The 46,300-nt window shown below is 73.6% G+C and carries 41 protein-coding genes; 28 read left to right on the top strand and 13 right to left on the bottom strand.

Translation table 11 applies throughout. The annotated features are described in order from the left end of the window. Positions 1–1,010: AAA family ATPase (locus AB0E19_RS27225; RefSeq protein ID WP_362184818.1), on the top strand; the 1,010-nt coding region annotated here is incomplete at its 5' end. A gap of 135 nt (positions 1,011–1,145) precedes the next feature. Beyond that, a complete protein-coding gene (locus tag AB0E19_RS27220; RefSeq protein ID WP_362184817.1) occupies positions 1,146–1,676 on the top strand; it encodes a YbjN domain-containing protein in 531 nt (176 codons plus the stop codon). Positions 1,677–1,735: 59 nt separating this feature from the next. Here the strand turns inward: AB0E19_RS27220 and AB0E19_RS27215 are convergent, their stop codons facing one another. Beyond that, positions 1,736–2,938, bottom strand: a complete 1,203-nt coding sequence (locus tag AB0E19_RS27215; protein ID WP_362184816.1) for a pyridoxal phosphate-dependent aminotransferase — start codon at positions 2,936–2,938, stop codon at positions 1,736–1,738. Positions 2,939–3,528: 590 nt separating this feature from the next. Here AB0E19_RS27215 and AB0E19_RS27210 point away from each other — a divergent pair. From AB0E19_RS27210 to AB0E19_RS27135, 16 genes are all read left to right on the top strand, one after another. Beyond that, the gene (locus tag AB0E19_RS27210; RefSeq protein WP_362184815.1) at positions 3,529–4,047 is read left to right on the top strand and encodes a DUF2617 family protein; all 519 of its coding nucleotides are present in this window, start codon (positions 3,529–3,531) and stop codon (positions 4,045–4,047) included. Between the two features lie 74 nt (positions 4,048–4,121). Next, entirely contained in the window at positions 4,122–5,804 is a 1,683-nt protein-coding gene (locus tag AB0E19_RS27205) for a polyamine aminopropyltransferase (RefSeq protein ID WP_362184814.1), read from the top strand. Positions 5,805–5,877: 73 nt separating this feature from the next. Continuing rightward, positions 5,878–6,720 (top strand): SRPBCC family protein, encoded by an 843-nt coding sequence (locus AB0E19_RS27200; protein ID WP_362184813.1) that lies wholly within the window; start codon positions 5,878–5,880, stop codon positions 6,718–6,720. A 91-nt stretch (positions 6,721–6,811) separates the two neighbouring features. Then, a complete protein-coding gene (locus tag AB0E19_RS27195; RefSeq protein ID WP_362184812.1) occupies positions 6,812–7,603 on the top strand; it encodes an aldose 1-epimerase in 792 nt (263 codons plus the stop codon). A gap of 10 nt (positions 7,604–7,613) precedes the next feature. Then, positions 7,614–8,162 carry an orotate phosphoribosyltransferase gene (pyrE, locus tag AB0E19_RS27190; protein ID WP_359529726.1) on the top strand — a complete coding sequence of 183 codons (549 nt, stop codon included), beginning with the start codon at positions 7,614–7,616 and terminating at the stop codon, positions 8,160–8,162. A gap of 232 nt (positions 8,163–8,394) precedes the next feature. Beyond that, a complete protein-coding gene (gene fbaA / locus AB0E19_RS27185; RefSeq protein ID WP_360602640.1) occupies positions 8,395–9,417 on the top strand; it encodes a class II fructose-bisphosphate aldolase in 1,023 nt (340 codons plus the stop codon). Between the two features lie 74 nt (positions 9,418–9,491). Next, positions 9,492–10,667, top strand: a complete 1,176-nt coding sequence (locus AB0E19_RS27180; protein WP_362184811.1) for a MalY/PatB family protein — start codon at positions 9,492–9,494, stop codon at positions 10,665–10,667. Positions 10,668–10,704: 37 nt separating this feature from the next. Continuing rightward, positions 10,705–12,156: an MFS transporter gene (locus AB0E19_RS27175; protein WP_362184810.1), complete on the top strand. Its 1,452-nt coding sequence runs from the start codon at positions 10,705–10,707 to the stop codon at positions 12,154–12,156. Positions 12,157–12,206: 50 nt separating this feature from the next. After that, complete coding sequence (locus tag AB0E19_RS27170; RefSeq protein WP_360602634.1) at positions 12,207–12,620, top strand: DUF3151 domain-containing protein; 414 nt, start codon at positions 12,207–12,209, stop codon at positions 12,618–12,620. 136 nt (positions 12,621–12,756) lie between these two features. After that, entirely contained in the window at positions 12,757–13,593 is an 837-nt protein-coding gene (locus AB0E19_RS27165; RefSeq protein WP_362184809.1) for a DUF3152 domain-containing protein, read from the top strand. Between the two features lie 121 nt (positions 13,594–13,714). Further along, positions 13,715–14,566 (top strand): tryptophan 2,3-dioxygenase family protein, encoded by an 852-nt coding sequence (locus tag AB0E19_RS27160; protein WP_362184808.1) that lies wholly within the window; start codon positions 13,715–13,717, stop codon positions 14,564–14,566. Beyond that, positions 14,559–15,797, top strand: a complete 1,239-nt coding sequence (gene kynU, locus AB0E19_RS27155) for a kynureninase (RefSeq protein WP_362184807.1) — start codon at positions 14,559–14,561, stop codon at positions 15,795–15,797. Before AB0E19_RS27160 ends, kynU begins: the two co-directional genes overlap by 8 nt. A 139-nt stretch (positions 15,798–15,936) precedes the next feature. Further along, positions 15,937–16,806, top strand: a complete 870-nt coding sequence (locus AB0E19_RS27150) for an alpha/beta hydrolase (RefSeq protein ID WP_362184806.1) — start codon at positions 15,937–15,939, stop codon at positions 16,804–16,806. A gap of 299 nt (positions 16,807–17,105) precedes the next feature. After that, positions 17,106–18,374, top strand: a complete 1,269-nt coding sequence (locus AB0E19_RS27145; RefSeq protein WP_362184901.1) for a histidine kinase — start codon at positions 17,106–17,108, stop codon at positions 18,372–18,374. Further along, entirely contained in the window at positions 18,371–19,033 is a 663-nt protein-coding gene (locus tag AB0E19_RS27140) for a response regulator transcription factor (RefSeq protein ID WP_362184805.1), read from the top strand. The genes AB0E19_RS27145 and AB0E19_RS27140 overlap by 4 nt, the downstream gene beginning before the upstream one ends. A 9-nt stretch (positions 19,034–19,042) precedes the next feature. After that, positions 19,043–20,242: a cytochrome P450 gene (locus tag AB0E19_RS27135; protein ID WP_362184804.1), complete on the top strand. Its 1,200-nt coding sequence runs from the start codon at positions 19,043–19,045 to the stop codon at positions 20,240–20,242. 6 nt (positions 20,243–20,248) lie between these two features. Here the strand turns inward: AB0E19_RS27135 and AB0E19_RS27130 are convergent, their stop codons facing one another. Together AB0E19_RS27130 and AB0E19_RS27125 are read right to left on the bottom strand one after the other, a co-directional pair. Beyond that, positions 20,249–21,817, bottom strand: a complete 1,569-nt coding sequence (locus AB0E19_RS27130) for an ABC transporter permease (protein WP_362184803.1) — start codon at positions 21,815–21,817, stop codon at positions 20,249–20,251. Beyond that, positions 21,814–22,713, bottom strand: coding sequence for an ABC transporter ATP-binding protein (locus AB0E19_RS27125; protein ID WP_362184802.1), 900 nt, complete (start codon positions 22,711–22,713; stop codon positions 21,814–21,816). The genes AB0E19_RS27130 and AB0E19_RS27125 overlap by 4 nt, the downstream gene beginning before the upstream one ends. Positions 22,714–22,788: 75 nt before the next feature. Here AB0E19_RS27125 and AB0E19_RS27120 point away from each other — a divergent pair, with 75 nt between their 5' ends. Beyond that, positions 22,789–23,334 (top strand): MarR family transcriptional regulator, encoded by a 546-nt coding sequence (locus AB0E19_RS27120; RefSeq protein WP_362184801.1) that lies wholly within the window; start codon positions 22,789–22,791, stop codon positions 23,332–23,334. Here the strand turns inward: AB0E19_RS27120 and AB0E19_RS27115 are convergent. Then, complete coding sequence (locus AB0E19_RS27115) at positions 23,313–24,422, bottom strand: hypothetical protein (protein ID WP_362184800.1); 1,110 nt, start codon at positions 24,420–24,422, stop codon at positions 23,313–23,315. The genes AB0E19_RS27120 and AB0E19_RS27115 overlap by 22 nt on opposite strands. 82 nt (positions 24,423–24,504) lie before the next feature. Then, on the bottom strand, positions 24,505–25,323 hold the full coding sequence (locus tag AB0E19_RS27110) for a diacylglycerol kinase (RefSeq protein WP_362184799.1): 819 nt from the start codon (positions 25,321–25,323) through the stop codon (positions 24,505–24,507). Positions 25,324–25,466: 143 nt separating this feature from the next. Here AB0E19_RS27110 and AB0E19_RS27105 point away from each other — a divergent pair, with 143 nt between their 5' ends. The 3 genes from AB0E19_RS27105 (at position 25,467) to AB0E19_RS27095 (ending at position 27,919) form a co-directional block, all read left to right on the top strand. Continuing rightward, a complete protein-coding gene (locus tag AB0E19_RS27105) occupies positions 25,467–26,750 on the top strand; it encodes an adenylosuccinate synthase (protein WP_360602613.1) in 1,284 nt (427 codons plus the stop codon). Positions 26,751–26,948: 198 nt separating this feature from the next. Next, on the top strand, positions 26,949–27,584 hold the full coding sequence (locus AB0E19_RS27100) for a DUF6232 family protein (RefSeq protein WP_362184798.1): 636 nt from the start codon (positions 26,949–26,951) through the stop codon (positions 27,582–27,584). After that, complete coding sequence (locus tag AB0E19_RS27095) at positions 27,581–27,919, top strand: hypothetical protein (protein WP_362184797.1); 339 nt, start codon at positions 27,581–27,583, stop codon at positions 27,917–27,919. The genes AB0E19_RS27100 and AB0E19_RS27095 overlap by 4 nt, the downstream gene beginning before the upstream one ends. Before the next feature lie 16 nt (positions 27,920–27,935). On the opposite strand, the gene AB0E19_RS27090 is transcribed toward AB0E19_RS27095, so the two are convergent. Together AB0E19_RS27090 and AB0E19_RS27085 are read right to left on the bottom strand one after the other, a co-directional pair. Next, positions 27,936–29,843, bottom strand: a complete 1,908-nt coding sequence (locus tag AB0E19_RS27090) for a serine/threonine-protein kinase (protein WP_362184796.1) — start codon at positions 29,841–29,843, stop codon at positions 27,936–27,938. Positions 29,844–29,928: 85 nt separating this feature from the next. Then, on the bottom strand, positions 29,929–31,494 hold the full coding sequence (locus AB0E19_RS27085; protein WP_362184795.1) for a substrate-binding domain-containing protein: 1,566 nt from the start codon (positions 31,492–31,494) through the stop codon (positions 29,929–29,931). 194 nt (positions 31,495–31,688) lie between these two features. Between AB0E19_RS27085 and AB0E19_RS27080 the strand changes: the two genes are divergently transcribed. Continuing rightward, complete coding sequence (locus AB0E19_RS27080; RefSeq protein WP_362184794.1) at positions 31,689–32,630, top strand: NADP-dependent oxidoreductase; 942 nt, start codon at positions 31,689–31,691, stop codon at positions 32,628–32,630. A 153-nt stretch (positions 32,631–32,783) separates the two neighbouring features. Further along, entirely contained in the window at positions 32,784–33,671 is an 888-nt protein-coding gene (locus AB0E19_RS27075; protein WP_362184793.1) for a glycoside hydrolase family 19 protein, read from the top strand. 66 nt (positions 33,672–33,737) lie between these two features. Here AB0E19_RS27075 and AB0E19_RS27070 read toward each other — a convergent pair whose 3' ends face one another. Both AB0E19_RS27070 and AB0E19_RS27065 read right to left on the bottom strand, forming a co-directional pair. Further along, positions 33,738–34,202 (bottom strand): MarR family winged helix-turn-helix transcriptional regulator, encoded by a 465-nt coding sequence (locus tag AB0E19_RS27070; RefSeq protein ID WP_362184792.1) that lies wholly within the window; start codon positions 34,200–34,202, stop codon positions 33,738–33,740. Then, positions 34,199–34,792, bottom strand: a complete 594-nt coding sequence (locus AB0E19_RS27065) for a DJ-1/PfpI family protein (RefSeq protein WP_362184791.1) — start codon at positions 34,790–34,792, stop codon at positions 34,199–34,201. Before AB0E19_RS27065 ends, AB0E19_RS27070 begins: the two co-directional genes overlap by 4 nt. 166 nt (positions 34,793–34,958) lie before the next feature. On the opposite strand from AB0E19_RS27065, the gene AB0E19_RS27060 reads away from it, so the two are divergent. Next, complete coding sequence (locus AB0E19_RS27060; RefSeq protein WP_362184790.1) at positions 34,959–36,323, top strand: aspartate aminotransferase family protein; 1,365 nt, start codon at positions 34,959–34,961, stop codon at positions 36,321–36,323. A 96-nt stretch (positions 36,324–36,419) separates the two neighbouring features. On the opposite strand, the gene AB0E19_RS27055 is transcribed toward AB0E19_RS27060, so the two are convergent. The 4 genes from AB0E19_RS27055 to AB0E19_RS27040 form a co-directional block, all read right to left on the bottom strand. After that, entirely contained in the window at positions 36,420–37,310 is an 891-nt protein-coding gene (locus AB0E19_RS27055) for a helix-turn-helix transcriptional regulator (RefSeq protein ID WP_362184789.1), read from the bottom strand. Positions 37,311–37,420: 110 nt separating this feature from the next. Next, the gene (locus AB0E19_RS27050) at positions 37,421–38,278 is read right to left on the bottom strand and encodes a helix-turn-helix transcriptional regulator (RefSeq protein ID WP_362184788.1); all 858 of its coding nucleotides are present in this window, start codon (positions 38,276–38,278) and stop codon (positions 37,421–37,423) included. A gap of 601 nt (positions 38,279–38,879) precedes the next feature. Beyond that, positions 38,880–41,348, bottom strand: a complete 2,469-nt coding sequence (locus AB0E19_RS27045; RefSeq protein WP_362184787.1) for an alpha/beta fold hydrolase — start codon at positions 41,346–41,348, stop codon at positions 38,880–38,882. A 34-nt stretch (positions 41,349–41,382) separates the two neighbouring features. After that, positions 41,383–41,781 carry a nuclear transport factor 2 family protein gene (locus AB0E19_RS27040; protein WP_362184786.1) on the bottom strand — a complete coding sequence of 133 codons (399 nt, stop codon included), beginning with the start codon at positions 41,779–41,781 and terminating at the stop codon, positions 41,383–41,385. Between the two features lie 151 nt (positions 41,782–41,932). On the opposite strand from AB0E19_RS27040, the gene AB0E19_RS27035 reads away from it, so the two are divergent. The 3 genes from AB0E19_RS27035 (at position 41,933) to AB0E19_RS27025 (ending at position 46,048) form a co-directional block, all read left to right on the top strand. After that, a complete protein-coding gene (locus tag AB0E19_RS27035) occupies positions 41,933–43,408 on the top strand; it encodes an MFS transporter (protein ID WP_362184785.1) in 1,476 nt (491 codons plus the stop codon). Positions 43,409–43,496: 88 nt separating this feature from the next. Then, entirely contained in the window at positions 43,497–44,996 is a 1,500-nt protein-coding gene (locus tag AB0E19_RS27030) for an NAD(P)/FAD-dependent oxidoreductase (protein WP_362184784.1), read from the top strand. Continuing rightward, positions 44,993–46,048 (top strand): ketoacyl-ACP synthase III family protein, encoded by a 1,056-nt coding sequence (locus AB0E19_RS27025; RefSeq protein ID WP_362184783.1) that lies wholly within the window; start codon positions 44,993–44,995, stop codon positions 46,046–46,048. The genes AB0E19_RS27030 and AB0E19_RS27025 overlap by 4 nt, the downstream gene beginning before the upstream one ends. Positions 46,049–46,300: the final 252 nt, after the last annotated feature.

Here is a 46,300-nt window from a genome sequence, read left to right as displayed (position 1 = left end):
AGAAGGACACCATGGTCAAGGAGGAGGTCGGGCCGGACGACATCGCCGACGTCGTCGGCGCCTGGACCGGCATCCCCGCCGGCCGCCTCCTGGAGGGCGAGACGCAGAAGCTGCTCCGCATGGAGGACGAGCTGGGCCGCCGGCTCATCGGCCAGTCCGAGGCCGTCCGCGCCGTCTCCGACGCCGTGCGCCGCACCCGCGCCGGGATCGCCGACCCCGACCGGCCCACCGGCTCCTTCCTCTTCCTCGGCCCCACCGGCGTCGGCAAGACCGAGCTGGCGAAGGCGCTCGCCGACTTCCTCTTCGACGACGAGCGGGCCATGGTCCGCATCGACATGTCGGAGTACGGCGAGAAGCACAGTGTCGCCCGCCTGGTCGGCGCGCCTCCCGGCTACGTCGGCTACGAGGAGGGCGGCCAGCTCACCGAGGCCGTCCGCCGCCGCCCGTACAGCGTCGTGCTCCTCGACGAGGTGGAGAAGGCGCACCCGGAGGTCTTCGACGTCCTGCTCCAGGTCCTCGACGACGGCCGCCTCACCGACGGCCAGGGCCGCACGGTCGACTTCCGCAACACCATCCTGATCCTCACCTCGAACCTGGGCAGCCAGTACCTGGTGGACCCCCTGACCGGCGACGAGGAGAAGAAGCAGCAGGTGCTGGAGGTCGTCCGGGCCAGCTTCAAGCCCGAGTTCCTGAACCGCCTCGACGACCTGGTGGTCTTCTCCGCGCTCGACCGCGCCGAGCTGGGCCGCATCGCCCGCCTCCAGATCGACCGGCTCGCCAAGCGGCTCGCCGACCGCCGGCTCACCCTGGAGGTCACCCCGGAGGCCCTGGAGTGGCTGGCCGAGGAGGGCAACGACCCCGCGTACGGCGCCCGCCCGCTGCGCCGCCTCATCCAGACGGCCATCGGCGACCGCCTCGCCAAGGAGATCCTGGCCGGCGAGGTCCGCGACGGCGACACCGTCCGCGTGGACCGCTTCGAGGACGACCTGATCGTCGGAAGGGCCGGCTGAGGGCTCGTACGGCTTCCCCGTGGCGACCAGGGGTGCGGATCCTGTCAGCCCGCAGCGGATCCGTACCGGCGGGGCTTGCCACGGACCGGCCGGGATGGGGGAGGATGGCGACATCCGTACGAAGGGAAATACACGGTGAGCATCGACCCGTCCTCGATTCCGAATTTCGGGGGTCAGCCCCAGCCCCAGGCAGGACCGGCGGGCCCCGTCGTCCCCGACCAGGACCTGGTGAAGCAGCTCCTGGAGCAGATGGAGCTCAAGTACGTCGTCGACGACGAGGGTGACCTCGCGGCGCCGTGGGAGGAATTCCGGACGTACTTCATGTTCCGCGGCGAGAACGAGCAGCAGGTGTTCTCGGTGCGTACGTTCTACGACCGTCCGCACTCGGCCGACGACCGCGCCAAGGTCCTCGACGCGATCGACGACTGGAACCGCCGCACCCTGTGGCCGAAGGTCTACACCCACCTGCACGAGGAGGAGGACGGCTCCGCCACCCTCCGTCTCATCGGTGAGGCGCAGATGCTGATCGGCACCGGCGTCGCCCTGGAGCACTTCGTCTCCTCCACGGTGAGCTGGGTCCGCGCCTCCATCGAGTTCGACAAGTGGATCGTCGAGCAGTTCGGTCTGGCCTCCCCGGAGGAGAAGACCGAGGGCGACGAGGGCTGAGCCCCTCCCCGCACGCCGGAAGCCGGGTCCCCCTCGCGGGGACCCGGCTTCCGGCGTTCTCAGCCCAGCCGCTTGAGCCGGGAGACGGCCTCCTCCAGGACGTCGGTCCGCTTGCAGAAGGCGAAGCGGACGAAGGGCGCGCCGGCCTCGCGGTGGTCGTAGAAGACGGCGTTCGGGATGGCGACGACGCCGGCCCGCTCCGGCAGCGAGCGGCAGAAGGCGAAGCCGTCGTCGGTGCCGAGGGGGCGGATGTCGGTGGTGACGAAGTACGTGCCGCGCGGCCGGTAGACCTCGAAGCCCGCCTCGGCGAGGCCCTCGCTCAGCAGGTCCCGCTTGGCCTGGAGGTCGGCGCGCAGGCCGTCGTAGTACGTGTCCGGGAGGCGCAGGGCCTCGGCGACCGCGTACTGGAAGGGGCCGGAGGAGACGTAGGTGAGGAACTGCTTCGCCGAGCGGACCGCCGAGGTCAGCTCCGGGCTCGCGGTGGTCCAGCCGACCTTCCAGCCGGTGAAGGAGTACGTCTTGCCGGCCGAGCCGATGGTCACCGTGCGCTCCCGCATGCCGGGGAGGGTGGCGATCGGGACGTGCTCGGCGCCGTCGAAGAGCAGGTGCTCGTAGACCTCGTCGGTGACGACGAGCAGGTCCCGCTCGACGGCCAGCTCGGCGATGGCGGTGAGCTCCGCCCGGGTGAGGACGGTGCCGGTGGGGTTGTGCGGGGTGTTGAGGAGGAGGAGCCGGGTGCGCGGGGTGACCGCGGCCCGCAGCTCGTCGAGGTCGAGGACGTAGCGTCCGTCGGCGGCTCCGCCGCGGGGCCCCTCGTGGGGGCGGAGGGTGACCGGGACCCGGGTGCCGCCCGCCATGGCGATGCAGGCCGCGTACGAGTCGTAGTACGGCTCCAGGGCGATCACCTCGTCGCCGGGGCCGACCAGGGCGAGGAGGGCGGCCGCGATGGCCTCGGTGGCGCCGGCGGTGACCAGGACCTCGGTGTCGGGGTCGTACTCCAGGCCGTAGCGGGCGCGCTGGTGGTCGGCGATCGCGGTGCGCAGCTCGGGGACGCCGGGGCCGGGCGGGTACTGGTTGCCGCGGCCGTCGCGCAGGGCGCGCACCGCCGCCTCGCGGATCTCCTCGGGGCCGTCGGTGTCGGGGAAGCCCTGACCGAGGTTGATCGATCCGGTCCTGGCGGCGAGCGCGGACATCTCGGCGAAGATCGTGGTCCCGAACTCCGCGAGCCGGCGGTTGAGCAGCGGTCGTGTCATGGCGGTCATCCTGGGCCGAAGCTCTGGACTTGCTCAAGTGCGCTTTGGGCCGGGGGCGGGGCGGGAATTCCCCGGGCAGAGGCGGCAGGGTGCCGCCGCACGGGGGTGATGAGGATGACGTTCGTGGTCATCGTGTTCGTGATCGTGGTGGTCGTCGGCCTCGCCGCGTCGAGCGTCGGCGGCGGGAGCAGGGGGAGGAAGCGGCGCGGCGGCTGGTCCGGCGGCGGGAGCGGCGGGAGCAGCTGCGGCGGGTCGAGCTCGTGCGGCTCCAGTTGCGGGGGAGGCGGCTGTGGCGGAGGTTCTTAGAGGGTCAACGGGTGAGGAGCGGGGCGGGATTGACGTCCTGAGCGCCTCTGTCGGTCGCTCGGCGATCGATTCTGTTTGAACAATTGAACGTTGGGGTCCCCGAAGGGGATGGAAACCAAGGCAAGTTGGGTAAAAACGCTGCGAGTCGCCCGACGTACGTGGTTCTCTCGCTCGTGTCAGAGACAGCCCTCGGACCGTGTGTGGACCCGAGCCGGTGCCTCCCCCCACTCCTGCTGGACCCTCTCCGGGGCGCCCCCGGCCCACCCGTCAAACCGTGTTTGCGGAGCCGACCCATGCTCACCACCCTGAAGACTTCCTACACCGACACGCGCGCGGCCGACCTGGCCTGGGCCCTTGGCCGCGAGCCGCTGCCCGCGCTCGCCGTGCTCGATCTCGAACTCTCCGGCGCGAAACTGCAGTTGCGGCTGCTGGGCGCCTCCCACCAGGTCCTGCTCGAAGAGGAGGGCCGCCACTGCTCCGAGACCGTCGCCTGCATGCCGGGCAGCAGCACCCCGCTGCCGCTCGGCGTCTCCAAGCGCGTCGGCGAATGGGAGTACGAATTCGCGGCGCGCGTCGAGACGCTCTCGCAGGGCTCCTTCGCGGGCCGGGCGCAGGAGCTGCTCGCGCTGGTCGCCGACCATCCGCACGGCCTGGCCGGCACCTTCCCCGGTTCGCCGCACGCCTTCACCGCGATGCTGGCGCAGCGTCACGAGGGCCAGGTGCGCTGGCGGACCTGGCACGCCTACCCGCAGGAGGGCCAGCTCGTGGTCACCCGTACCAGGATCGGCGCACGTATGCCCGCCACACTCTGATGCGCCCCTTCGGCGCCTCAGGTGCACTCGTGTGGGTGACAAAGGGCGAGGAGGTCGTGACGTAGCGTTACGGCATGATCGAGCCGACCGTGACCCTGCCACCCACGAGGGTGCGCCGACCGCCGCCGCGGCCGCGCGCCACGGTGCGGTGGCCGGTCCTCGTGGTCGTCTTCGTCTGCGCCGCCTGCGGTCTCGTCTACGAGCTCGAACTCGTCGCCCTCGCCTCGTACTTGATCGGCGACTCGGTCACCCAGGCGTCCGTCGTGCTGTCCGTCATGGTCTTCGCGATGGGCCTGGGCTCGCTGCTCGCGAAGCGGCTGCGCTGCCGCGCCGCCGTCGGCTTCGGCCTGATCGAGGGCGCCCTCGCGCTCGTCGGCGGCACCTCGGCGCTGGTGCTGTACGCGTGCTTCGCCTGGATCGGCGCCTCACGCGGCGTCCTGGTGGCCTTCTCGCTCATCATCGGGATCCTCATCGGCGCCGAGATCCCGCTGCTCATGTCCCTCATACAGCGGGCGCCGGAACGGTCCGTCGCCACCGGCCGGCCGCGCCGGGTGCGGCGCCCCGCCCCGGCCGGCGACCCCGACGACACGGCCGGCACGGTCGCCGACCTGTTCGCCGCCGACTACGTGGGCGCGCTCGTCGGCGGGCTCGCCTTCCCCTTCCTGCTGCTGCCCTGGCTCGGGCAGCTCACCGGGGCGCTCGTCACCGGCGCGGTCAACGCCGTCGCGGGCGCCGCCCTGGTGCTCTGGTTCTTCCGCCGCGACCTCACGGCCCGCGGCCGGGCCCTCGTCGTCGGGGTCAACCTCGCCGTCCTCGGCGTGCTCGCCACCGCGACCGTCCTCGTCGACGACTTCGAGGAGGCCGCCCGCCGGGCCGTGTACGGGGAGCGGGTGCGGGTCGCCGTCCACACCGAGCTCCAGGAGGTGGTGGTCACCGGCGGCCCCGACGGCCCGCCCGACCTCTACCTCGACGGCCGGCTGCGGGTCGCCGGAGAGGACGAGTACCGCTACCACGAGGCGCTCGTCCACCCCGCGATGAACGGGCCGCACGCGCGCGTGCTCATCGTCGGCGGCGGCGACGGCCTCGCCGCCCGCGAGGTGCTCCGCCACCCCGGGGTCCGCGCCGTCACCGTCGTCGAGCTCGACCCCGGCGTCGTCCGGCTCGCCCGCACCGACCCCGCGCTCGCCGCGCTCAACGGGCACGCCTTCCGCGACCCGCGCGTCGGGGTCGTCCACGCCGACGCCTTCCACTGGCTGAGGGGCGCCGCCGGGCGCGTGCAGGAACGGTACGACGTGGTGATCTCCGATCTGCCCGACCCCGGGATCACCCACAGCACCAAGCTGTACTCCCAGGAGTTCTACGGCCTCGCCGCGGGCGTCCTCGCCGACGGCGGCCGGCTCGTCGTGCACGCCGGGACCGCCACCGACCGGCCGGCCACCTACTGGACCGCCGACGCCACCCTGCGCGCCGCCGGCTACGCCACCCGGCCGTACAGCACCGAGGGCCGCACCCCCGGCTTCGCGGCCGGCCCCGACCGGGCCGGACGGGCGGGCGCCGGACGCGCCGGACCCGACGACTGGGGCTTCCTGCTCGCCGTCCGCGGCGACCGGCCGCCCGTCCTCGGGCTCGCCGCCGACGGGCCCCCGCTGCGCTCCCTCGCCCCCCGCGACCTGCCCGCCGCCGCCCGCCGTGCCGAGCGCACCCGGATCACCGGGCTCGCGCCGTCGACGCTGGTGCACCCCCGGTACTGCAACTGAGCGGAGGACCCGGTGCGCGGGTCCGTCGCGGAACGGGCGACGCCGGGCGCCCCGCTGAGTAGGCTCGGGCCCCATGGAGCATGAGGTGTTCGTCCCGGTCCCGGCCGAGGCCCTGCGGGCCACCCTCACCGACCCGGCGCGGGTGGCGCGCTGCGTGCCGGGCCTCCAGCGCGACGCCTCCGCGGACACGGAGGACGCCTCCCCGTCCGGGCAGGACGTCGTCGGGAGGTTCCGGCTCCGGGTCGGCGGGCACACCATCACCTACCGCGGCGGCCTGCGGATCGTCGACCGGGACGGTGCCATCACCTACGAGGGCGAGGGCACCGAGGCCCGCGGCAAGGGCGCCGCCGAGGTCTCCCTGACCGTCGTCCTCACCCCGGCGGCCGAAGGCACCGGGCTCAGCTTCACCGGCGCCCTCACCGCCACCGGCCGGCTCGCCGAGGAGCCCGAGGAGGCCCGGGACGCCGCCCGCGACCGCCTCCTGGACGCCTTCGTGGAGGCCGCCGCGGCCCTCGCGGCCGAACTCGCCGCGGAGCCGGGAGCCGAGCCGCGCCCCGAGCCCGGCCCCGACGGGGCGACCTCCTTCGGCACCGGCGACGGCACCGGCATCGGCGCCCTCGACGGCGACGACCCCACGGGGGAACCCGGCTTCGGCGAGGACGTCCGCCACGAACCGGCCGCCGCGCAGGAGTTCCCCGCCGCGAAGCCCGCCGCCGAGGCCGCCCACGCCCGCCGGACGATGATCGGCCGGAGCGCCGAGGAGGTCGACCACGCGCCGCCGCGCGGCCGGTACGCCCCCGTGCCGGCCCCCGCTCCGAGCGGCGCCGGCGCCACCCTCCGCTGGGTCGCCCCGGCCGCCGCCCTCGCCCTCGCCTCCGCCGTCGTCGTCACCAGGGCGCTGCGCCGCCGCCGTTGAAAGGCCCCGGGAGAGTCCCGCGCCGGCGCTCCCGGAAAGTCCCGCGTTGAAACGGTCCAATCCGGCGGGCCGCAGGACTTAGGGTCGGGGCGTGAGCAACCTGACGCGACTGACGGCGGGCGACGCCGAGCTGACCATCAACGCCGAGCGCGGCGGCCGGATCGAGAGCCTGCGCCTCGCGGGCACCGAGGTCCTCAAGCAGGGCGAGCGCTACGGCAGCTTCCCGATGGTGCCCTGGTGCGGCCGGACCGAGAACGGCCGGTTCCGTGACGGGGCCACCACCCACCAGCTGCCCGTCAACGCGGCCCCGCACGCCATCCACGGCACGGTCCGCGACCGGGCCTGGACGGTGGCCCGGGCCACCGCCGCCGAGGCCGTCCTCACCTGCGAGCTCGACGACCCGTGGCCGTACAAGGGGCGCGTCACCCAGGTGCTCGAACTGGCCGAGGACCGGCTGACGCTGACGTTCGGGGTGGAGGCGTACGACGACTCCTTCCCGGCGCAGGCCGGCTGGCACCCCTGGTTCCTGCGGAACCTCGGCGCGGGCGGCGAGGACGTCCGCCTCGGCTTCACGCCCGGCTGGCAGGAGGAGCGCGGCGGGAACCACCTGCCCACCGGCCGCCGCATCGCCCCGCTGCCCGGACCCTGGGACGACTGCTTCGGCATGCCGGACGGCGTCGACGTCACCCTCACCTGGCCGGGCGAGCTGGAGCTGAAGGTGACCAGCCGCGCCGAGTGGGTGGTGATCTACGACGAGCCCGAGGACGCCGTCTGCGTCGAGCCGCAGTCCGGCCCGCCGAACGGCCTCAACACCCACCCGCGCCTCGTCACCCCCATCGACCCGCTGGAGGTCGAGAGCGTCTGGGCGTGGCGGCGGCTTTAAGCTGCTGCGCATGACTGACGTACGCGCTGAACTGCTCCAGCAGATCAAGGACAAGGCCGTGGTGCACGGCAAGGTGACCCTCTCCTCGGGTCTGGAAGCCGACTACTACGTGGACCTGCGCCGGATCACGCTGGACGGGGCGGCGTCGCCGCTGGTCGGCCAGGTCATGCTCGACCTGGTCAAGGACCTCGACTTCGACGCGGTCGGCGGCCTCACCCTGGGCGCCGACCCCGTCGCCACCTCGATGCTGCACGCCTCCGCCGCGCGCGGCGAGCGCCTGGACGCCTTCGTCGTCCGCAAGGCCGCCAAGGCCCACGGCATGCAGCGCCAGGTCGAGGGCCCGGACATCAAGGGCCGCCGGGTCCTGATCGTCGAGGACACCTCGACCACCGGCGGCTCCCCGCTGACCGCCGTCGAGGCGGCCCGCGCGGCCGGTGCCGAGGTCGTCGCCGTCGCCACGATCGTGGACCGCGCCACCGGCGCCGGCGAGAAGATCAGCGGCACGGCGGGCGTCCCGTACCTCTACGCCTTCGCTCTTGACGAGCTCGGACTCTCCTAGTCGCACGGACGAACCGCCGCGAAGTCGTGACTTAGGTCCCGGACCTCGACGAATGCGGTTCTGACCTGCACTTTTACCGAAAGGCGGGGTGTTTCACGTGAAACACCCCGCCTTTCGGCATGCGGCGCCCGTGGGAGCCCGTACAAGAGTCTGGAAAGATGGCACCGACGATGACGTCGCCCTAGGTCAGGGATACAGCAACGCACACCCGCACATCACAAGGAGCGGACGAATGCCCATCGCAACCCCCGAGGTCTACGCCGAGATGCTCGACCGGGCGAAGGCTGGCAAGTTCGCCTACCCGGCCATCAACGTGACCTCCTCCCAGACCCTCCACGCGGCGCTGCGCGGGTTCGCCGAGGCCCAGAGCGACGGCATCATCCAGATCTCGACCGGTGGCGCCGAGTTCCTGGGCGGCCAGTACAGCAAGGACATGGTCACGGGCGCCGTCGCCCTGGCCGAGTTCGCCCACATCGTCGCCGCGAAGTACGACATCACCGTCGCGCTGCACACGGACCACTGCCCGAAGGACAAGCTGGACGGCTACGTCCGCCCGCTGCTCGACGTCTCCGCCGAGCGCGTCGCCCGCGGTGAGAACCCGCTCTTCCAGTCGCACATGTGGGACGGCTCCGCCGAGACCCTCGCCGACAACCTGGCCATCGGCCAGGAGCTGCTCGCGAAGGCCGCGGCCGCCAAGATCATCCTTGAGGTCGAGATCACCCCGACCGGTGGCGAGGAGGACGGCGTCACCCACGAGATCAACGACGAGCTGTACACCTCCGTCGACGACGCGATCCGCACCGCCGAGGCCCTGGGCCTGGGCGAGAAGGGCCGCTACCTGCTCGCCGCCTCCTTCGGCAACGTGCACGGCGTCTACAAGCCGGGCAACGTCGTCCTGCGCCCGGAGCTCCTCAAGGACCTCCAGGCCGGCGTCGCCGAGAAGTTCGGCCAGGCGTCCCCGTTCGACTTCGTCTTCCACGGCGGCTCCGGCTCGACCGCCGAGGAGATCGCCACCGCCATCGAGAACGGCGTGGTCAAGATGAACCTCGACACCGACACCCAGTACGCCTTCACCCGTCCGGTCGTGGACCACATGTTCCGCAACTACGACGGTGTCCTGAAGGTCGACGGCGAGGTCGGCAAGAAGTCCACCTACGACCCGCGCACCTGGGGCAAGCTCGCCGAGGCGGGCATGGCCGCCCGCGTCACCGAGGCGTGCGAGGCCCTGCGTTCGGCCGGCAAGAAGCTGAAGTAAGCCGTGACCGAAGGGCCCGGCACCCCCGCGCGGGTGCCGGGCCCTTCGCGTACCCGAGGAGAGCGAGGAGCTCGATGGACGACTTCGACGAGATACGGGACCGGCGGGGCACCTGGTCGGTGCAGTGGGACGGGATCGCGGACCGCTTCGGCGTCTCCGACCTGCTCCCCTTCACCATCTCCGACATGGACTTCGCGTCCCCGCCCGCGGTCCTCGACGCGCTGCGCTCCCGGATCGACCACGGGGTCTTCGGCTACACGGACTGGCGGCTCGGCGGGTCCGACGGCTTCCGCGAGGCGGTGCGCCACTGGTACGCGAGCCGGTACGACACCGCGATCGACACCGAGGCCCTGGTCTACGCGCCCTCGGTGCTCAGCCAGCTCTCCCAGCTGCTCCAGATGTGGACCGAGCCCGGTGACGGCGTCGTCGTCCACACCCCCACGTACGACGGCTTCCGCAAGGCCGTCACCGGGCTCGGGCGCGAAATGCGCGGGGTCCCGGTCGGGGACACGGCGGCGCTGGAGCGGGAACTGGCCCGCCCGGACAGCCGGATGCTGCTGCTCTGCTCGCCGCACAACCCGACGGGCCGGGTGTGGACCGAGAAGGAGCTCACCGACTTCTACGAACTGGCCGAGTGGCACGACGTGACCGTGGTCAGCGACGAGATCCACGCCGACCTCACCGCCGAAGGCCACCGCCACGTCCCGTGGAGCCGGATCGCCGAGCCCGGCCGGGGCTGCGGCTGGGCGCTGATCACCTCGGGGACCAAGGCCTTCAACTTCCCGGCCCTCTCCGGCTCGTACGGCATCATCGGCGACCCCGACGAGCGGACGGAGTTCCTGCGGCGGATGGAGACGGCCGAGGGACTCGCCTCCCCGGCCGTCCTCTCGCTCACCGCCCACATCGCCGCCTACCGGCACGGCGCGCCCTGGCTCGACGGGCTCCGCCGCTATGTCGCCGGAACGATGGACATGGTCGGGGAACGGCTCCGCGCGGGCCTGCCGGGGGTCGAGTGGAGCCCGCCGCAGGCCGGCTACCTCGCCTGGATCGACCTCCGGCCGCTGGGCATCGACGAGACGCGGCTCCAGGAGGAACTGGTCCGTACGGAGAGGGTCGCGATCATGCCCGGCGGCACGTACGGCACGCCCGGCTTCGTCCGGCTCAACGTGGGCTGCCCCCGCGCCAAGGCCGAACGGGGCGTGGACGCGCTGGTCAGGGCGGCCACACGGCTGCGGACCGATGGCGGCTGAGGAGGCAGGAGCCTCTGGGACGGGGGACCATGCAGGCATGAGCGTGGCCGCCCCCGAGGTACGGATGGCCTCCGCCCGAGGGCGGTGGATCGTCCTCACGACCGTGCTCGGCTCGGCGATGGCCCTGCTCGACTCGACCGTCGTCAACGTCGCGCTGCCGCACATCGGCGAGGACCTCGACGCCGACCTCGCGGCGCTCCAGTGGACCGTCAACGCGTACATGCTGACGCTGGCCGGGCTGATCCTGCTCGGCGGCTCGCTCGGCGACCGGTACGGGCGGCGCCGGATCTTCGTCGTCGGCGTCGTCTGGTTCGCGCTCGCCTCGCTGCTGTGCGGCCTCGCGCCCGACGCCGGCGTGCTCATCGCCGCGCGGGCCCTCCAGGGCGTCGGCGGAGCGCTGCTCACCCCCGGGTCGCTCGCGCTGATCCAGGCGAGCTTCCACCCCGACGACCGGGCCCGCGCGGTCGGCCTCTGGTCCGGCTTCGGCGGGGTCGGGGCGGCGGTCGGGCCGTTCGTCGGCGGCTGGCTGGTCGACGGGCCCGGCTGGCGGTGGGTGTTCCTCCTGAACGTGCCGCTCGCCGCGCTCTGCGTGCCGGTCGCGCTGCGCCACGTCCCCGAGTCCCGCGACGAGGCGGCGCACGGCCGCCGCTTCGACGTGCTCGGGGCGGTGCTCGGCGCGGCGGCGCTCGGCCTCGTCACCTACGGGCTGATCGACGCGCTCTGGTGGGCCGGGGCGGCCGGTCTCCTGACCGGGGCCTGCTTCGTGGTGGTGGAACGGCGGCGCGGCGAACGGGCGATGATGCCGCCGTCGATCTTCCGCTCCCGGCTCTTCACCGCGGTCAACGTGGTGACCCTGTGCGTGTACGCGGCGTTCGGCGGCTTCTTCTTCCTCGCCGCGCTCCAGCTCCAGGTCGTCTCGGGCTACTCGGCGCTGGCCGCCGGTACGGCGCTGCTGCCGACGACCGTGCTGATGCTGCTGCTCTCCGCGAAGTCCGGCGAGCTGGGGGAGCGGATCGGGCCGCGCATCCCGCTGACCGTCGGCCCGCTGCTGTGCGCGGCGGGAATGCTGCTGATGCTGCGGGTCGGGGAGAACCCCTCGTACGTACGGGACGTGCTGCCCGCCCTCGTCGTGCTCGGCCTCGGCATGACCGTGCTGGTCGCGCCGCTGACCGCGACGGTCCTCGCCTCCGTCGACGTCGCCCGGGCGGGGCTCGCCAGCGGCATCAACAACGCGGCGGCGCGGGCGGCCGGCCTGGTCGCGGTGGCGGCGCTGCCGCTGCTGACGGGCATGGGGCCGACGGCGTACCTCTCGGCGACGGAGTTCGACGCGACCTTCGACCGGGCGATGCCCATCTGCGCCGGGGTCCTCGTGCTGGGCGCCGCGCTCTCCTGGGCCACCCTGCGCGCCCCCCGTCCCGCCCCCTGCCACCCCACCTGCAGGACCCACTGCTCCCTCACGGCCCCGCCGCTGGATCCGGGCTCCGAGTAACCGCGAGGTATGCCCGCAACGGAGGGGCGGGGCTGGGGCAGACTGGGGGGATGGTTACGCATGAGAATCTGCTCGGGGGGCCCGCCCCCACCCTTCTGCCCGACGACCCCGGCCCCCGTGAGGCCCTCGCGCAGGGCACCGCCCCCGCCGACGTCGCCGCGAAGTACCCGACCTCCTCGCTGGCGTGGGCGCAGCTCGCGGACGACGCCTTCGAGGCCGGCCGCGTGGTGGAGTCGTACGCCTACGCCCGCACCGGCTACCACCGCGCCCTGGACGCGCTGCGCCGCAACGGGTGGAAGGGGCACGGCCCGGTCCCGTGGGAGCACGAGCCGAACCGCGGCTTCCTGAGGGCCCTGCACGCGCTGGCCCGGGCCGCCGGCGAGATCGGCGAGAAGGACGAGTACGAGCGCTGCACGACCTTCCTGCGGGACTCCTCGGAGACGGCCGCCGAGACCCTGGGCTGACCGGGCCGTCACCCCCGGCCGGTACGATCCCCGGACCGGCCTGAAACAGGGGGGAACTGTCGTGGGCAAGCGGGGAGCGTCCGACCGGCGCCGAGTCGACCGGCGGAGCGGGCGGAGCCGCGGTGCGGGGACGCGCGTGACGCGCCGGGGCCGGCTCGTCCTGTCGACCCTGGTCCTGATGGGCGTCTCGCTCGGCGCGGGCGTGGCGCTCGCCCACTTCCAGGAGAAGCGGGAGGAGGCGACGGCCGCCGCCGGGGCCCCGCGGTCCGGGGCGACCGCGGAGCCCGCGCCCACCACGACGGCCGCGCCGAAGCCGACGCCCACGCCCACGCCGAAGCCCACGCCGAGCAAGAAGCCCAAGCCGAAGCCGACGCCGACCGCGACGAAGAAGAAGACCCCGACCGTGCCGCAGTCCGGTCCGGGCACCTTCACCTCCGTCACCGCCTCCGGCCGGATCACCGGCACCAGCGGCACCCTGCGCCGCTACCGGGTGCAGATCGAGGACGGCGTCGACCTCCCGGCCCGGGGGACCGCCGAGGAGATCGAGGCGATCCTCGCCCATCCGCGCAGCTGGGCCGCGCACGGCCGGGGCCGCTTCCAGCTGGTGGCGTCGGACGCCGACTTCGTCATCCGGATCGCCACTCCCGACACCGCCGACGCGCTCTGCGCCCGCCAGGGCTTCAACACGCACGGCGAGCTGAACTGCGAGACCGCCGACGGCGTCGTGGTGAACCTCAAGCGGTGGATGCTGGGCTCGCCGACCTTCGCCGGGCCGCCGGAGGAGTACCGGCACCTGATCATCAACCACGAGGTCGGCCACGAGATCGGCATCCGGCAGCACATGGGCTGCGGGGGGCCGGGGAAGCCCGCGCCCGCGATGATGCAGCAGATCAAGGGCCTCAACGGATGTCGTTCGAACGCTTATCCGTATAGCGAAGAGGGGATCTACATCACCGGTCCGATCGTGTCATGATGCGCTTGGGACGCGTGCGAAGGAGCGCGCCTCCCGAGGGGACCGGAGCTCCCGTGGCGCGCCGCTGAGCGCGCACGGTGGAGCGGACCGCTACCCGGTAGCCCGTATCGAGGAGACAGCAATGTCATCCACCCCCGATTCCCCCGCAGCCGGATCGGTCGTCGAAGCACCGAATCTCGACTTCGCCGGCACGACGCCGTACGAGGACTACGTCCAGGCCGACGTCCTCACCCACCTCCAGCACCTCCGCTCGGACGACCCCGGCGAGATGGTCTTCCTGGTCACCACCCAGGTCATGGAGCTGTGGTTCACGGTCATCGTCCACGAGTGGGAGACCGCGAGCCGCGCCCTGCGCGCCGACCGCCTGCCCGTCGCCGTCGACGCGCTCAAGCGCTCGGTCCGCGAGCTGGAGGCGCTGAACCACTCCTGGCGGCCGCTCTCCCAGCTCACCCCCGCCCAGTTCAACGCCTACCGCGGCGCGCTCGGCGAGGGCTCCGGCTTCCAGTCGGCGATGTACCGCCGCATGGAGTTCCTGCTCGGCGAGAAGTCGGCGTCGATGCTCGTCCCGCACCGGGGCGCGCCCCGCGTCCACGCCGAGCTGGAGAAGGCGCTGCACGAGCCGAGCCTGTACGACGAGGTGCTCGGCTTCCTCGCCCGCCGGGGGCAGGCCGTGCCGCCGTCCGTCCTCACCCGCGACCTGGCGCAGCGCTACGAGCCCTCGCCGCAGGTCGAGGCCGTATGGGCGGCGCTGTACGCGGCGCCGGAGGAGAACGAGGAGCTGGTCCGCCTCGGCGAGGCCCTCAGCGACGTCGCCGAACTCGTCTGGCGCTGGCGCAACGACCACCTCGTGGCGACCCGCCGCGCGATGGGCGCCAAGACCGGCACCGGCGGCTCCGCGGGCGTGGCCTGGCTGGAGAAGCGCGCCCAGAAGAACGTGTTCCCCGAGCTCTGGACGGCCCGCAGCCATGTCTGACCCGTACGAGCGGGCGCAGCGGCCCGCCACCGCCACCGCCACCGCCCTCCGCGAGGAGGCCCTGCGCCTCGACGCCGCCGACCCGCTCGCCGGCCACCGCGCGAAGTTCGCCCTCGACGAGGAGACCGTCTACCTCGACGGCAACTCGCTGGGCGCGCTCCCCGCGCACGTCCCCGCCCGCATGGCCGACGTCATCGGCCGCGAGTGGGGCGAGCTGCGGATCCGTTCCTGGGACGAGTCGGGCTGGTGGACCGCCCCCGAGCGGATCGGCGACCGGATCGCCCCGCTCGTCGGCGCCGCCGCGGGACGGATCGTCGCCGGCGACTCGACCAGCGTGAACGTCTTCAAGGCCGTCGTCGCGGCGGCCCGCCTCGCGGAAGAGGGACGCGACGAGATCCTGGTGGACGCGTCGACCTTTCCCACGGACGGGTACATCGCCGAGTCCGCCGCCCGGATGACCGGTCACCGGATCGTGCCCCTCGACCCGGCCGACATCCCGGGCGCGGCGAACGAGCGGACGGCGCTCGCGCTCGTCAACCACGTCGACTACCGCACCGGCCGGCTCCACGACCTGCCCGGCACCACCGCCGCCCTCCACGCGGCGGGCGCGCTGGCCGTCTGGGACCTGTGCCACAGCGCCGGCGCCCTGCCCGTCGGCCTCGACGCCCACGGCGTCGACCTGGCGGTCGGCTGCACCTACAAGTACCTCAACGGCGGCCCCGGTTCGCCCGCGTACCTGTACGTCGCCGAGCGCCACCAGGACCGCTTCGACTCGCCGCTGCCGGGCTGGACCTCACACGCCGACCCCTTCGGCATGACGCCCGGCTACCGGCCCGCCGACGGTGCCGTCCGGGGCCGCGTCGGCACCCCGGACATCCTGTCCATGCTGGCCCTGGAGGCCGCGCTCGACGTGTGGGACGGGGTCGCGATCGACGCCGTCCGCGCCAAGTCCCTCGCGCTCACGGACTTCTTCCTGGCGTGCGTGCGGGCCTACGTCCCCGAGGGCCGGGTCACCCCGATCACCCCGGAGCCGCACGCCGAACGCGGCAGCCAGGTGGCGCTGGCCTGCGCGGACGCGCCCACCGTGATGCCCGAGCTGATCAAGCGCGGGGTGGTGGGCGACCTGCGTCGCCCGGACATCCTGCGGTTCGGCTTCACCCCGCTGTACGTCGGCTTCGCGGACGCCGAGCGCGCGGCCCGCGTCCTGGCGGACGTGCTGGCCGGGAAGTAGTCCGACCGGCCTTCTGCAGAAGGCCGGTGACCGGCCGTCAGATCGGATGATCTTCACCTGATCTGCGGGGCCCTGACCCTGATACGGTCCCCGCAGGTCAGGCCGATTCGGCCCCGTCACCGAGAGGTTGGAACCCCCCATGCCGGACCCCGCCGCGCGCGACGCCGCCGAAGAGGCATCGGCCTTCTCGCACCCGGCCGTCCCCCCCGACGCCACCGCCGCGTACGGCGACCACCCCGACCAGATCGTCGACCTGTACGCCCCCAGGACCGGCGGCGGGCGCGCCCCGCTCGTCGTCGTCCTGCACGGCGGCGCCTGGCGGGCCCCCTACGACCGGCAGCACATCAGCCCCTTCGCGGACTTCCTCGCCCGCCGCGGCTTCGCCGTCGCCAGCGTCGAGTACCGGCGCGGACCCGGCCTCCCCCACCAGGGCGGTACGACCCCGGTCGCGGGCCGCTGGCCGGAGACCTTCGACGACGTGGCCGCCGCCCTCGACGCCGTACCGGAACTCGCCGCCGCCCATCTGCCGCAGGCCGACCCGCACCGCACCGTCCTCACCGGGCACTCGGCCGGCGGCCAGCTCGCCCTGTGGGCCGCCGCCCGGCACGTGCTGCCCGCCGGCTCCCCCTGGCGGCTGCCCGCCGCGCCCGCGCTGCGCGGCGTCGTCGCCCTCGCGCCCATCGGCCACTTCGACCGGGCCCGCGAACTCGACGTCTGCGGCGGGGCGGTGACCCAGCTGCTCGGCGGCGAGGAGGCGTACGACGAGCGGGCCGCGGCCACCGACCCGGCGCGGCTGCTGCCCACCGGCATCGCCACCGCGCTCGTCCAGGGCCGCGCGGACCTCACCGTCCCCGCCGAGGTCGCCGACGCCTTCGTCGAGGCGGCGGCGAAGGCGGGCGAGACGGTCGGCCTCACGCTCCTGGAGGACGTCGGCCACTTCCCCCTCATCGACCCGGCGGCCGACGCGTGCGCGGTCGTCGCCGAGGAACTCGCCCAGCTGGCGTTCTAGGCCGTCTCTTCCGGATCATGCCGGGCTCGCGGCGTCTGGCACGCGCGCTCGCCGCGTTGTCGTCGGTCGCCGATGCTCCGCATGGACTCCCTCCTCCGCCTTGCGAGCGCACGCACCAGACGCCGCTCCCTGATCCGGCCTGATCCGAAAGAAACGGCCTAGGACCCGCGTAGTACTCAAGGGGGACGGCCCGGGATCCGCATCCAGCGGGACGCGGGCGTCCCGGGGCGTTCCGTACCGTGGTCGGCGTGAATCCGACACAGACCCCCGACACGGGCAGCCGCAGCCCCGAGCTCCGCATGACGCTGGACGCGCTCGGCGGTCTGCGCCAAGACCTCTCCGGCGACGCCCTCGCCTACCGCCCGCTGCCCCGGCTCGCGCCGGACAGCCCCGCGCTGCGCTTCCTGCCCCGGCGGCTGCGCCCGCACGCCGGACTGCTGCCGCACGCGGCGATCGGCTTCCTCGCCCTGGTGACCTTCCTCCTCGGCTTCGACCGCATCGACGACTCCTTCGGGCCGGTCGCCCTCGTCTCCTGCCTGCTGCCGACGGCCGCGGTGCTCCTCACCGTCAGCCGCCCGGCCACCGCCTTCTGGCTCTCGATCGGGTCGACGCCCTTCGTCGCCTATCTGAGCGGGTACGACGGCTGGCCCTGGACGCCGAACTCCTTCGCCGCCCACCTCTTCGTCCTGGTGATCGTCGCCCTGCGGACCGGACCCAGGGCCGCCGCGTGGATGTGGCTGATCACCGCCGCGTACGCCACCTTCACCTCCTTCTTCCTGAGCATGGGCTCGGGATACGGCTTCAACGGCGCCGAGATGCTCTTCGTCTCCGCCCTCTTCCTGCTGGTCATCGCCGTCGTCCAGACCCGCCGCCAGGCGGCGCGCGAGGTCACCGCCCAGCAGACCGTCACCGCCGTCGAGCGCTCGAAGCGGACCCTCCTGGAGGAGCGGACGACCATCGCGCGCGAGCTGCACGACGTCGTCGCGCACCACATGTCGGTGGTGGCCATCCAGGCCGAGGCCGCGCCCTACCGGGTGGAGAACCCGCCGCCGGAGCTGGAGCAGGCCTTCCTCACGATCCGGGAGAACGCCGTCGCCGCCCTCACCGAGCTGCGCCGCATCCTCGGTGTCGTGCGCGCCGAGGACTACGAGGCCCCCGACGCCCCGCAGCCCACCCTCGCCGACCTCGACGGGCTCGTCGCCAACGTCCGGGAGGCCGGGCTCGCCGTGGACCTGACCGTCACCGGCGCGGTGCGCGACCTGCCGCAGGGCGTGGAGCTGTCGGCGTACCGGATCGTCCAGGAGGCCCTGTCCAACGTGCTGCGGCACGCACCGGGCGCCCCGGCGAAGGTCGAGGTCAGCCATGTCCTCGGCGGCCTCGGCCTGCGGATCGCCAACGGCCCGGCGCGCGGGCTCGTCAAGCCGTCCCCGGGCGCAGGCCACGGCATCACCGGCATGCGGGAGCGTGTCACGATGCTCGGCGGGGAGATGACCGACGGACCGACGGAGGACGGCGGCTACGAGGTCGCCGTGTTCGTCCCCGTCCAGCGCGAAGGGGCCGACCAGTGATCAGGGTGCTGATCGTCGACGACCAGATCATGGTCCGCGAGGGGTTCTCGGTGCTCCTCGGCGCGATGCCGGACATCGAGGTCGTCGGCGAGGCCGTCAACGGCCGGGAGGCGGTCGCGCAGGTCGCCGCCCTCCGCCCCGACGTCGTCCTCATGGACATCCGGATGCCCGAACTCAACGGCATCGAGGCCACCCGCGAGATCGTCGCCGCCGACGCGGACGCGAAGGTCCTCGTCCTCACCACCTTCGACCTCGACGAGTACGTCTACCAGGCGCTGCGCGCCGGCGCGTCCGGCTTCCTCCTCAAGGACGCCTCGGCCCGGCAGCTCGCCGACGGCGTCCGGATCGTGGCGGCGGGCGAGGCGCTGCTCGCGCCGACCGTGACGAAACGGCTCATCACCGAGTTCGCGCGGACTGCCGACACCGCGCCGAGGGCGCCCGCCGTCGCGCAGGTCGGCGAACTCACCGAGCGCGAGACGGAGGTCCTCGTCCTCATCGCGCAGGGCCTGTCCAACCAGGAGATCGCCGAGCACCTCGTCGTCGCCGAGTCGACCATCAAGACCCACGTCAGCCGGATCCTGGTCAAGCTGGGCCTGCGCGACCGGACACAGGCGGCGGTCTTCGCGTACGAGGCGCGGCTGGTGCAGGTCGGGCGGTAGCGTCGCGGCATGGACGCCGCCGCCGTGTTCGACCCCTGGTCCCCCGAGTTCGTCGCCGACCCGTACCCGGCCTACGCGGAGCTGCGGGAGGCCGGCCGGGCCCACTGGTACGGGCCCACACGGCAGTGGCTGGTCCCGCACCACGCGGACGTGTCGGCGCTGCTGCGGGACCGGCGCCTGGGGCGCACGTACACCCACCGCTTCACCCACGAGGAGTTCGGCCGCGCGGCGCCCGACCCCCGGCACGAGCCCTTCCACACCCTGAACGACCACGGGCTGCTCGACCTGGAGGGCGCCGACCACACCCGCATCCGGCGCCTCGTCTCGAAGGCCTTCACCCCGCGGACGGTGGAGCGCCTCGCGCCGACGGTACGGGAGCTGGCGGCCGGTCTCGTGGGGGAGCTGGTCGCGGCGGGCGGCGGCGACCTCCAGGCGGCGGTCGCCGAACCCCTGCCGGTCGCGGTCATCGCCGCGATGCTGGGCATCCCGGAGTCCGACGAGGAGCGGGCCATGCTGCGGCCGTGGTCGGCGGCGATCTGCGGGATGTTCGAGCTGAACCCCTCGGAGGAGACCGCCCGCGCGGCCGTCCGCGCCTCCGTCGACTTCTCCGACTACCTGCGCCGGCTGATCGCGCGCCGCCGGTCCGAGCCCGGCGACGACCTGGTCTCGGCGCTGGTCGGCGTCGAGGAGCTGACCGAGCAGGAGATGGTCTCCACCTGCGTGCTGCTGCTGAACGCGGGGCACGAGGCCACCGTGAACACGGCGGTGGGCGGGACGTGGACGCTGCTGCGCCACGACGCCTGGCCGTCCCTCGCCGCCGGAGAGCTGTCCACAGCTGTGGACGAACTCCTCCGCCACGACACACCGCTCCAGATGTTCGAACGGTGGGTCCTCGACGGCATCGAGGTCGGCGGGACGGTGATCCCCCGCGGCGCGCAGGTCGCCCTCCTGCTCGGCTCCGCCAACCGCGACCCGGCCGTCTTCGGCCCCACCGCGGACGAACTGGACCTGACCCGCGCCGACAACCCGCACGTCACCTTCGGCGCGGGCATCCACTACTGCCTCGGCGCCCCGCTGGCCCGCCTCGAACTCGACGCGGTCTTCCGCGCCCTGCGGGAGCGGGCGCCCGGGATGCGGCTCGCCGCGGACCCCGTCCGGAAACCCGGTTACGTGATCCGCGGCTTCGAGTCCCTCCTCGTGGAGGTCTGACCCGCGTCAGACCTGGAGGTCGCGGCGGCGCAGCCCCGCCAGACCGGCCGCGGTGAGGACCGCCGCCAGCGCCGTGAGCAGCAGCGGCCCGGTCCACGCCGGATCCGGGCCCGGCAGCTTGGGCAGGTGGGCGAAGGGGGAGAGGTCGAGCACGGCCTGCGGGAGGTCCAGGGCCGGGCCGATCCAGCCGAGGGCCAGGCACAGGCCCGCCACCCCCCACCCGGCCGCGGCGAGGCGCGGCGCCGCGCCCCACGCCAGCACCGCCACCCCCGCGAGGGTCCACACGGCCGGCAGCTGGACGAGCGCCGCGCCCAGGATCGGGCCGAGGTCGTCGCCGTACGAGAGGGCCAGGCCGAGGCCGGCGAGGGCGAGGATCAGCGCGGAGCCGGCGAAGGCGTGGGCCAGGTGGCCGGCCGCCCAGCGCAGCCGCCCGAGCGAGGCCGCGAGCAGGGGTTCCGCCCGGCCCGAGGTCTCCTCGCCGTGCGCCCGCAGCACCGCCCCGACCGCGTACAGGGCGGCGAGCATCCCGAAGAGCGAGACCATCGTGGCAAGGAACGCGTCGGTCAGCCCTTCCTGGCCGCCCATCCGCTCGAAGATCTCCCGCGCCTTGTCGTTGTCGCCGACGATCTCCGCCGCGCCCTGCGCCATGCCGCCGAAGACGAGCCCGCCGAGGAGGAAGCCGAGCCCCCAGCCGGTCAGCGCACCGCGCTGGAGGCGGACGGCGAGCGCGCCGGCGGTGGCGAGCCGGCCCGCGGCGGGGCCCGGCCGGGTGGCGAGGAAGGACGCGCCGACGTCGCGCCGCGCGGCGAGCCCGTACGCGAGGACCGTCTGCAGGAGCACGGCCGCGGCGATCAGCAGCAGCACCCACCAGCGTTCGCCGCCGTACGCGCGGACGTTCTCGGCCCAGCCGACGGGGGACAGCCAGGTGAGCGCGGACGAGCCGGAGGCGTCGCCGGAGTCGCCCGCGGCCCGCAGCGCGAAGGCCAGGCCGAGGACGCCGCCCGCGATGCCCTTGGCGAGCCGCGCGCTCTCGGTGAGCTGCGCGGCGAGCGCGGCGACGGTCGCGAAGACCATGCCGGTGCCGCCGATGGCGAGGCCGAGGGCGAGCGCCCCGGCGAGGCCCTGTCCGGCGAGCCCGGCGACGACGAGGAGGGCGGTGGCGGCGTTGAGCGTCAGCGCCGCGAGCAGCGCGGAGGTGAGCGGGGCCCGGCGGCCCACCGCCCCGGCGGAGAGGAGCTCCTGCCGGCCCGTCTCCTCCTCCTCGCGGGTGTGCCGGACGACGACGATCAGCGAGGCGACGGCCGCGAGGACGGCGGCGAAGGCGCCGAAGCGCCAGGCGACGAGCCCGCCGAGGGAGTCGGAGAAGACCGGCCCGTAGAGGGAGCGCAGGGAGCTGTTCGCGGTCATGGAGGCGGCGAGTTCGGCGCGCGCCTCGGCCGTCCCGTACAGCCCCTCCAGGGAGCCGGGTCCCGAGGCGACGAGGCCGCCGGTGACCAGGGCCCACAGGGGGAGGGCCAGCCGGTCGCGGCGGAGCGCGAGCCGGGTGAGGGTGCCGGTGCCGGCGAGGGCGGTCATGACGCCACCTCGGTGTCCGCGTAGTGGCGGAGGAAGAGCTCCTCCAGGGTGGGCGGGGTGCTGGTGAGCGAGCGGACGCCGGCGGCGAGCAGCGCGGCGAGGACCGGGTCGAGCTTGTCGGTGTCGACCTGGAGCCGGACCGTGCGGCCCTCGACGCGCAGGTCGTGGACGCCGGCGAGCCGGTCGAGCCCCCGGGGCGGTCCGGCGAGCTCGGCGGTGACGCTGGTACGGGTCAGGTGGCGCAGCTGCGCGAGCGAGCCCGATTCCACGGTGCGGCCCTTGCGGACGATGCTGACCCGGTCGCAGAGGGACTCGACCTCGCTGAGGATGTGGCTGGAGAGCAGCACGGTCCGGCCCCGGTCGCGGGCCTCGCGGACGCAGTCCTGGAAGACCTCCTCCATCAGCGGGTCGAGGCCGCTGGTGGGCTCGTCGAGGACGAGGAGTTCGGCGTCGGAGGCGAAGGCGGCGACGAGGGCGACCTTCTGCCGGTTGCCCTTGGAGTAGGTGCGGCCCTTCTTGGTGGGGTCGAGCTCGAAGCGCTCGATCAGCTCGGCGCGGCGGGCCTGGTCGAGGCCGTCGCCGCGCAGCCGCCCGTACAGGTCGATGACCTCGCCGCCGGAGAGGTTGCGCCAGAGGGTGACGTCGCCGGGGACGTACGCGAGCCGCCGGTGGAGGGCGACGGCGTCGGCCCAGGGGTCGCCGCCGAGCAGCCTCACGGAGCCGGAGTCGGCGCGCAGCAGCCCGAGGAGGACGCGGATGGTGGTGGACTTCCCGGCGCCGTTGGGGCCGAGGAAGCCGTGGACCTCGCCGGTGGCGACGGTGAGGTCGAGTCCGTCGAGGGCGTGCGTGCGGCCGAACGACTTGTGGAGTCCGGTGACGCTGATGGCGTTCGTCATGCTTCGGAACGTACGCTCATTTCACAAATTTGTGAAGTTAAGGAACCGTAAAAAGGAACGGTATAGAGTCGCCCCATGACCAGCACCGAAGGCACCCCGCCGCAGGAGGACGCCGTCTCCCGTTTCGTGGAGCGCTTCGCCGGCGAGCTGACCGAGGCCGGCATGCAGCGGATGGCCTCCCGGGTCTTCGCCGCCCTGCTCGCCTCCGAGACCGCCTCCCTCACCTCCGCGGAGCTCGCCGAACAGCTCAGGATCAGCCCCGCCGCCGTCTCCGGCGCGATCCGCTACCTCACCCAGGTCGGCATGGTCGCCCGCGAGCGCGAACCGGGCACCCGCCGCGAGCGGTACGTGCTCCACAACGAGATCTGGTACGAGACCTTCACCCGCCGCGACCAGATCCTGCTCCGCTGGGAGAAGGTCCTCCGCGACGGCGCCGCCACCCTCGGCCCCGACACCGCCGCCGGCGCCCGCACCACCGAGACCGCCGACTTCTTCGCCTTCCTGCAGGAGGAGATGCTCACCCTGATGGACCGCTGGCGCGAACGGAAGGCGGCCGGTCAGGCGGTCGGCCGGTCGGCCGGTCAGGCTGCCGGGGACCCTCAGGAGCCGACCGCCTCCTGAGGCTCCCGGGGCACGACACCGGTGGGCGCTGCGCGGCGCAGCGCGCCCCGGCGGTGCCAGAAGCTCCACCAGCCCACGGCGAGGCCGCCGAGCACGCCGAAGAAGCCGACCGTCGCCAGGGCGCCGACCGTCCCGTCCGGATCCGAGCCGACCCGCCGCTCGCCCACATAGCCGTACAGATCCCCCTTCCAGGGGCCGTACGAGACGACGAAGGCGGTCTCCCAGCTGCCGACGAGCAGTGGATCGCGCGTCGGGTCGCACGCGAACGGGCCGGTGCGCTCCCGGCCGTCCCACGGGTCCTTCCAGCGGACCACGCAGTCGCCGTCCGCCTCCTCGCTCACCACGGTGAGGTCGGTCTGCGGATCGGCGTCGGCCGCGCCGATCCAGTTCCACGCGAGGGCGAGCACGACGGCGAACGGCAGGACGACCCACCGCCAGCGGCCTGTCAGCCGCCGACGGAGCTCCTTGCGGCGGGCGGCCGCGACCTCCGCGGGCGGGGCGGCCGGGAACGCCAGGGACGCGGCGCGGTGGTCCGGCGGATCCGGGACCTCCAGGGCCGACAGGCCAGCCCCCTCGGCGTGGTCCAGCACCCGCCGCCGCACGGCCTCCCCGCGCAGTGGCCTCGCCCAGAACAGCGGGCCGCCGCCGGGCAGCGCGAGCACCCCGCCCACGCGCGGGTCGCCGCACCACCACAGCACTCCGGGCGCCACCGGACGGACCGGCGTCCAGCGCGTCCGGGAGGCGATCACCCGGAGCGTCCACCGCTCCTCCCCGTCCGGTGCGGCCAGGACGACCGTCTCCCCCTTCCAGTCATCGGCCACCGCCACCGCCGCGTGCGCCGACCACGCCCTCGCCCCGAGCACCCGGCGGAAGCGCCGGGCCATGGGCCAGGAGAAGCTCCCGGCGCACAAGGCCGTCAGCCCGAGCCCGACGATCACGGAGGTCACGCTCCTCGACCATCCGCCGTCCAGGCCGGACAGCACGCCGACACCGACACCGAGAGCCGTCAGCAGCCCTCCGGCCGCCAGCGCCTGCACGCCGCCGCGCCGGTACTCCCGCAGCGACTCCGCCGTCGCAGGCAGATCCACGGCCCGTGTCATGCAACCCCCCCAGGTCACAGCAGTCACTTCCGAGGGAGAAGGTATCCGCCGCGCGCCGGAGGGGCCAGGCTCAGGCGAGGGGCTGCGTGGCGCGGGGCAGCGTCAGCCCCCAGGCCGCCGCGCGGACCGTCCAGGTGCGGCGTCGGACCGGGCCCGCGACGCGGCCGTCCGCGCGGTAGCGGAAGTCCGGTCCCGAGACCGTCAGGGTCCCGGCGACGGCGCGCCGGGGCGTGCCGTCGGCGCCGGCCGGATGGACGGCCACCTCCGCCGTGCCGTCGCCCGTGTCCGCCGGGCGCGCCGTCACCGCCGTGACCGGGGCGTCCACGTCCGCGAGCAGCACCCCGTCCGCCTCCACCCGCAGCCGGTGCACCAGGACGGCGGGGAACGGCGGCGCCGGCCGCACCAGGGTGCGCACCAGGGAGCGGCAGGTCCCCCAGACGGACGGGGCGGTGCCGGCGGCCGGGACCGGTACGGCCGGCACCCGCAGCTCGCCCAGGACCACCCCGTCGCTGTCGTCCACCAGCAGGTCCAGGCTCCGTACCGTCCCGTCCAGGACCGTCCGGGCCGCCGCCACCGCGCCGCGCGGCACGCCGAAGCCGTGCGCGACCTCCAGGGCGTCCGGCGGGCCGATCGGGACCAGCGCCAGCGGCGCCCGATCCCGGTGCAGCAGGGTCACCGCGCGCAGCAGCGCCCGGTCGTCACCGAGGACGACGGGGCGCCGGGAGCCGCGCCGGGACAGGGCGCGGGAGAATTCCTCGGGAGAGTCCGGCAGGCAGATCTTCGCCTCCGCGCCCGCGGACAGGACATCCTTCGCGATCCGCACGGACTCGCCGTCACTTCGGCGGGCGACCGGGTCGACGATGACCAGCAGCTGGTCGTGATCCGACACCTCGGTCCTTCCTCGGGTAGCATCTTTGTGCAAGAGCCCCTTGCGCTATTGCGCCAGGGGCTTCGTCTATTCCGGGGCACACCGGTGAGGCGGCGTACGCCCCCTGACCTTGGACATGCCCCGCCCGGAAGGGGTGTACGCCTGTGCCCGCACTTGTGCTGCTCGGTGCTCAGTGGGGTGACGAGGGCAAGGGAAAGGCCACCGACCTGCTCGGTGGATCCGTGGACTACGTGGTGCGTTACCAGGGCGGCAACAATGCCGGCCACACGGTCGTCGTCGGCGACCAGAAGTACGCGCTCCACCTCCTCCCTTCCGGAATCCTCTCCCCGGGGTGCACCCCGGTGATCGGAAACGGTGTCGTCGTCGACCCGGCGGTCCTGCTCTCCGAGCTGAGCGGACTGAACGAGCGCGGCGTGGACACGTCGAAGCTCCTGATCAGCGGCAACGCCCACCTGATCACCCCGTACAACGTCACCCTCGACAAGGTGACGGAACGGTTCCTCGGCAAGCGCAAGATCGGCACCACCGGTCGCGGCATCGGCCCCACCTACGCCGACAAGATCAACCGCGTCGGCATCCGGGTCCAGGACCTGTACGACGAGTCGATCCTGGAGCAGAAGGTCGAGGCGGCCCTGGAGCAGAAGAACCAGCTCCTCGCCAAGGTCTTCAACCGCCGCGCGATCGAGTCCGGCCGGATCGTCGAGGAGATGCTCCAGTACGCGGACCAGATCCGCCCGTACGTCGCCGACACCACCCTGATCCTCAACGACGCCATCGACGAGGGCAAGGTCGTCCTCTTCGAGGGCGGCCAGGGCACCCTCCTGGACGTGGACCACGGCACGTACCCCTTCGTCACCTCCTCGAACCCGACCGCCGGCGGTGCCTGCACCGGCGCGGGCGTCGGCCCGACGAAGATCAACCGGGTCATCGGCATCCTCAAGGCGTACACGACCCGCGTCGGCGCCGGCCCGTTCCCGACCGAGCTCTTCGACGCCGACGGCGAGGCCCTGCGCCGCATCGGCGGCGAGCGCGGCGTCACCACCGGCCGCGACCGCCGCTGCGGCTGGTTCGACGCGGTCATCGCCCGCTACGCCACCCGCGTCAACGGCCTGACCGACTTCTTCCTCACCAAGCTGGACGTGCTGACCGGCTGGGAGGAGATCCCGGTCTGCGTCGCGTACGAGATCGACGGCAAGCGCGTCGAGGAGCTCCCGTACTCCCAGACCGACTTCCACCACGCGAAGCCGATCTACGAGACCCTGCCCGGCTGGTCGGAGGACATCACGAAGGCCAAGACCTTCGCGGACCTCCCGAAGAACGCGCAGAACTACGTGAAGGCGCTGGAGGAGATGTCCGGCGCCCCGATCTCCGCCATCGGCGTCGGCCCCGGCCGCACCGAGACGATCGAGATCAACTCCTTCCTGTAGGACGCCCGCGCGAGCGCCAGGACGCCTGCGCGAGCGCGCCGAGGGGCCCGCACCCGGTTCGACCGGGCGCGGGCCCTCGTGCGTTCTTCCGGCCGGGAAGTCGGCCTGAACCCTCCTTGCGCGGGCTGGGAACGCCCCCCTTAATGAGTCTTTCCGCGCGCGCGGACCCGCGCGCGTGCTCTGGCCACACGGGGAGCCATGGACTCGAACACACCACCCTCGCCACCCGCACCGCGCGTCCCGTCCGGCGCCCCCGCGCAGCCCTCTGCCGCGCCGCCGCCGATGCCGCCGCCGGCCCCGCCGCAACCCCCGGGCACCGGTCCCGTCGAGCTGAGGGTGGCCCGCCGGCTGCTCTGGATCGGCGGGGCCGTCTACCCGCTGGAGAACGTCGTCCGCGTCTACACCTTCGTCATCCGGCCCCGACGCGCGGAGGCCGTGGCGCGCTTCGTCAAACGCCTCGGCATCGTGCTGCTGGCCTTCCTCGGCATCGGTGTGATCACCGCCCTGTCGGGCAGCAGCGCGCTTCTGCAGATGGCCTCGGTCGGGCTCATGCTCGCGCTGGGCTGGTTCTTCGTCGAGATGATGCTGGTCGTCGGCGCCGGCTCCCACCTCACCCTGGCCATCGAGACCAACGGCGCTTCCACCGCGCTCGTCGCAGGGCCCCCGGAGCAGCTCCACCGGCTCGTCCACTCCATCGCGTACGCGATAGACCACCCGGACGCCGAACTCCTGGAACGCGTGGGGTCCCTGGCGATCAGCAATCCCAGCAACTACTACTTCGGCGACACCGTGAACATGTACGGCGGCAGCGGCAACAAGGGGATCTCACGATGAGCGACAGCACGCACCACTACCACGGCGACGTCGTGAACATGCACGGAGGACAGGGCAACCAGGGCATCGTCCACCACCACGCCCCGGCTCCGGCGCTCACCCCGGAGCAGGCGCTCGCGGCCGTCCGGGAGCTGGCAGAGGCGCTCCGCACCCAGCTGCCCGACGCGGACCGGGAGGCGCTCGACGAGGGCCTGGCGGGACTCGACGAGGCGGCGGCCGGGCCCGAGCGGCGACGGACGCTGCTCGCGATCGCGGGGATCGCCGCGACCGTCGGCACCCTCGGGCAGCCGCTGCTCGACTCGGTCCGGGCCGCGCTGGAGCTGCTGGGGAGCTGACGGCGGCCAGGGGGCCTCAGTCCGCGCGGCGGTACTCGCCCGGTTCGGTGTCGTACATGGGGTAGACCTGGAGGATCTCCTCGCCCTTGTACGTCGTCAGCACCAGGTAGCTGCCGGGGTCGTCGCGGACGCACTCCGGGTCGGCGCCGGGCTCCAGGGCCATGGGGCCGAGGACGTACGGGGGCGTGGTGCCCGCCAGGATGGCCGTCCAGGTGCAGTTGACGGCGTCCGACAGGGTGTTGCCCTCCTCGTCCGTGCGCGGGTAGACGCTCAGCGAGCGGAAGACGGCGGCGCCGACCGCGCCCTGGGTGATCGTCACCTCGTCGGTGTAGCGGTCCGCGTCCGGGCCCTCGACGAGGGGCTTCGTCTTCCACCGGCCCAGGTACTTCGCGGGCAGGATCGCCGCACCGGTGCGGGCCTTGTGGAAGGTGGTCCGCGCCGCGCCCGAGGTCCATTCGAGGACCTCGGGGGAGCGCAGGGAGAGGGTCTGGTGCGAGGCCGCCATGCACCGCCCGGCGGGCACGCTGGTGGTTACGTCGGACTCGCCGAGGACGACCTTGTCCTCGTCGGCGGAGACGAGCCGCGAGCGGCCCATGCACAGCCGCCCGTCGCCGACGTGGGTGTAGACGGCGGTCTTGGTGCCGACGGCGCCCTGCACGAGCTCGATCCGGACGGTCTCGCGCGGGCTGTCCTCGGTGCCCCGGAGGATGCCCTCCCAGGCGCCGAGGAAGGCGGCGGGCACGGCCCCGGCGGGCTGCGCGGAGCCGGCGGAGGACGCGGTGGTGCCCTTGCCGTCGGGGGTGGTGGTGCCCGGGCCGCCGAGCGGCCACAGCGCGTAGCCGACGCCCGCCGCCGCGGCGACGGCGGCGGTCGCGAGCGTGGCGGTCAGGACGCGGCGCCGGGACCGGGGCCGTACGGGTTCCGGGTCCGGCGCGGGGCCGGGGCCGGGCGCGGGCGTCGGGGCGCCGGCCGCCGCGCCGCCCGCCGTGCGCTCCCGGGCGTGCTCCGTCCCGGAAGGGCCCGCGGAGCCGTCCGCGCCCTCCGCCTCCAGGAGCCGGGCCGCGTGCCGGCCGAGGCGGACGAGGACGTCGGCGGGCAGCCAGGGGTCGGCGACCGGGAGGGTCTCGGCGATCTCGGCCGCCGTCGGCCGCCGCGCCGGGTCCTTGGCGAGGCAGGCCCGGATCAGCCCGGTCAGCTCGGGTGCCACGTCGGTCAGGTCCGGGTCGTCGTGGGCGATCCGGAACATCAGCGCGTGGACGCCGCTGTCGGAGGTGCCGAAGGGGGAGCGGCCGGTCGCCGCGTAGGCGAGGACCGAGCCGAGGCAGAAGACGTCGGAGGCCGGGCCCAGCTTCTCGCCGCGCACCTGCTCGGGCGACATGAAGCCGGGGGAGCCGACGACGGCGCCGGTGCTGGTGAGCCCGCCGTCGGTGACGGTGTCGACGGCGCGTGCGATGCCGAAGTCGATGATGTGCGGGCCGTCGACGGTCAGCAGCACGTTGGAGGGCTTGAGGTCGCGGTGGACGAGCCCGGCCCGGTGGATGTGGTCGAGGGCCCGGCCCAGGCCGGCGCCGAGGGCGCGGACGGTGGCGGACGGCAGCGGTCCGTACTCGTCGCCGACGACGGTCCGCAGCGAGGGACCGGGCACGTATCCGATCGCCACCCACGGGGAGGCGGCGGAGGTGTCGGAGCCGAGGACGGGCGCGGTGCCGTTGCCGCCGACGCGCCTCAGCGCCTCGACCTCGCGGTCGAAGCGGCGCCGGAACTCCTCCTGGGCGGCGAGCTCGGTGTGCACCACCTTCACGGCGACGGTCCGCCCGCCGGCCGAACGCGCGAGGAACACCCGGCCCATGCCGCCGACCCCGAGACGGCCGATGAGTCGGAACGGGCCGATGGCGACCGGGTCTTCCGCGTTCAATGGCTCCACGTGGCAAGAGGATGCCAGACGGGGCGGACGGCCCGGGGCGCGGTCGGGGTCACGGTCCGGTGTCGGCGGGCCGGCCGGGGGCCGGTCACCCCTCGCCGCAGATCCGCAGCCCCTTCGGGGTGGCGCACGGCAGGTGCCCGCGGGCGCGCACGATGTCCTGCCCGCGCCCGCGAGCCAGGTAGGCGAGGAAGCTCGCGGTGAGGGAGTCGGTCGGCGGGTCGCCCCAGGTGTAGGCGTACTCGATCTCCCGGTAGGGGTACGGGGACGAGCCCAGCTCGTCCAGGACCGGGCCGCGGCCGTCGAGGGCGATGCCGTGCAGGCCCTTCGCGGTGGAGCCGGCGCCGAGTTCCGCGTAGCCGAGGGCGCCGGGGAGGCGGGCGACGGTGGCCAGGACCTGGTCGGTGGAGTCGAGTTCGCAGCGGACGACCTTCGCCTCCTTGTCGTCGACGGTGGAGCAGTCGCGGGAGGAGTTGGCGGGCTCGTTGCGGCCGAGGACGCGGCGCTGGAAGACCTCCCGGGTGCCGGAGTTGGCGTCCCGGCTGACGAGGAGGACGGGCAGGTCGGGGAGGTCCGCCGGCAGTCCGGGGCCCTCCAGCTGGTTCCAGCGGGCGACGTCGCCGCGGTAGAGGGCGCGGATCTGCTCCAGGGTGAGGTTCTCGACGGGCACGGCGTCGTGGGCGACGACGGTGAAGAGGGAGACGGCGACCAGGTGCTCGCGCAGCTGCGGGTGGCCGGCCGGGCCGTGGCCGTCGGAGAGGGCGATGACGGCGGGGGAGTCCTCGCCGTCCGCGGCCGCCCCGGCCGCGGCGAGGTCGCGGACGCCGGCGGTGGAGCCGTCGGCGTCGACGGTGACGGTGGCTCCCGCGCAGTCCTTCTCGTACGCCTTCGCGACCTCCCGGACGACGGGGGCGAAGGCGGTGGAGCCGGTGACGGTGAGGCTGCCGCGGGCGCAGCCGATCGGGGGCGGGGTCTGCTCGCGGACGATGATCGCGGCGAGCGCGACCACGCAGGCGGTGAGGACGACGGTGACGGTGCGGGCGACGGGGCTGAAGCGGCCGGACTCGTCGTCGGGGGTGGTCGAGCGGTTGCGGAGGATCCTGCCGTCCGTGACGGTGCCGTGGGCCTCGATGGCGGCGTCGGTGACGGGCCCGGCGAGCTGGACGAGGAGCTTGTAGTACTGGCCGGGGGCGAGGGCGACCCGGGGGACCAGGAGGGCGTTCCCTGCCCGGCGCAGTTTCGGTTCGTGCTTCAGGTCGTCGCGGAGCGAGTCCCACCCCTGGGGGACGGTGGCGACGACGCCGAGGACGTCGACGGCGGAGGAGCCCTCGCCGAAGGTGAAGCGGAGGGCGTGACCGGAGGTGTCGAGCGCGTAGTCGCCGTGGGTGATGTCGACGCCGCCGTCGTTCTCGACGCGGAGCAGGACGAGGGTGGCGCCGTCGGAGGCGCTGCCGAGCACCTCGCCGTCGCGGACGGTCATCACCCCGCCGTCCCGGGTGCCGCCCTCCTTGTGGAGGAGGGTGTTGAGCTGGACGCGGTAGCCGAGCCGCTTGCCCGGCCTGATGCGGCCGATCCAGACGGCGGCGACGGAGACGAGGACGCCGACGAGGGCGGTGGCGACGGCGATCACGTTCTCGGCGGTTATCCACTCCATGGCCGGGACGGTACGGACGGGTGTGCGAACGCGGGGGTGGTGTAGCGGCCCGACACCTGGAGTTCGCCGCTCGTTCAGCGGTGCCGCTCCGGGGTCCCGGGGCGGGGTCGTCCGGGTGGCCCGGCAGGGGTTGCCCGGGCCGTCGGAGCGTGGATGTAATGGCCATGAGGGGGCCCTTCCGGAGGAGGAACCCCATGCGTGTCGTCGAAGTGACCGCCTACGGCGGACCCGAGGTCCTCAGGTCGGTGCGCCGCCCCGAGCCGGACCCCGCGGACGCCCCGGGGCGGGTCCGGGTACGGCTCAAGGCCGCCGGGGTGAACCAGGCGGACCTCAAGATCCGCTCCGGTCGTTACGCCGCCGCGCTCTCCGCGCTGACCCCGCCCTTCGTCCTCGGCTACGACTTCGCGGGCACCCTGGTCGACCCGGCTCCGGGGCTCCCCGAGGGCACCCGGGTGGCCGGTTTCGTGCCCTGGGTGGAGGAGGCGACCGGTGCGGGGACGTACGCGGAGACCGTCCTGGTGGAGCCGGAGTGGCTGGCCCCCGTCCCGGACGAGGTGGACTTCACGGCGGCGGCCTCCCTGCCGCTCTCCGCGGTGACCGCAGCGCAGGCGCTGGACCTGTTGGCGCTGCCGGAGGGCTCGACGCTCCTCGTCACCGGGGCGAGCGGGGTGGTGGGACGGTTCGCGGTGCAGCTGGCGGCGCGGGCGGGCCACCGGGTGATCGCCCTCGGCGACGGCGACGACGCCCACGAGCTGCGGCTCCTCGGGGCCGACGCGGTGGTGCCGCGCGGGGCGCTGGACCAGGAGGTCGCCGGGGTGCTCGGCGCCGCGCCCGACCGGGTGGACGGGGTCTTCGACGCGGCGCTGATCGCCGATCCGCTGCTGCGGGCCGTCAAGGACGGCGGGGTCTTCGTCTCGGCCTCCGGCGAGCGGGTCCCGGTCGCCGAGCGGGACGTCCGGGTGGACGCGGTCGTCGGCCGCCCCGACGCGGCGCTCCTGAAGGAGCTGCTCGACCTGCTCGGCGCGGGCGGCCTCGCGACCCGGGTGGCCGACGTGCTGCCGCTGGAGGAGGCGGCGGAGGCCCACCGCCGGGTGGAGGCGGGCCACCGTCCGGGCCGCATCGTCCTCATGATCTGAGGCCCCCTCGGCCGATGGCCGACACCTGGTCGATTCCCCATGACGCGCCCCCTGGTGGCTCGGCCCCCAGGGGGTCAATCTTGGTCTAGACCTTGACAGGTACAGACCAGTGCCGCTTCGCTGTCCTTCCCCCCACCGGAAGGACGACAGCGCATGCGACGACGTCTCCTCGCCCTCCTCGCCGCCCTCTGTACGGCGCTCGGGCTCGCGATCCTGCTCCCCACCACGGCCGGCGCGGCCCCCGCCTGCGTCACCGCCTGGAACTCGGGCCAGGTCTACACCGGCGGCATGACCGCCTCGTACAACGGCCACAACTGGTACGCGAAGTGGTGGACGCAGAACGAGCGTCCCGGCTCCACCGACGTCTGGCGCGACGAGGGCGTCTGCGGCACCGACGGCGGTGGCGGCACCCCCGACCCGTCCGGATTCGTGGTCACCGAGGCGCAGTTCAACCAGATGTTCCCGAACCGGAACCCCTTCTACACGTACGCGGGTCTGGTCGCCGCCACCAAGAAGTACCCGGCGTTCGCGGGCACCGGCAGCGACACGGTGAAGAAGCAGGAGGCCGCGGCCTTCCTCGCCAACGTCTCCCACGAGACCGGCGGCCTGGTCCACATCGTCGAGCAGAACACCGCCAACTACCCGCACTACTGCGACGCCAACCAGCCGTACGGCTGCCCGGCCGGCCAGGCCGCCTACTACGGCCGCGGCCCGATCCAGCTCTCCTGGAACTTCAACTACAAGGCCGCCGGCGACGCCCTCGGCATCGACCTCCTGAACAACCCCTGGCGGGTCGAGCGCGAGCCGGACGTCGCCATGATGACCGGCCTCTGGTACTGGAACACCCAGAACGGCCCCGGCACCATGACCGCCCACAACGCCATGGTCAACGGCGCCGGCTTCGGCCAGACCATCTGGGCGATCAACGGCTCCCTGGAGTGCAACGGCGGCAACCCCGCCCAGGTCCAGAGCCGCGTCACCAAGTACCAGCAGTTCACCCAGATCCTCGGCGTCCCCGCGGGCAGCAACCTCAGCTGCTGACCGCCCGGCCCGCACCACCCTCCTCCGCACGCCCCGGCCCTCCCGGCCGGGGCGTGCGCGCGTCCGTCACCCCTGCCGCTCCGCCGCCGCCTCGACCGCCTCCAGCGCCGCCGACAGCCGGTCGAGCACCCGGACCGTCTCCTCGAAGGCGTCCTCGCCGCCGAGCGCGGCGGTCAGCCGGGCGGCCAGCTCCGCGTGACCGGGGTCGATGCGGGCGATCGCCGTGCGGCCCGCCTCCGTCGGCGCGAGCAGTTTGGCGCGGCGGTGCGCCGGGTTCGGGGCGTAGGCGGCCAGGCCGTCGCGGACCAGTAGGTCGGCGATCCGCTGGACGCTCTGCCGGGTGATGCCCATGACCCGGGCGATACCCGCCACCGGCAGCGGCTCCGGGAGCACCGCGCCGAGCACCTGCCACCAGGCGGCGGTCAGCCCGGCCGGCTCGGCGAGCTTCTCCGAGACGGCGAGGAACTGGCCGTTGAGCCGGAAGACGCCGAGGGCGGTCCGGCTCAGCGCGTCCTGCTGGGCCCGGCTCATTCGTTCAGCTCGGCGAAGGCGGCCGGGTCGGAGTGGTGGAAGAGCCGGTACCAGGCGTCCCGCTTGCCCTCCCAGGCGCCGAGGCGGGCGAAGATCTCGCGGGCGAAGGCGACGGGCTCGGTCGGCCCGGCGGTGACCAGGTCCCCGTCGGTGACCGCGTCGGCCTCGACGTACCGCCCGCCGCCCGCGTACCCGGTCGCGGCGAGGTAGAAGGGGGCGGCGCTGGTGTGCGCCCGGTCGTCGAGCAGGCCCTCACGGGCCAGTCCCGCGGTGGCGCCGCAGATGGCGGCGACCGGCACCCCGGCGGCCAGGAAGGCGCGGGCGGCGGCGGTGAAGGGGGCGAGCTCGTCGCCCTCGTCGTACTTCTCGGCGCCGGGGAGGATCAGCAGCGCGCTGTCCTCGGGGTGCAGCGCGTCCAGCGCGAGGTCGGGCACGATCCGGATCCCGGCGAGCGTGGTGACCGGCTTCCCGGCGTAGATGCCGACGGTCCGCACGGTGAAGCCGGCCCGGGCGAGCCACGCGGTGGCGTGCCCCGTCTCCCAGTCGGCGAGCGTGTCGTACACGGCGAGGTGAACGGTCCTGGATGCCATGACAAGAGGCTGTCATAACGACAGTATGCTGTCAATGAGAGGGTCGCCCGGCCGGCGACGAAATCCGCAGCCGACCGCCCGGCAGAGCACAGTGTCGTGTCCGGCGCGTTCTCGGTGGACAAGATGGTCATGGCCGCCCCACCTGCGGTTCCTTACCCTCGGGTGCATGACCCCTCATGTCATCGAACCCGATCCCCAGGCCGGAGCCGCCGTCAAGGCCGCGGACCGCGCGCACGTCTTCCACTCCTGGTCCGCCCAGGGCCTGATCGACCCGCTCGCCGTGGCCGGCGCGGAGGGTTCGTACTTCTGGGACTACGACGGCAACCGCTACCTCGACTTCACCAGCGGTCTCGTCTACACCAACATCGGCTACCAGCACCCCAAGGTGGTCGCCGCCATCCAGGAGCAGGCCGGGAAGCTCGCGACCTTCGCGCCCGCCTTCGCCGTCGACGTCCGCTCCGAGGCCGCGCGCCTCATCGCCGAGCGCACCCCCGGCGACCTGAACAAGATCTTCTTCACCAACGGCGGCGCCGAGGCCGTCGAGAACGCCGTCCGGATGGCCCGGCTGCACACCGGCCGCCACAAGGTGCTCTCCGCCTTCCGCTCGTACCACGGCGCCACCTCCACCGCGATCAACCTCACCGGCGACCCCCGCCGCTGGGCCTCCGACACCGGCTCCGCCGGCGTCGTGCGCTTCTGGGCGCCCTTCCTCTACCGCTCGCCGTTCTACGCCGAGACCGAGCAGCAGGAGTGCGAGCGCGCCCTCGCGCACCTGGAGGACACCATCGCCTTCGAGGGTCCCGGCACCATCGCCGCGATCATCCTGGAGACCGTCCCCGGCACCGCCGGCATCATGACCCCGCCGCCCGGCTACCTCACCGGCGTCCGCGAGATCTGCGACCGGTACGGCATCGTCTTCGTCCTCGACGAGGTCATGGCGGGCTTCGGCCGCACCGGCAAGTGGTTCGCCGCCGAGCACTTCGACGTCGTCCCCGACCTGATGACCTTCGCCAAGGGCGTCAACTCCGGCTACGTGCCGCTCGGCGGCGTCGCCATCAGCGAGGAGATCGCCGCCACCTTCGAGACCCGCCCCTACCCGGGCGGCCTCACCTACTCCGGCCACCCGCTGGCCTGCGCCGCCGCCGTCGCCACCATCCAGGTGATGGAGGACGAGAAGGTCGTCGAGAACGCCGCCCGCGTCGGCGAGCAGCTCCTCGGCCCCGGCCTGCGCGCGCTCGCCGAGCGCCACCCGTCGGTCGGCGAGGTCCGCGGCATGGGCGTCTTCTGGGCGCTCGACCTGGTGAAGAACAAGGAGACGCGCGAGCCGCTCGTCCCGTACAACGCGGCCGGCGAGGCGAACGCCCCCATGGCCGCCTTCGGCGCCGCGGCGAAGAAGAACGGCCTGTGGCCCTTCGTGAACATGAACCGCACCCACGCCGTCCCCGCCTGCAACGTCTCCGACGACGAGGTCAAGGAGGGCCTGGCGGCCCTCGACGCGGCCCTCACCGTCGCCGACGAGCACACGGTCTGACCCGCTCGCCCCGCTCGCCCCGCCCGCTCCGCCGGCCCCGCCGGCCCCGCTGCCCCGCCGCCCCTGCGGCCACGGGGGCTGCCGGGGCCGCGGGGCCTAGCCGCTCTCCGGGGCGCCGCACCGGGTCGGACCGGGCAGCAGGGAGAGCAGCCGGGCGAGGGCCTGTTCGGAGGGGGAGCCGGCCTCGGCGCTGAACACCACGGCCCGCTCGCCGGAACCCGAACGGTGCTCCAGCGTGACGACGGACAGCTCCAGGCGCCCCGCCACGGGATGGTCGAAGGTGACCGGGCCGCAGGGGTCCTCGGGCGCGGCGCCCTCCGGCCTGGTGGCGCCCTCCGGCCTGGCCGCGGCGCGCCACCACAGTTCGGTGAACTCGGTGCTGTTCTCGGTCAGTTCGGAGATCAGCTCGGCGAGCAGGCGGTCCGTCGGATACCGCTGGGCGGCCCCCCGCAGCGAGGCCGCCACCCCGGCCGCCGGCCGGTCCCGCCGTCCGAACAGGGCGCGGGTGCGGGGGTCGAGGAAGACCATCCGGGCCAGGTTGGGCCGGACGACGAGATACGCGGCGGGGTCCGGCTGGGGCGCCGTGCCGCGCAGGTGCCAGGCGAGCAGCGCGCCCCCCAGCGGGTTCCAGCCGACGACGTCGTGGCGGTGGTTGAGCACCACCGCGGGCAGCGACGGCATCGACGAGGCGACGCGCCGCAGCGCGTCGGAGCCGTCCCGGCCCGCCGCCTGGTGGGCCAGCCAGTAGAGGTGCGCCCGCTGGGTGCTGTCGAGGAGCAGGGCGCGGGCGATCGCGTCCAGGACGGCGGGCGAGACCCGCCGCGCCCTGCCCTGTTCGATGCGGGCGTAGTAGTCGTGACTGATCCCGCCGAGCAGCGCCACCTCCTCCCGCCTCAGCCCGGGGACGCGGCGCGGTGACGCGCCGGGAGGCAGGCCGACCTTCTCGGGCGTGACGAGACAGCGCTGGGACCGGAGGAAATCGCCCAAGCGGGCTGCATCATTCATGGAAACACGGTTCCATGGGCATGGAATGCCCCGCCAGCCCCCAGCCTGCCCCTATTGATCATTCCCTAATCCGGCCATGAGAGGCCGTCGGTTCATTCCTTGAGGAGTGAGGCGAGCGCGGCTTCCGACGGGGATCCGGATTCGGCCCGGTAGAGGACGATGCACTGGTCAGCGGCGTCCGGAAGTCGGAGCGTCTCGAAGGACAGCGTCAGCCGCCCCACCTTGGGGTGATGGACGGAACGGGTGCCGTGGGTCTTGTCCCAGACGACATGTCCGGACCAGATCTCGGCGAACTCCGGACTCTTGTCGTTGAGGCGGTGAATGAGTGCCGAAAGCTCGGGGTCCCCGGGATATCGGCCCGCCATGACACGCAGATATCCCGCCAATTCGTGGGCCTCGTCCATCCAATGCGGATAGAGCGCGCGGGAACCCGGTTCGAGGAAGACCAGTTCGGCGAGGTTGGGCAGGTCCTCGTCGCGGGCCGTCGGATCGAGGTCGATGTGGCCGGAGAAGAGGATCCGGGCGAGCCGGTTCCACGCCAGGATGTCGACCCGGCGCCCGAGCAGGACGGCGGGCCCGTTCTCGTACGCCGCGATCATCCGGGCCACGGCCGGCCGGGCCTTCTCGGACAGGGGCTGCGGATTCCTCGGCGCCGGGCCGGAGCGGGCGGCGAGGTCGTGGAGATGGGCCCGTTCGTCCGGGCTCAGCCGCAGCGCGGTCGCCAGGGCGTCCAGGACCTCGGGAGAGGCGGTGCCGTTCTGTCCCTGTTCGAGGCGCGTGTAGTAGTTGACGCTCACCCGGGCGAGCTGGGCCACTTCTTCCCGCCGCAGTCCGGACACCCGCCGGCGCTTCCCGGCGTCACCGGTCAGCCCGACGTCCTCGGGACTCAGTCGGCCGCGCCTGATCTGCAGGAAGCGTCCGAGTTCCAATTCCCCCGTAGCCTTCTTCATGGATGACCGCCCCCTCAGCCGTCGCCGCGCGTGACGAGCGGCCGGTCGGTGCGCGAAATCCACGCGAGGAGGAAATCCCCCGCCGGTCTTGATCCGGGCGGTGGTAAGTACGGGTGGCCCGACGGGCCGCCGGACGGGTTCGTTCTCGATGGCATATTCACGGCGCGTGTCGAATGCCATGGTCTCTGCAAGGCGAGTCCCATGTGATTCCCCCTGTTGTCCTGCCGGGCCGAGTCGGTTGCCCCTTGAACGTTCAGCCTTCGAACTCGGCCCCGGTGATTCGGTTGTCCGGCGATCATAGCAAGTGGCCGAAGTCCATCAAGTCGACTTCGCGGGGCGGAAGTTACCGACGGCGACAAGAGAGGCGTCCGGAGAAACCGAATGATTGATATTCCGGGAATCAATCATTCCTTCGCGCCCGGTCCGCACGGCTCAGGCCCCTGGTGGGGGGAGGTACCAGGGGCCTGAGGGCCGGGGGCGCCGGGGAAGGGCCGGCTCCATGCCGGCGGCGCGCCCGCGGTTGCCGGGCGGGAGGCGAATCGCGGCGGATATCCGGACAACCGACAGGTGGAATACCGGATATCCGCCGCCTCCTCGCGGACTACTTCGCGAGGAAGTCCTCGAGCAGCGTGGCCAGCGCGATGGGCGTCTCCACCATGGGGTAGTGGCCCGCGTTGCCGATCACCGCCAGCTCGCCGTTGGGGTAGTGCTTCATCCAGGTCCCGTTCATCGCCTCGGCGGTGACCGCCGGGTCGTTCTCGCCCACGACCACGAGGGCCGGCACCTCGGAGCCGGTGATCCGGGCCGAGAAGTCCGTGGTGCGGAAGGAGTCCAGGTAGCTGCGGAAGGCGACCGGGCCGACCGCCTTCATCGACGCGTCCGCCCAGGAGTCCACCCAGGTCGGCGAGAGCCTGTCGCCCGTCGTCATGTTGATGACGATCCGGCGGTTCTCCACCTTGTGCGCCGCCTCGGCGAACAGCGGGAAGTCCTCGTCCGGGATCGGCATGCCGGACGCCGGCACCGGGCTGAGGCCGATCAGCCGGCGCACCCGGTGCGGGGCCTTGAGCAGCACCTGCTGGGCCGGCTGGCCGCCCAGCGAGTGGCCTATCAGGGAGAACTCCTGCCAGCCGAGGTGGTCGGCGAGCGCCAGCACGTCCGAGGCGATCTCGTCCGTGCTGTACGTGCCCGCCTCGTCGCGGGCGTGGCTGAAGCCCCGCGCGTCCATGAAGGCGTACGAGAAGCGGCTCCCGTCCAGGTAGGGCCACCAGGCGCTGAAGGTCTCGTGGCCGCCGAACAGCGAGTGCAGCACGATCACCTTGTGCGGGCCGTCTCCGACGGTGCGGGCGGGCGGGACGTAGCGGCCGGTCACGGCCATGGGTGCCTCCAGGAGGGAATCGGTGGACCGGATCGCCCGGTCGGTGTCGCGGTCGGTGGCGGGCCCGGGCAGCAGCAGCCGCCCGAGCTCCGCGTGCAGTTCGTCGAGGTCCTCACGGTGTCCGTGCAGGACGATGTGTCCGTCGGGGCGGACCAGGTGGAAACCCGGCCGTCCGCAGTGCAGTTCGCGTGCCGCGCGCCGGGGGAGGTCGGCCTTCCGGCCGCGTCCGCCGCGGCGCGGTGCCTCCGTGACGTCCACGACGCGGACCGCGCGGCCGAAGGGCTGTGCCAGCCGGCGCACCGCCTCGGCGAGATCCGCCCCGGCGGCCCGCCTCGGATCGGGCGACACCAGCACCGAGAACGGGCCGGGATCGGCTCCGGGACCGGCCAGGCCCAGGTCGACGGCGAGTTCCCGGGGCAGGGCTGCCCCTTCGCGGGCGTGCCTGCGCAGCGTGGACCTGAACGAGCACCAGGTGGCGCGGTGCGTCCGCCGCTCGCGCGCGGCCCCCGGCTCGGGTGCGTACACCCAGCGCCGGCCGGCCGCGATCGGCAGGTAGAAGCGGTCGAGGGCGCGGGTGCGGTCGAGCGCCTTCATCGCGGTGTCGCGCAGCAGGACCTGGCCGATGCCGGTCCACATGGCCGCGCGGGTCTGCAGGTCGGTGTCGCGGACCACCGCGTCGGCCACCGGAGCGCGCTCCGCGGTGTACGTGGCGAGCAGCTCGGGCCTCGCGTGCCCCCGCACCACCGAGGCCAGCTTCCACGCCAGGTTCTGCGCGTCCTGCATGCCCGTGTTCAGGCCCTGGCCGCCCATCGGGCTGTGTGCGTGCGCCGCGTCCCCGGCCAGGAAGACCCGGCTCAGCTGGAAGGAGGCGGCGCGCCGGCGGTGCAGCCGGAAGGTGGTGACCCAGTCGGGGTCGACGAGGCGCAGCCCGCCGGGCCCGCGCATGTCGACCAGGCGCTGCATGTCCTCCAGGGTGCCCTCGGTGAGTCCGGCGGGCGCGTTGGTGAAGAAGCGGTACAGGCCGTGCGGCTGCGGGACGATCGCGAGGACGCCCAGCCGGGACTGGTGGTAGTGGATCTCGTCGGGGGCCAGCGGGTTGTCCTCGATACGGGCGTCGGTGATGAGGAACCGGTTCTCGTACGTGGCCCCTTCGTAGGCGATGCCCAGCTGGTTGCGGACGGCGCTGGCGGCGCCGTCCGCGCCGATCACCCAGGGCACGGTGAACCGCTCGACGGAGCCGTCGGCGTGTTCGAGGGTGGCGGTGACGTCGCTGCCGGGGGTGATGGCGCCGGAGAAGTCGACGCCGTGCAGGGCGAGGAGCCGCACCCCCCGCTCGACGGAGCCGCCCAGCCCCTTGAGCCCGGCGGTGAGGATCTCCTCGGTGCTGCGCTGGGGCAGGCAGTACGGGGCCATCCCCTCGGTCATCCGCATCCGGGACACCGGCTGCTTCTCCGAGTAGTACGTCATGCGGCGGAGCTCCACGGACACGTCCCGCAGATGCTCCGAGAGGCCCAGGTCCTCGAGGATGTCGAGGGTGCGCGGCCAGACGAGCATGGCCTTGGAGTAGACGCTCGGGCCCGCCGCGGAGTCGATCAGCCGCACCCTGACCCCGCGCCGCAGCAGCTCGCAGGCCGCGGTGAGTCCGGTCGGGCCGGCGCCGACGACGAGCACATCGCACTCGTTCTCGTTCGACATGGTGGTCTCCTGCGTGCTCGCGGATCGGGTCGGCTCAGTGGAAGGCCAGGGAGATGGCGTAGCTGTCCTCGTGCATGTGGTAGCGGGTGATCCTGCCGTCGGTGACGCGGAGTTCGAGCGCGAACTCCGAGGAGAAGCTCTTGCCGGTCGCGTCGACGCGGTACCGGAAGGAGCCCAGGACGACGGCGAGTTCGCCGTCCACGAGGGTGTGGGCGGTCTCGAAGGACTCGGGGGTCATGTGCTCGCCGGCCATCCGGAAGAAGTCGCGGATGTCGGAGTGGCTCTCCCGCCGGCCCATCCACGGGATGAGCGCGGTGTCTCCGGGGGTGAACCAGTCGACCGGCTCGGCGATGAACTCCAGGGCGCCTTCGACGTCGCCCTTGCTGACGCGGGCGAAGAACGCCTCGACGGTGGAACGGGTGTCTGCGGTCATGGCCGGAACGGTACGCACGGCATCGCGTCACGAGACAGACCCGGCCAGTGGTACCCACGGCAGCCATATGAAGGGGCGGGTACTGGCTCGCCTTCGGTTCTTCCCCGGATGCTCGACGCCTAATCAACCGACAGGAAGCGAAAGGCCTCTCATGTCAACGATCAACCAGTCCGGGGAGACGCTGGAGGGACGGCCGTCCGCGCCGCCCCCGGCGCCGGCCGACGGGAAGATGACGCGCCGTCAGACGATGGTGCTCTTCCTCCTCCTCGGCGCCCAGTTCACCCTGGCCGTGGACTTCTCGATCATGAACGTGGCCGTCCCCGTCATCGGCCGCGAACTGCACTTCTCCCAGGAGAACCTGCAGTGGATCGCCACCACCTTCGCCCTGAGCGCGGCCGGATTCAGCCTGCTGTTCGGCCGCATCGCCGACCTCGTCGGCGCCCGCAAGGTCTTCCTCGCCGGCCTCGTCCTGCTCACCGTCGCCTCCCTGCTCGGCGGCCTGGTGGACGCGTCGGGGCCGCTGCTCGCCGCCCGCGTCGCCCAGGGCCTGGCCACCGCGATGGTCACCCCCGCCGGTCTGGCGCTGCTGACCACCTCGTTCCCCGAGGGCCCGCTGCGCGACCGCGCGCTGGGCCTCAACGGCGCCATGCTCTCCGCCGGATTCACCTGCGGCGCCATCCTCGGCGGTCTGCTCACCGACGTGCTGAGCTGGCGCTGGGGCTTCTTCATCAACGTCCCGATCGGCGTCCTGCTGATCGTCGTCGCCCCGATGCTCCTCGCCAAGGGCGAGGTGCGCCGCGGCGGCAAGCTGGACGTCCCCGGTGCCGTCACCGTCAGCGCCGGCCTCATCGCCCTCGTGTACGGCATCTCCGCGGCCGGCCAGTACGGCTGGGCGAACTCGACCACCCTGGTGTCCCTCGCCGTCGGCGTCGTCCTGCTGATCGCCTTCGGCTTCATCGAGCTGCGCGCCCCGGAGCCGCTGGCCCCGCTGCGCGTCCTGGGCCTGCGGAGCGTGACCTGGGGCAACATCGGCGGCGCCGCCACCTTCATCGGCTTCACCGCCATGATCTTCCTGATCACCCTGTACCTCCAGGACGTGCTCGGGTACTCGGCGATGTCGACCGGTCTGACCTTCGGCGTCCTCGGTGTCGGCGCCTTCCTCGGCGGCGTCACCGCCCCGCGCTGGATCGGCGCCCTCGGCGGCAGCAGCGCGGTCCTGGTGGCCGGCCTCCTCGTCCAGGGCGTCACCGTCGGCGCGCTGTACTTCGCCGGCGACGCCCGCGGCTGGCTCTACGCCGTGCTCGGCCTGGCCTTCCTCAGCAGCTACGCCCACGTCGTCGCCATCGTCGGCTTCATGGTCACCGCCACCTCCGGGCTGCCCAACGAGCAGCAGGGCCTGGCCACCGGCATCACCACCCTGACCCAGCAGGTCAGCATCACCATCGGCATCCCGATCATGAGCGCCATCGCGGTCGCCCAGATCCGGGCGAGCGGGGACTCCTCCGTCGAGGCCGCCACGCTCCACGGCATCAACGTCGCCATCCTCGCCAACGGCCTGATCCTGGTCGCCGTCGGCCTGCTCGTCGCGCTCTTCGTCAAGCGCCGCTCCGCGGCCGCCGCCGACTGACCGGGCGGCGCCCCCCGATCCCGCGGCCGGGGTCCACCCCCGGCCCCGGCCGCGGCCACCCGCACGTCTTCCGCCCGAGAGGAGAACGATGAACCACCCTCCCGAGTCCGGGGCGTTCCCGGCCGGCGGCACCGACGTCCTGATCGTCGGTGCCGGACCCACCGGACTGATGCTCGGATGCGAACTGCGCCGCCGCGGCGTCGAGTGCGCCGTCATCGACCAGGCCCCGGGCGTCGACCCGCGGACGCGCGCCGTCATGGTGCACGCGGCGAGCCTGGAGACCCTGGAGGACCTCGGCCTGCGCGCCGGGCTCGAACGGCAGGGGGTGCGCCAGCACCGCATCGCCTTCCACGTCCACCACGGCTCCGCGCACACCGTCGAGTTCGCCGGGCTCGACACGCCCTACCCCTACTACCTCAACGTCCCGCAGCCCGCCGTGGAGCGGGCGCTGGCCACGGCGTTCACCGACCGGGGCGGCCGGCTGGTCCGGTCGGTCCGCTACCGGGGACACCGGACGGACGGGCCCGACGGAAGCCTCCTCGTCGAACTGGAGTCCGATCAGGGCGCGTTCGCCCTCCCGGCCCGCTACCTGGTCGGAGCGGACGGCGCGAGCAGCGGCGTCCGCCAGCGGCTCGGCATCGCCTTCGACGGCGTCACCTACCCCATGAGCTACCTCCTCGCCGAGGGCAGCCCCGAACAGCCCGTCGACCCCGACGCCTCGGCGATGTACGTGGGCCCCGGCGGCGCCGTCTCGCTGCTGCCCCTGCCGGGCGGCCTCGTCCGGATCGCCGGCCCCGCCGCCCCCGAACTCCTCGGACGCGACGAAGCGGTCACCGGCGCCGCGTTCGCCCGGGCCGTCGACGCGCTGGGCTTCGGCGCCGCGCTCCGCCTCGCCCGCACCGACCGGCTCGCCCACTACCAGGTGCACGAGCGGCTCGCCGCCGCCTTCCACAGCGGCCGGGCCGTCCTCGCCGGCGACGCCGCACACCTCAACTCGCCCGCCGGCGGCCAGGCCATGAACACCGGCTTCGCCGACGCGAGCGCCCTCGCCTGGCGGCTCGCCGCCCTCCTCGGGGGCCGGGCCGACGACGGCGTCCTGGCCGACTACGCCAGGGAGCGCCGCCACGCCGCCGCCGAGGTGGGACGGGCGACCAGCGCCCTCGGCCTGCTCCGGGCCATGCGGGAGGCGACCACCCAGGACCTGCGGCAACGCGTCCAGGAGAGCCTCGCCGGATACGCCGAGGCGTGGAGCCAGCTCTACACGACGTACGCCCCCGGGCCGGCCGCCGCGCTGCCGCGCAGGGAGACGCACCAGCTCGTCCCGGGCGCCCGCGTGCCCGGCCACACACCCCACCCGAGCCGGCCCGTCGCGCTGTTCCGCCCCGGCGTCCGCCCGGAGTCGTACCGCGGCGTGCTCCCGGCGGGCACCCGCGCCCTGGCCCTGACCACCCGCCAGTCCGCCTGGCTGCCCGCCGGCGCCGACGCGGTCCTGGTCCGCCCCGACCGGCACGTGGCGGCCGTCCTCGCCCCGGGCACCCGGCGGCCGGACGGCACACCGGACCACCGACGAGAGGAGGTGGCCGCGTGAACCCGGCCGCCCGGACCACCCCGGACGACGAGGTCGTCACGATCGCCGGCACCGGCAGCTACCTGCCCGAGCGCGTCGACGTCGAGAAGGCCGCCGAAACGTACGACCCGAGCGGCGAGGGCGAGCGGATCCGCGCCGCCGGATACGCCGCCGTCTGCGCGGAGGACACCCTCTACCCGGCCGACATGGCGCTCCTCGCCGCCCGCGACGCCCTGCGCGCCGCCCGCGTCGAGCCGCGCGAACTCGACCTCGTGGTGATCACGTCGATACACCGCCACGGCCACAAGCGGCTGTGGGCGCCGGCCTCCTGGCTGCAGTCCGAACTCGGCTGCCCGCAGGCCCTGCCGCTCACCGTCAACCAGGGCTGCAACGCCCAGATGCTCGTCCTCGACATGGCCGCCGGATTCCTCCGCGGGCGCGGGCGGGGCACGGCCCTGGTCGTCGCGGCGGACCGCTTCGCCTCCTCCGGCTTCGACCGCTTCACCGCCGACTACGGCATCGTCTACGGGGACGGCGCGGCCGCCGCCGTCCTCACCTCGGAACCGCCCGGGCGCGGCCGCCGCGGCGGCTGGCGGATGCTCGGCCGGCACACGGTCAGCGCCCCGCACCTGGAGGGCCTGCACCGGGACGAGGCCCCCGCGCCCGAGCTGCCCGAGCTGCTGGAGTCCGAGCACGACGTCCGCGCGGCCAAGCGGCGCTACCTGGCCGAGCGGGGCAAGGACCAGCTGCGCGACAGCACCCGCGCGGCCGTCCGGGAGATCCGCGCCGCGCTGCTGCCGGACGGCGACGACCCGGCCCTGCGCCGCGTCGTCTACCCCAACCTGGGGCTCCCGCTGCTCACCGAGAACTACTTCCCGGAGTTCCCCGGCGGCCGGGACCGGTCCCTGTGGGACTTCGGCCGCACCGTCGGCCACCTGGGCACCGGCGACCAGATCGCCGGTCTGCACCACCTCACCGCCCAGGACGGGCCGGCGCCCGGGGACCGGGTGCTCCTCCTCGGCGCCGGCGCCGGCTTCACCTGGACCGGCGCGCTCCTGGAGCGGGCCGCTTGAGCCCGGCCCCGCCCCGTCCCGCAGCCCTCACCGAACCGTTCCACGCCGAGAACCACGTCACGTCCCATCCCACGACAAGGCAGGTTCCTTCCATGACCGCAACGCTTCCCGAGGCGCCCGAACTGAGCTACGCGCGCACCGTCGACCGCGGCCTGGTGCACCGCGACTCGGTGGGCGAGGTGTTCCTCACCGACCTGAAGCCGATCGACGACACCGGCTACCTCGCGGGCGCCCAGCTGCCCCGCTCGCACG

Origin of the sequence: Streptomyces sp. NPDC047974 (genome assembly GCF_040653375.1) — a bacterium.
Classification (GTDB): Bacteria; Actinomycetota; Actinomycetes; order Streptomycetales; family Streptomycetaceae; genus Streptomyces.
This window is presented reverse-complemented; position numbering and strand designations above follow the sequence as displayed.

What these genes read in the sequence shown, in the direction of transcription:
- AB0E19_RS27200 (WP_362184813.1), top strand. Translation starts at nt 5,878, where the DNA reads ATGGAGCATGAGGTGTTCGTCCCGGTCCCGGCCGAGGCCCTGCGGGCC.
- AB0E19_RS27030 (WP_362184784.1), top strand. Translation starts at nt 43,497, where the DNA reads ATGAACCACCCTCCCGAGTCCGGGGCGTTCCCGGCCGGCGGCACCGAC.
- AB0E19_RS27065 (WP_362184791.1), bottom strand. Translation starts at nt 34,792, where the DNA reads ATGGCATCCAGGACCGTTCACCTCGCCGTGTACGACACGCTCGCCGAC.
- fbaA (WP_360602640.1), top strand. Translation starts at nt 8,395, where the DNA reads ATGCCCATCGCAACCCCCGAGGTCTACGCCGAGATGCTCGACCGGGCG.
- AB0E19_RS27145 (WP_362184901.1), top strand. Translation starts at nt 17,106, where the DNA reads ATGACGCTGGACGCGCTCGGCGGTCTGCGCCAAGACCTCTCCGGCGAC.
- kynU (WP_362184807.1), top strand. Translation starts at nt 14,559, where the DNA reads ATGTCTGACCCGTACGAGCGGGCGCAGCGGCCCGCCACCGCCACCGCC.
- AB0E19_RS27050 (WP_362184788.1), bottom strand. Translation starts at nt 38,278, where the DNA reads ATGAAGAAGGCTACGGGGGAATTGGAACTCGGACGCTTCCTGCAGATC.
- AB0E19_RS27075 (WP_362184793.1), top strand. Translation starts at nt 32,784, where the DNA reads ATGCGACGACGTCTCCTCGCCCTCCTCGCCGCCCTCTGTACGGCGCTC.
- AB0E19_RS27210 (WP_362184815.1), top strand. Translation starts at nt 3,529, where the DNA reads ATGCTCACCACCCTGAAGACTTCCTACACCGACACGCGCGCGGCCGAC.
- AB0E19_RS27080 (WP_362184794.1), top strand. Translation starts at nt 31,689, where the DNA reads ATGCGTGTCGTCGAAGTGACCGCCTACGGCGGACCCGAGGTCCTCAGG.
- AB0E19_RS27085 (WP_362184795.1), bottom strand. Translation starts at nt 31,494, where the DNA reads ATGGAGTGGATAACCGCCGAGAACGTGATCGCCGTCGCCACCGCCCTC.
- AB0E19_RS27125 (WP_362184802.1), bottom strand. Translation starts at nt 22,713, where the DNA reads ATGACGAACGCCATCAGCGTCACCGGACTCCACAAGTCGTTCGGCCGC.
- AB0E19_RS27205 (WP_362184814.1), top strand. Translation starts at nt 4,122, where the DNA reads ATGATCGAGCCGACCGTGACCCTGCCACCCACGAGGGTGCGCCGACCG.
- AB0E19_RS27045 (WP_362184787.1), bottom strand. Translation starts at nt 41,348, where the DNA reads ATGTCGAACGAGAACGAGTGCGATGTGCTCGTCGTCGGCGCCGGCCCG.
- AB0E19_RS27120 (WP_362184801.1), top strand. Translation starts at nt 22,789, where the DNA reads ATGACCAGCACCGAAGGCACCCCGCCGCAGGAGGACGCCGTCTCCCGT.
- AB0E19_RS27175 (WP_362184810.1), top strand. Translation starts at nt 10,705, where the DNA reads ATGAGCGTGGCCGCCCCCGAGGTACGGATGGCCTCCGCCCGAGGGCGG.
- AB0E19_RS27135 (WP_362184804.1), top strand. Translation starts at nt 19,043, where the DNA reads ATGGACGCCGCCGCCGTGTTCGACCCCTGGTCCCCCGAGTTCGTCGCC.
- pyrE (WP_359529726.1), top strand. Translation starts at nt 7,614, where the DNA reads ATGACTGACGTACGCGCTGAACTGCTCCAGCAGATCAAGGACAAGGCC.
- AB0E19_RS27130 (WP_362184803.1), bottom strand. Translation starts at nt 21,817, where the DNA reads ATGACCGCCCTCGCCGGCACCGGCACCCTCACCCGGCTCGCGCTCCGC.
- AB0E19_RS27095 (WP_362184797.1), top strand. Translation starts at nt 27,581, where the DNA reads ATGAGCGACAGCACGCACCACTACCACGGCGACGTCGTGAACATGCAC.
- AB0E19_RS27040 (WP_362184786.1), bottom strand. Translation starts at nt 41,781, where the DNA reads ATGACCGCAGACACCCGTTCCACCGTCGAGGCGTTCTTCGCCCGCGTC.
- AB0E19_RS27070 (WP_362184792.1), bottom strand. Translation starts at nt 34,202, where the DNA reads ATGAGCCGGGCCCAGCAGGACGCGCTGAGCCGGACCGCCCTCGGCGTC.
- AB0E19_RS27100 (WP_362184798.1), top strand. Translation starts at nt 26,949, where the DNA reads ATGGACTCGAACACACCACCCTCGCCACCCGCACCGCGCGTCCCGTCC.
- AB0E19_RS27170 (WP_360602634.1), top strand. Translation starts at nt 12,207, where the DNA reads ATGGTTACGCATGAGAATCTGCTCGGGGGGCCCGCCCCCACCCTTCTG.
- AB0E19_RS27060 (WP_362184790.1), top strand. Translation starts at nt 34,959, where the DNA reads ATGACCCCTCATGTCATCGAACCCGATCCCCAGGCCGGAGCCGCCGTC.
- AB0E19_RS27160 (WP_362184808.1), top strand. Translation starts at nt 13,715, where the DNA reads ATGTCATCCACCCCCGATTCCCCCGCAGCCGGATCGGTCGTCGAAGCA.
- AB0E19_RS27035 (WP_362184785.1), top strand. Translation starts at nt 41,933, where the DNA reads ATGTCAACGATCAACCAGTCCGGGGAGACGCTGGAGGGACGGCCGTCC.
- AB0E19_RS27180 (WP_362184811.1), top strand. Translation starts at nt 9,492, where the DNA reads ATGGACGACTTCGACGAGATACGGGACCGGCGGGGCACCTGGTCGGTG.
- AB0E19_RS27215 (WP_362184816.1), bottom strand. Translation starts at nt 2,938, where the DNA reads ATGACCGCCATGACACGACCGCTGCTCAACCGCCGGCTCGCGGAGTTC.
- AB0E19_RS27150 (WP_362184806.1), top strand. Translation starts at nt 15,937, where the DNA reads ATGCCGGACCCCGCCGCGCGCGACGCCGCCGAAGAGGCATCGGCCTTC.